The sequence below is a fragment of the Jeotgalibacillus campisalis genome (genome assembly GCF_000829515.1).
Lineage (GTDB): Bacteria > Bacillota > Bacilli > Bacillales > Jeotgalibacillaceae > Jeotgalibacillus > Jeotgalibacillus campisalis.
Genome location: NZ_JXRR01000014.1, coordinates 1 through 57671, shown reverse-complemented (window position 1 = coordinate 57671; position 57671 = coordinate 1). Strand labels below are relative to the sequence as shown.

The following is a 57671-nucleotide window of genomic DNA, read 5'->3' as shown; positions in this document are numbered from 1 at the left end:
TTCCTCTCAGCTTCGAATGCTTGATGAGGAAGCTGAAATAGTTGTTATTGAAAAGTCAGGAACGATGTCTTTTGCCAATTGCGGCTTACCATATTACCTTGGCGGCTATATACAGGATCGTGACCAGCTGATTGCGGCCACCCCCGAATCCTTTCAAAAAGAACGGAATATTGAAGTAAGAGTAAGACACGAAGCAGTTCATATCGACCGAAATCAAAAAGAAGTCAGGATACTCGACCACATAGGCAATACCCAGTATTCCGAATCCTATGATTCTTTGCTATTATCGCCTGGCGTGATTCCTGTTATACCCGAAATTGAAGGCCTTTCACATGCAAATTGCTTTTCCCTGAGGGCATTTGAAGACATGCTTAAAATTGAGGAACAGATTGAAGCAAAGCAGTTTAAGAGCGTGTGCATTGTTGGTGGTGGATTTATCGGGCTTGAGATGGCAGATAATTTAAAAAAACGCGGCATGAATGTTCATCTGATTCAGCGCTCAAAACATGTATTAAGCGTGTTAGACAAGGATATGTCAGAAATAATAGAAGAAGAGTTAGTCAAGCAAGAAATTGATTTACACACAGATACAACGATTCAAAAAATTGAAGAAGATGGCTGTACACTGCATCTAACAAATGGTCAAGTCATTACAGCTGACTTTCTTATCCTCTCTGTCGGAGTTAAACCAAACCGCTACCTGGCAGAACAGGCCGGTCTTGATATTGGCGTTACAGGCGGCGTAAAAGTGAACGAATTTATGCAGACCAGTGATCCAGCTATATACGCTGTAGGCGATGTAATTGAAACCTTTGATTTTATAACAAAACAGCCTAAACGGGTACCGCTTGCCTGGGTAACTCACAGACAGGCATACCTTGCAGCGCGACATGTAACCGGGCATCCAGTTCCCTATAAAGGATCGCTTGGCACATCCATTTGCAAAGTATTCACCCTTCATGCTGCCTCTCTTGGTTTAAATGAAGAACACTTGAAAGAAAGCGGATTGTCCTATGAAACCGTAGTGCAAGAATCAAACCAGCATGCAGGTTATTATCCAGGAGCTGCTCCGTTAAAGCTGAAAGTACATTTTTCTCCTGAAGACGGAAAAATTTATGGCGCCCAAGCTGTAGGTAAGGACGGGGTGGATAAACGAATGGATGTGATGGCTGCAGCTATTACCGGAGGATTAACAGTAACAGATTTGCAGGAAATTGAAATAGCCTATGCTCCTCCATTTTCTTCTCCAAAGGATCCGATAAACATGATCGGGTACAAAGCTTTAAAGAAGCTGAATAAGCAGGCACACTGAATAAAGTACATGTCTAACAATCGTGTAAGTTCAGTTTGAAGGGGCAAAATTTGAACCTCTTTCCTTCGTACGAAAAATGATGTGGAATTATTATCAAAACAAACAAACCTTGTCGATCCCTATGCTGCCCGGCCATTACAAGGCAGGGTTTTCAGCAGGATAGACAAGGTCTCTTTTTACTTGCTCGCATATTACTTGTGCACTGGTGCTTCAGTCGAGAAACGTTTAACAATTTCATGCTCGATAATTACACGCTTCACAGGTACCTCCGGGTTCTTCAATCGCTCAATCAGATGCTTCGAAGCATTGTAGCCTAAATTGAATATATTGATATCCACAGATGATAAAGGCGGTCTTGCCATCTCAGATGTTAAGACATTATTAAAACTCAGAATCGAAATATCCTCCGGGACTGAGATTCCTAATTCATTTAATGTATTCAATACACCTAAAGCCATTAGGTCATCTGCTACGACAAGAGCAGTAGGGCGTTCCATTAAAGGAAGTTCCATCAGTTCGCACACAGCGTCCTGACCTCCTTCTAACAGAAAGCTCTGATGAAGAATATAATCTTCTCTGTACGGCAGAGATGCTTGTGTAAGGGCATTTTCGTACCCCGTCAGCCGTTCCACCGTAACGACTAGATTCTCATCCCCGCCTATAAATGAAATCCTCTCGTGACCTAATTCGATAAGAAAATCAGTAGCATCCTTGGCAGCTTGAGCGTTATCGTTATCAACATGTGTAATCTCTTCAACAAAATTAAATGGTTTGCCAATCATGACAAAAGGAAAATTTCGTTCTCTTAAGTACATGAGAATTCGATCTTCAACCTTCGAGTACAAAAGGATGACCCCATCCACTCTTCCTCCCTGTACCATTTGAACAACGCCGTTATAAATCTCTTCTTCGTTCTGCCCCGTCACAAGCTGAAGGGCGTATTGATTTTCGTGCGCCCCTTCGCTTAATCCCCGCAATACGGTAGGGAAAAATGGGTTTTGAAAAAAGACATCAGAAGATCCTGGAGTAACTAGACCAATAACCTGTGTAGACTGATTAGCCAGGCTGCGTGCGATGAAATTAGGATGATAGCCAAGTTCCTTCATAGCCTCGCGGACCTTTTCCTTTGTTCTATCACTTATTCTTGGATTATTAGCGATCACCCTTGACACTGTTGAGGGTGCGACGTTTGCATACTTGGCAACATCTTTTATCGTTATTGACATAAAACCACCCCTATCTGATTACGCTTACAATTATTCACCAAGAAGAGCCGGTACAACATCCGTGCACCAGCTCTTAAAAACCCGTTAAGCTGAACGTTTTTTTCCGCGTTTAGCCATGTAAATAAACATTCCGATAAAAAAGATCCAGACTGCCGCTACTGCTGCTAACAATCCGTAGTCGAAACCTGCTTTTTCAGTCAGCACATAGATTTCAGCCTCTTCTCTATCTAAAACAACAACATACTCGTCATCGCTTTCAAGAACAAGATCACCATTTAACAATCCTCGTAATTCACCGTTTTCTTCAAACTGATCCGAACTAAGTGTTACAGATTGTGTACCACTTGTATTGTTAATAGCGATAACAGACGTTTCATCTTCATACTTTCTTTCATACAGCAGCATTCCATCTTCATTATGAAGGACTTCAAGTGTTCCCCTGGTTAAAGAAGGGAGCTCTTGACGCAGCCGTCCTACGTCGCCAATGTATTCTTTCAGCTCTTCATCCAAATTAAAGTTCATTAATTTACGATTGTCCGGATCTTCACCGCCATCAAGAGCGATTTCAGAACCATAATACATGATTGGAATTCCAGGCACAGTAAACATAAAGACAGTCGCAAGTTCCCATCTTGTAACAGGATGCATATTATTTTCTACTGCCAGACGGGTAAACCTGGACATATCATGATTATCAATAAAGTTACCCATTAAGTAGGGCTCAGGAAAAAACTCCTGATTATAGTCCCAGAAATTGAAAAGACGTGAAGTGTTTGTGTCAACATCCTGAAAAACAGATCTCATTTGCTCAGCCAAAGGAAAATCTACAAAACCGTCAATTCCTGTGTCTGAATATTGGGCGATTTTTCGAATATCTGTATCATACACTTCTCCGATTAAATAAAAATCATCTTTAACTGATTTTACTTCCTCAGAAAATTCTCCCCAAAATTCTGCTGGAACATGCTTAACTGTATCGAGTCGGTATCCATCGATATCGGTTTCTTCAATCCACCATTTTGCTGCTTCAAATAAATATTCTTTTACTTCCGGGTTTTCAGTATTCAAATCCGGCAGACCATAAATCCACCCATTTTGTACTTGCTCCGGATCATTATTGTCTAAAATTGCTGTTTCCTCATGATACCAATCTTCTTTTTTGGGATCCTCTACCCAAGGGTGGGCAGGTCCTGTGTGATTCACAACAAAATCTAAAATAATTTTGATGTCCCGTTCATGAGCAGCATCAACCAGCTGTTTGAATTCTTCAATTGTTCCAAAATGTTCTTCTGTTTCATAGAAATCTTCTATCCAATATCCATGATATCCGTTTTCTTCATTTTGAAATATAGGGGTCAGCCAGATAGCTGTGAATCCCATCTCTTCAATATGATCGAGCTGATCTTCGATTCCTTTAAAGTCTCCGCCATGATAAGCTTTTGGATCCTGAGTATTAACGGATAGGTCGTTTGAAGTATCTCCATTAGAAAAACGGTCCACCATTAAAAAATAAATTGATTCATCTTGCCATCTTCTCTCTTCCTTTTCAACAGCGCCTGCAGCAGGGGTCAAAACGCTATTAAAAAGGAGGATAGTGATGAGAAAAAGAGCTGTATTAACTCCTCTCATCCCTGCCCCTCCTCCTTTTGTTTAAAAAGCAACTGCTCTTTAAACGTATAATAGTTTTTTCTTCAGCCGTCGTGCAGGCACTGAATACATGAGTCTCCGGACAAGCTTAACCGTTTTCCTTAAAGAATGTATGTTATCCTTTCGTTCCTCCTGCTGTAAGGCCAGAGATGAGGAAACGCTGAGAAAGAAGGTAAACGATTGCGATTGGCACAGCGATCAGAATTGAGCCGGCAGCGAATCGGGTGAAGTTATTGTCGAACTGGTTACTGATGAAGTTAAATAAGCCTAATGCGAGTGTGAAATTTTCAGGATTTCTTAATATAATTCGCGGCAGCAGAAAGTCAACGAATGGTGCCATAAAATTAAATAATGCTACTACACCCAAAATCGGTTTTGCGAGCGGAAGCATAATTCTGAAAAACACACCGAGGTGGCCAGCACCGTCTATACGTGCAGCTTCATCAAGTTCTTTAGGTATTGTATCAAAATAACCTTTTACTAGCCAAGCATTAAAAGGAATTTGACCCCCAATATAAATCAAAGTAAGTCCAATTAGTGAATCAAGCAAGTTGACCATGTTCAGCATGACATAAATCGCGACCATAGCCATCATAGCTGGAAACATTTGGAGCAGCAAGAAAGCGTATAAACCATATTTTCTTCCTACGAAACGGTAGCGTGAAAATGCGTATGCAACAAAAGACGTTAATACGACTGAGAAAAACGCATTGGCAACGGCCACAATGACACTGTTTTTATACCAGGTTAAATAGTCGCTCGAAGGGTCTGTAAATAACCACTTGTAATGCACTAAGGACCAATTGTCCGGGATTAATTGAGCTGAATAAAGACTAGTACCAGGGTTTAAGGACATTCCTACTGTCCAAAGCAGCGGATACCCAATAATAACGGCCATAAAAGCCAGGAATAAGTAGATTAACGTGACTTCCAATGTGGATTTTGCTTTTCGGCTCATTATAAATTCCCCTCCTCTTTAAACGAGCGTGTTTTTCTGAATTGGAAAAACGCAAATCCCGTTACGATTAGTCCAAGTATGATCGTTATCGCTGCGGCCATACTGTATTGATTTAATGTAAATGTCAGATCATAAACCCAGGAAATTAATATATCTGTACCGCCGGCATTTTGCCCCCGGACGGCTGGACCGCCTTCATTAAACAGATAGATAATATTGAAGTTATTAAAATTCCCTGCATATTGCATGATTAATAGAGGAGCTGTTGCATACAAAACATGCGGAAGCGTAATGCTTTTAAATTTCTGCATTCGGTTTGCACCGTCCACTTCTGCTGCTTCATACCATTCCTTTGAAATACTTTGCAAGATTCCCGTGAATAAAGCAAAAACGAAAGGAAATCCAAGCCAAGTCTGTATCATAATTAAAGCAATTCTCGTATAAAACGGATCCTGTAACCATGGGATCGATAGATTGAAAACTGCTAGAATATCCGTGTTAATAGCACCAAATCGATCGTTAAACATAGCAGCAAATACTAAAATTGTAACGAAAGCTGGCACTGCCCAAGGCAAAATTAAAATTGTACGAATTAAACGTTTGAATTTAATTCTCGGGTCATTTACAATCAGCGCCAAGAACAAACCAAGCGTGATTTGAAGTGTAGTGGCCACAACCGTCCATACAATGGTCCACGTAAAAACACTTATAAATGTATCTTGCCAGATATTATTTCCTGCTCCGCCAGTTTCAAAAAATAAGCGGGCAAAATTATCGAATCCTACCCAAGAAAGCAAGGCTCTTGGTGGCTGATTATACTGACTGTAATCGGTAAAAGCTAAAGCTACTGTAAACATCAGAGGCAAGATTACGATAAATGCGAGCATGATCAAGCCAGGCGTTACGAAGAAATAAGGAAATCCTTTATCCCAAACATTTCCTGCAGCTTCTCTAAAGGTTGGTGCTCTTTCCCCTTTTTGAATCCGCAAGGCATCTCTTTTTGCATCTTTTACATTAATAATATAAAGCGTTACGAAAAAAGCGATCAGAATAAGTGAAACCAATCCATAGATTAATAGAACAACAGAATGATCAGTACCTTCCATGGTACCGAGTGTAGTAAGACCCCACAGACCAAGATTTAAAAAACGGCCGAGAGTTAAAATAAAAGAAATTTCAAGAATGATAAAAAGAATTCCTTTTACGTATCTGCGGTTGTACAACTGACCTAAACCCGCAAGTAAAATGGATAAAATAACAGCTGTTTTGGGGTTATGTGATTGTTTAGCTGTTGGATTTGCAGTCGACATGTCATCGCCTCCCTAGCGAGGTTCTAGAAGAAAGTTCTTCTTTAAAAATGGAGTGGATAGAAGGAGGGAATCCTTCTATCCACCAGAGTCATGAATTTTTGATTTAACTACTGTGCTGCTGCGATATTATCTTTAATTGTTTGAACTGCTTCATCAAGTACAGCTTGTACGTCTTCACCTTGAGCGATGAACAGGAGCGCATTATTGATTGGATCCCATACTTGCTGCATTTCCGGTGTTGACGGCATTGGAGTACCATATTGAATCTGCTCAGCAAATGGAGCAATCAGCTCATTTGAAGTTACCGCTTCGCTTTCAAGTGCTGCCTGGTTAGCTGGAAGTTCGCCAGCTTCTTCAAAGTATTGAGTTGAATTTTCTTCGTTTGTCAGGAACAAAGCAAGATCTGTAGCTGCTTCTTTATTTTCTGAGTAATCCGATACCATCCATGATTTAACGCCTACAAATGATGTTGCGTTTGTTCCGTCAACCGTTGGAAGGATTGCTGTTCCAAGGCTTTCACCAAGCGCTTCTTCATATGCCGGGATCTGCCAAGGACCTGTGATAGCTACACCGACTTTACCGTCTGCAAACAAGCCATTCATGATATCAGCGTTAACCTCAACCGGGATGTATCCATTTTCGTACCATGATTGAATTAATTCTCCGCCTGCTACCGCGCCTTCGTTGTTAAGACCGATATCTTCTACATTATACGCACCATCTTCATTGTTAAATACATAAGCTCCATTAGCTCCGAAGAACGGGTATGAGAAGTAGAAGTTTGCTGCTTCCATTAAGAAACCATACGTTTCAGTAGATTGATCTGTCTGCTCTTCTGCGATCTTCATAAGATCATCCATAGTAGCCGGTGCTTCATCCACCATATCTTTATTGTAGAAAGTCGCATATGTTTCAACTACTAAAGGAGCACCATAAACCTCTCCTTCATACGTAACAGCATCTATTGCCGTTTCAGAATAATCATCTTTTGCATCACCCAAATCCATCGGTGCAGCTAGATTTTGAAGAAGGATGTTTCCAAGTCTGTCATGCGGCTGGAAGAACAAGTCCGGGCCGTTGCCTGCAGGACCATCCAGATTTAACGCTTCGATTTGATCGAGCATATTCATTGGCGTTGTTTCAATTTCGATCCCTGTTTCTTCAGTGTATTTGTCAAAAAGCTTGTCCAATACGGCTTTCTGCTCTTCACTGTCATTTACCCAGACTTTCAGTGTTTCCGGTGCTTCTTCTGTTGAACCGGAACCGCCCCCATCTGTAGATTCTCCAGATTCTTCACGATCCGGTGCACATGCGCCTAAAACGCCTGCCAAAAGCAATGATGAAGCTAAAACTGATGCATACTTTTTCAAAATTGACCCCTCCTAAAGGTTTTTATCCGTGGTTTGAACAACCGTTTGCACAATTTCTCTTTATACAAATGCTATGTCTTTCTTTGATAACATTTAAACCGCTTACATTCATTTTGTGAAAACGATTGCACAACCTCTCTTTATTATAGTTAACTTTTAGAATAATACAATACCTTTTTTCGATTTTTTCTAATAAATTCGTATTTTAGACTAATAAGTAATCCGGTTCAATAGAACTAACCCGTTGACATAAATAAGCTGTTGCCATAGTCTTATAAACAATTGGAATGGTACGCCATTCATTTTAAAGAAGGAGACGATGTTAATGATAAGAGCAGCCGTTCACCACCGCGCAGATCGTATAGATGCCTATGCGATGAATGAAAAAGAACTGCATATCCAGCTTAAAACACAGAAAAAAGATGTAGATGAAGTGAATCTTTTACTAGGTGACCCATATGACTGGACTGACAGCCTTTGGAATTTCACATCAATCTCTATGAAAATCAGCGGAAGTGATGATCTGTATGATTACTGGATTGCAGTTGTCTCTCCGGAATTAAGAAGACTCCGTTATGGTTTTCAGCTATTTAATAAGAAAGAAAGCGTTTTCTTCGGTGAGAAAGGGTTCAGGGAAATACCACCTGAAGACATCGGAGAATATTTCTGTTTTCCATATATGAATAAAGCAGATATCTTTACTGCGCCTGAATGGGTGAAGGAGACAGTATGGTATCAGATTTTCCCTGAGCGTTTCGCTAACGGGGATCCGGCCTTGAACCCTGAGGGCACTCTTCCATGGGCCAGTGAAGACCCGAAAGTAAACAGTTTCTTTGGGGGCGACCTCCAGGGAATTATCAATCATTTAGATTATTTGGAGGATCTCGGGATTACAGGGATTTACTTTAACCCTCTGTTCACCGCCACTTCAAATCATAAATATGACACCATTGATTATTTTGAAATTGATCCTCAGTTTGGCACAAAAGAAACATTTAAAACGCTCGTGCAAGAATGTAAAAAGCGTGGAATTCGTGTGATGCTCGATGCTGTTTTCAATCATAGCGGATATCACTTCCCCCCTTTTCAAGACGTAATGAAAAAGGGAAAAGAGTCTAGATACTACGACTGGTTTCATTTATGGGATTATCATGTAGAGACCAAACCAAAACCAAATTATGATACGTTCGGATTCGTCTACATGATGCCAAAATTAAACACAGAAAATCCTGAAGTCAAAAATTATTTACTTGAATCCGGGCGTTACTGGGCTAAAGAGTTTGAGATCGATGCGTGGCGTCTGGATGTTGCAAATGAAGTGGACCAGGCGTTTTGGAGAGAATTCCGGTCAGCGGTTAAAACCATTAATCCTGATTTGTACATTCTGGGTGAAATCTGGCATGACTCGATTCCTTGGCTAAAAGGAGATCAGTTTGATGCAGTTATGAACTACCCGTTCACAACTAATGTTCTTCGTCTTTTCGCAAAAAAAGATTTAACTGTTAAAGAATTTGTGGAAGATATGACGAAGGTTCAGCATATGTATCCTAAGAATATTAATCAGGTTACCTTTAATCTTGTAGGAAGCCATGATACACCGAGGATTTTAACAGAATGCGAAGATAACAAAGAAATATTGAAACAAATTTATGCAATTTTATTAACGTATTATGGAACTCCTTCCATCTACTATGGCGATGAAATTGGCTTAACAGGCGGTCAGGATCCAGGCTGCAGGAAGTGTATGGAGTGGGATGAAACTAAACAGGACCAAGAGCTCCTTGAATGGGTAAAAAAATTAATCTCCCTGCGCAAGTCTGAACCTTTACTTGCCAATACAGGAACCTTTTCTTTTCTCCCTTCAGACATGAGTGATCAAAGCTTTGGATATGTTCGTGCGAATGAAAGCGAATCTGTCGTTGTTTTGTTAAACACCAGCGATAAAAAGGATAAAGTTAAGGTGCCGCTTGAATTTACTGATCCTGAAGCAATCGACTTGTTGACTGGAAAGTCAGTTAAATGGAAAAAAGGGAAAATAAGCTTAGATCCTTTAGAAGCCAAAATCATTAAAATAAGACATTAGCAAAAGACGGGACTGCCCATTACTTCACTGGACAGTCCCTTTACTTTTCATTCTGGAGGGAAAAATGAAAAAACCAGTTAGATTAACTCTCTTTGCTTTAACATGGCCCATCTTCATTGAAATTTCTCTGCATATGCTCATGGGAAATGCAGATACATTGATGCTCAGTCAATATTCTGATAACAGTGTGGCAGCTGTTGGTGTAGCAAACCAGATATTATTCCTTCTTATCGTCATGTTCGGCTTTATCGCTTCTGGCACCTCTATTTTAATTGCCCAATATATTGGGGGGAGCCGCGAGAGAAGTGCTGCGGAGATATCAGTCGTGTCATTGGCAGCTAATTTCGCCTTTGGCGCTTTTTTAAGCCTCCTGATTATTCTTTTTGATGAGTGGATCTTGAAGCTAATGGATATCCCTCTCGAACTCCTGAGTGAATCGTCCTTTTATTTGACATTTGTTGGCGGGTTTTTATTTGTACAGGCGCTGATCATGACAACAGGTTCAATTTTACGAAGCTACGGGCACACAAAAGATGCGATGTATGTGACATTGATCATGAATATTATCAATGTGATTGGCAACTATTTTTTAATTTTTGGTCCTTTCGGATTTCCCGTTCTAGGAGTTGAAGGTGTGGCATACTCCACTGTTGGCAGCCGGATCATTGGATTTATTATTATATTTATTATATTGCTGCAGCGTCTCCCGAACCAATTACCTTTTAAAGAGTTGTTTTCCCTGCCCTATTCACACATTAAGAATCTGTTGAAAATCGGGATTCCTTCAGCAGGTGAGCAGCTTTCCTACAATGCATCCCAGCTTGTCATAACTGCTTTTATTGCTATGATTGGAACAGAAGCGATTACTACCAAGGTGTATACGCAGAATATCATGATGTTTATCTTTTTATTTGCAGTCGCTATCAGCCAAGGGTCACAGATTTTAATTGGCAGGATGGTAGGAGCAGGCGAATATGAACAGGCATACAAGCGCTGTATCAAAAGTTTAAAGATTTCGATCTTGCTCTCGATTGTCATGGCTGTTTTATTTTCGTTCTTTTCTAAGCAGCTTTTTGGTCTTTTTACAAACAACCCCGATATCATATCAGTCGGATCCATTCTTATACTGCTTACGATTTTGCTTGAACCGGGTAGAAGTTTTAATCTCGTGGTGATAAATGCTCTTCGGGCAGCAGGAGATGTCCGTTTTCCTGCATATGTAGGAATCGTCTTTATGTGGGGGATCGCCGCCCTCTTCTCTTACTTCCTTGGGATCGTCATGGGATTTGGCCTGATCGGAATCTGGATTGCATTTATTTGCGATGAATGGATCAGAGGTTTGATCATGCTCAAAAGATGGCGTTCGAGGATCTGGGTTCGAAAACAATTTGTCTCTTCTAAAAACGGAGTAGATGCATAAGTCTGTAGGGGTTTGCCGATTGGCAAGCCCCTTTTCATGTGAGGTTTTATCACATGAAATAAATTTAATTGCAAAAAAAGGTTGCATTTTATCAATTTTCTGAATATTATTAGTTACATAACTCATGTCATAAAACCTAACATGAAATAGGAGGAGTGAAACCGATGAAGAAAATTGAAGCAATTGTCCGACCGGAAGTGTTCCAGGAGCTTCGCCAATCGCTGGTTCATATAGGAATCAGCGGATTAACCGTCTTTGAAGCAGCAGGTTGCGGAAATCAAAAAGGAAAAAAAGGAGCATTCCGGGGTACTACCTATGAGCTTCCTCTCGTTTCCAGAATCAAAGTGGAAATGGTTTCAGAAGAGCACAAAGTAGATGAAATCGTAGAAGCCATTATTGAAGCTTGCGGGACAGGGCAAGTCGGTGACGGGAAGATCTTTATCTCTCAAGTAGAAGAAGTCATTCGAATCCGAAATGGTGAACGGGGAAAAGAAGCCGTTTTATAAGCATGCTAAAACTAATGGAGGTGCAACAATGAAGAAAAAAGTTGGATCTATTATTCTTGCTGGAAGTTTTTTATCCACGACCACATTCGCTGCCCCAGTTACTCCTGAAAGTGTTCAATTATCCGTTGATACAATGTGGATTATGATTGCTGCAATTTTAGTATTTTTTATGCACGCAGGATTTGCAATGGTAGAGTCAGGTTTTACCCGGGCTAAAAACAGTTTGAATATCTTGATGAAAAATATTCTAACAATCTCTCTCGGTTCTATTCTGTACTTTTTAGTGGGATACGGGATCATGTTCGGAAACTCAAATGGATTTTTTGGCACATCAGGCTTTGCGCTGCAGGGCGTGGATGATATAGGATTTTTTGTTTTCCAGGCAGTTTTCGCTGCTACCTGTGCAACGATTATTTCAGGTGCCGTAGCAGAAAGAATGAAGCTTAGCAGTTACTTGCTGCTGACTATTTTGATGACAGGTGCCATCTATCCTGTTGTAGGCCACTGGATTTGGGGCGGCGGCTGGATTTCAGAACTTGGATTTGTTGATTTTGCGGGATCGACTGTTGTTCACTTAACTGGAGCCGTTGGAGCATTTATCGCTGTACTATTTTTAGGCGCCCGTATTGGTAAGTACAATGGCAAAAGTGTTAATGCGATTCCGGGTCACAATATCCCGCTCGGTGCACTCGGTGTATTTATCTTATGGTTCGGCTGGTTCGGTTTTAATGGAGGAAGCTCACTTGCTGCTGATCCATCACTTATTCCTATTGTGATCTCCACTACCTTGCTTTCAGCTTCAGGCGGTGTTGTAGCATCAGCTCTCTATTCCAGAATTCGTTTTAAAAAGATTGACCCGTCTATCACTTTGAACGGAGCGCTTGGCGGTCTGGTCGGGATTACAGCAGGGACAGCAAATGTATCACTATTCGGCGCGATTATTATCGGACTGATTGCAGGTGTAATACTTGTAGAAGGAATACGTTTTATCGATGTTGTTTTACGAGTAGATGATCCTGTTGGCGCAATCGCTGTTCACGGTGTTTGCGGAATATGGGGAACACTTGCAGTAGGCTTGTTTGATACAGCGAATGGAGCAGTTTATGGCGGGGGCTTTGAATTACTGGGCGTGCAGGCAATTGGTGTTGGAGCTGTTATCTTATGGACATCTGCAGCAGTCGGAGCCAGTGTGTTTGTTCTTAAGTCCGCCGGAGGAATTCGTGTTGAAAGAGAAGAAGAACTTGCAGGCTTGGATTATGCTGAGCATGGTTCAAATGCTTATGAATTTAAAGAATCACTGACTTCTTCAAGTTCAAAACAAACAGACAATGTAAACGGAGATCTGGTCGAACGATTAAATCAACTCGGTTCATCTATGAAAAAACCAAAAGCAAGAAAGTCTATTTAAATTTAAATTTTGCATGATTATGGAAATGAATACCTCACTACTTTTTAATCCAAAAAAGCCGTCATTCATTCCGTATGGAGTGAATGACGGCTTTTCATTCTTTATCTTACATTACCTGTTTACAATCAAAGACAATAGTAATTGTGTCTTGAATTAATCTATATGAGCAGCGAGTATTTTTTCTTTACTTTGCACAGAAACAACATTCTTCACAGTAAAGACGTTATAGTCATTTCCCCTGACCTCATCTAAAATCGCTCTGTATAAAACCGCTGCTCCTTTCACAGGAGGACGGCTGTAGACTGGATACTCATGAATTGTTGCGAGTGCACGGTCATAATACATTTCTGCAAGCTGAGCCATTTCTTCCCAAAGCGCTTTAAATTGACTGCTGTTTTCCTTCCGTTCAAGCATGGCGTATGTATATTCATGCTTGTCCATCAGCTCCTGTGGAAGATACACTCTGCCCCGATCAAAATCTTCACCTATATCTCTCAGGATATTGGTTATCTGCATCGCATAGCCCAATTGAACTGCCCCATCCACAAGCTTATTGTGAGTTTGAGGTGCTAGAACAGGAAGCAGCATTAACCCGACCGTACTGGCAACGTGATAGGAATAATGCAGGACATCTTCAAGTGACTGATACCGTTTTTCTTCAATATCCATCTTCTGCCCTTCTATCATGGCCAGAAATGCATCCGTATTCATACTGTAGTTCGCATACACATCCTGCAGGGCAAACCACTTGGGGTCTGAAGTATTTACATTACCCGCCAAAAACTGATGAAACTCTTCTTCAAAATTTTGAAGCTCTTCTCTGGGATGTTCATTTTCATCCACAAGATCATCGACTGTTCGGCAAAAAGCATAAATAGCCCAGACAGCATTTCGCTGATTTTTTGGCAATAGAGAAAAAGCCCGATGGAACGTTTTGGAGTGAAGCTTGATAATCGATTCGCATGTTTTATAGGCGGTTGATCTATTCATTATGGATCACATCCCTTGTAAGATACTTCCTTTCAATTCCATCAGCGAGCAACTTTGCTCCCTGCATCACAATTGGGATTCCGCCTCCCGGATGGATCGAGGCACCAACTGCAAATAAATTGTCTATTTCTCCGTATGGTTGAAATTGCGGACGGAAAGGACCGGATTGAAATAATGATGGCGATATCCCAAAACTCCCTCCCCCATAAAGGCCTTCCTGCATTGCTTCTTTTGGTGTTCTAATAATCTTCCACTGCATTTTTTCCCTAAGGTCCTCAAAGCCATTTTGGACCATGGAATAGATCACTCGATCTGCAAAAGCGGTTTTTTCTTTTTCCCAGTCTATCTCTTCGCCTGAAGGAACGGGAATCAAAATATACAGGACACTTTTCCCTTCCGGAGCCAAGGTTTCATCCACAATGGATGGATGGAAAACGTAATAGGATGGATCACTCGGTATCGTACGGGATTTAAAAATTTCCTGCATATTTTTACTGAAGTCTTTTCCCATATAAAACTGATGTATTTTCTTATCCTCGTAAACTCCATTAAGTCCCATATAAATCAGCATACAACCGGACGACGGTTGATACGTCCTGCCCGCTTTTTTCCCAGGCGTGCTGATTAGTTTCTCAGTCAGTGGAAAATCACCGTTCATGACAACTGCATCTACCTTTTTCTCCTCATTGTTTACTACGATCGATGTGATGACATTCGAAGTCTGATTCAATTTTTGAACCGGTGTATTCGTTTTGATTTCAACACCGCTGCGCTTTAATGCACGCTCGAAGACGTCAATAAGGCTTGCGTAGCCGCCTTTAACATAATAAATTCCATGCTTATGTTCACTAAAGGAGACCAAACTGTAAATGGCTGGGGTTGTATAAGGGTTCCCTCCGATATAGAGAGTTTGCAGCGCATAGGCAATTTTCATCTGTTCGTTATCAAAATAAGAGTCCAGCTGTTTTTTTACGGACCGGAAAGCATTTAACTTTCGCAATGCATTGACAGTAGAGGGATTTACTGACCCCCACCGTTTTAAAAATGACTGTTCCAAAAAACGGGGTTTTCCCAGATGAAATCGTTTATCCATATCGTTCATAAATCGTTTGAAATTCTCACTTTCGCCTGGAAATATGCGGTCAATTTCTTCTATTTGTTCTTCTATGCTAGCATATTTTGTATAAATCTGCCCGTCTGAAAAGTGAATATCGTACAGTGGATCACATCGGATCAGCTCATATTCATTGGGATCAATACCCGCTTCGTGCATCAGCTCTTTCAGCATTTCCGGCAATAAGACAATCGTAGGACCTTTATCCACCTTGTACCCTTCATGATTTATAAAAGCAAGCCTGCCCCCAAGCAGCTCCTCTTTTTCATAAAGTGTTACTTGAAACCCTTTTCTAGCCAGCATTAGAGCAGACATCATGCCCCCGATTCCTCCGCCAGCTACCGCGATCTTTTTCATAAGGCTTCCTTACTTGCCGGCTTAGAGCGGTTCAGCTTTTTTTTAGCTGGTTTTTGCATCAGCATGGATGTTGTAATTCTTGCAGACTCCAAGATCGTCGGCAGTCCGCTGCCAGGGTGCGTACCGCCTCCGACAAGCCATGTGTTTCCAAGCTCTTCAAATTGATTGTGAGGGCGCAGGGTCATCATTTGCGTCAGGTGATGTCCTAAACTGAAGGTAGCTCCTTCGTACACATTAAAATCCATCTCCCACTCAACAGGGCTAATCATACGTTCTGCTTCAATATGTTCCCTTATCCCTTTGAAACCGGTTTTTTCCTCAACCGAATCAAGTACTAAATCCCTGAAAACCTCTTTGTTTTTTTCCCAGTCAATCATGCTCAGATTATTCGGTACCGGAGCTAGAATGTACAGGGCTGATTTCCCTTCTGGAGCAAGCGTAGGATCAGTCACGGAAGCATTTTGTATATAAATAGAAGGATCTTTAGATAGTAGTTTCGTTTTTGTGATTTCCTCGACATTTTTTTTATAATCTGATGAGAATGAAATTGTATGGTGAGGCAGATCATATTTTTTGTTAACGCCAAGATAGATCATAAACGTAGAACAGGAATATTTTTTCTTTGCCAGTTTTTCAGGTGCGTACTTTTTGAGGATTCCGTCCTCTACCAAGTTCGACATGACATGAGAAAAATCTCCGTTGATCACGACTTCATCTGCTTCGATCTTCCGGCCGTCATCAAGCAGCAATCCCTTTACATCTTTTTGTTCATTTATCAGCAGCTTTTTCACACCGGCTCCCAAGTGAATGGTCCCTCCCAGTTCTTCTGTCGCTTGTGCCAGCGCTTTTGAGAGTTTATTCACTCCTCCAATCGGGTGAAATATGCCATATTCATGTTCCATAAAAGAAAGAATTGAAAATGCTCCGGGACATTCCCATGGGGACATCCCTAAATATTTGGCCTGAAAAGTGAAACCAAGTTTCAATTCCTCATGATGAAAGTAGTTGCTTAAAACTTCGTATAAACTTTTTCCGAGAGAAAGCTGAGGCAGTGCTTTTAGGATTTTAAAACTTAAATACTCGTAATAACGGTCCATCTTATTCTGCAATATGGGACGAAGAGCATTCATTTTCACCCTTGTTTCTTTCATAAACCGTTCGTATCCTTCACTGTCTCCTGGATAATGGCGTTCAATTTCCATTTTCATTTTTTCAGGGTCGCGATACATTTTTACATGTTTAGACGGAAAAACTAATTCATACATCATAGGCAGCTCTATTAACTCTACATAATCATGAAGATTTTTACCGGCCTCTTCAAAAAGCTCTTCTGCAATTTCAGGCATGCTCATAAAGGTAGGCCCGACGTCAAACGTGTACCCTGCCATTTGAAAAGAGCTGTTTCTTCCTCCGACAAATGTTTGTTTTTCGTACACATCTACTTTATATCCTTTGCTTGCAAGCAGCATGGCAGCTCCCAAGCCACCTGGACCCGCTCCAATGACAGCTATTTTCTTAGGCATCCATATTCGCCTCCGTTTTTTACATCCAAAAATCTAGTAAACTGTACAATTATTATACAAACATTATACACTACTTCTTGATAATTTAATTATACACATGTGTCGGTATGAAAACAATTTACAATGCGGTCTCTGGAACCGATGATGATATGAAATGATTTATTGGAGTGAATGGGGCAGATGAAACAGAAATCCGAGTTTTAAAATGTCCCCCGTCACCTTTAAACAAAATTGTAACCCTAAAATCAACTGACCATTTCTGCCAACAAAAAAAAGCCGCCAAAAAGCGGCTTTTCTACTATCCAAAGAAGTTATACCCTATAGGAAGACGGAAGCCCAGATAAATAGTTCCCAATAAAGCCAGAACCAATAAAATCCATAGTACTTGTGTCGGCTTGCCCTTTTTTGTTCGAACCAGCACCATCTCCATAAATCCAACGACTAAAATGCCAAGTAAGAATTTAACACCATACAAAGCTGCGTCCATCGAAGAATGGAAGATAAAAAGAGCCGCTCCTGTACCAATGATGAATACGTAAAACAAACGTAAAATCATATGAGTGATTTTACTGCCCTTTGCATTTCCTTGTTTATGTAGTGCGTACGCGGCAAAAAATAATATAATTCCGATAACCCATGATGCAATATGTAATCCTGTCGTTTCAAACATACTATTCCTCCTTGCAATTTTCACTTCTTTTCTAATGGTACCATATTCCCCTTTTGATTTATGTAGAAACCTTGTCAGCTTAATGACAGTTTCTGTGCAGAGAAAAGGGCTGCGATAATGGCAGCCCTTTAAGTTATTCCCCTATTTCATTTGTCAGCGTCCCGATCCCCTGAATGGAAACCTTTACCTGATCTCCCTGCTTCAAATACTTTGGAGGAGTAAAGCCTTTTCCAACTCCAGCAGGCGTCCCTGTAGCAATGACATCTCCCGGTTCAAGCGTCATCCCCTTGGATAAAGTCGATATAATTTCCTCTATAGGAAAGATCATATCTCTTGTATTGCCATCCTGACGAATTTCATCATTTACTTTTGTGACAATGCTCAGTTGATCAGGTGAAGGGATTTCATCCTTCGACACAAGGTACGGACCCATCGGACACGTTTGGTCAAGACTTTTTCCAAGATAAAACTGCCTATGACGGGATTGAAGATCACGTGCTGTCACATCATTGATGATCGTATACCCAAACACATAATCGTAAGCCATCTGTTTTGGAATATTCTTTCCCTTTTTACCGATGACTACGGCTAATTCACCCTCGTAGTCGAGCTCACCTGTCAGTTCTTCATAGGAAGGAATTATTGAATTGTCTCCTGTAATTGAAGTAGAAGCTTTTGTGAAGACAACTAAATCCGATGGGATTTCTTTCTCTGAACCTACTTCAAGTACGTGATCGCGATAGTTTTTCCCAATACAGATCACATTTTTAGGTGTACGCGGGACCGGTGCTTCCCATATAAGATCTGTAAAATTCACTTTAAATCTTGAAACCTGTCCGCTTTCTTCGGCCGCCCGAATGCATTTACGGACTGTTTCCTGAAGTTCCATCCCGCTTTGAATCCCTTCTACCAGGGTTGCCGGAACATTCTCGTTTGGCATCAGTTCTTTATGAATCCGAACGATATTCCATGCTGCTTCCTCTCTTTTTACTTTTACTCCATAGAGCAGCTTGTCTTCAAAACGAAAAGATAAAAATTTCATTAGATGAACACTCCTTAAAGTCTGAATTGTTCTTCTATTATACTATCTTTTTAGCATACATGTCTGTTTATTTTACATTTTTCCCGTATGTTAGACGCCGCCAGACAAATTCCACAGGACCCTGACTGAATTTAGAAAGCCATAGATCAGATAAGATGACCTGTATTGCGAAGAGTCCAATGGCTATATAAAAACCTGTTAACAAAGAAATTTCACCGTACAGTCCAAGACCGTAAGAATAAAAGATAAGCGTTCCTGCAATGGATTGCATCAAATAGTTGGTTAACGACATTCTCCCGGTTTGAGCTAAGGGACGCAGCCATTTTGCGGCTTTTTTTCTTGTCATGAGAAGTGCAAGCAATGCCATGTAGGACACAGCTAATAACGGTCCCCCGACAAAATCTTGAATAAATGAATAAGCTAAATTTTTCTCCATCCAATATGGAGATGTTTTTAGCACAAGAGCAGCAGGAAGCGTAAGCAGGATAATCAAAATCAAACTTTTCTTTTTATCTGCCGCTTTTTCTATCAGCTTCATTTTAGATACTCCGGCACCGATCATCATTAACGGCAGCAGCGCAATCGCAAGTGACAGGAAAGAAGCAGGATTATTTGCATAAAGCCAGTCACTTAAGCGTTGAGAGAAAATATCACTGATCGTTCCGTTTCCATACGCCTCAATAGAAGACTGTATTTCCTGAACGGCATTAAAGTATGTGACAGATGTTGGATCCGCAATAGAAGCAACGATAAAGATCGCTGATATGAGAACCTGCGGAAGCAAAAAAAGCAGCAATCCGATCACTAACAGCAGTTTTCCCTCTAATTGCAGAAGCAATAACAGCAAAAAGCCGACAACTGCATAACTAATCAATATGTCTCCTGACCATATGATAAAAGCATGGATCGTACCAATGAATAAAAGAACACCTAATCTTTTTAATGCAAATGGATAAAAAGTTGTTCCCTTCTCGATGGAACGGCCATATTGAAGTGCCAGTCCAAAGCCGAATAAAATTGTAAAGAGCGGATAAAAGCTCGCTTGAACAAATACATCAATCCACCAGTAAACCGGCCGGTCAACGGTATTCCCCCACCATGAGTAGGGATTATAATAATAAATCGGTGAATGAAACGCTATCATATTTACTATAAATATACCAAGGAGAGAAAATCCCCTCATCACATCGAGTGACTGGATTCTGTTTTGTTGATCAATAGGCTGGATTTCTTTCACATTCCTCTCCTCCATTTTCTGCACGTTCTAATGTATCCAACATATAATGTACCATCATTTACATTAATTCGCGAAAGGATGTTTTTGTATGCCAGGCATTGTAGGCTCAATACAAATTGTCTCCATCGGATCGAGTGCTGTCATGCATATTGGAGATTGTTACAGTATTCAGCCAAGATCAAACACAAAAACATTTGCAGGGGCAGGCTCGTTTAATACAGGAGACGGATTATTCGTACAAAACCAGCAGTCTGCCACGAATACATGGGACAGTGATCAATTTGACCAGAACATTACGGGGCTTCCAATATGAATACACCCCAGTGGATCATTCATCAGCAAATCACCGTGAATCAAATTAAAATTGGAAGCATGTCCAATTCGTCTATTCTGCAGATTGGTACAGTTGGAAGTATTCAATCGCGTGCTGAGCTTGCCAATTCCGGCCAATTCACAAAACCGGCTCCCCCTGCTATTACACAAGGAAAAACGACGACCGTACCCTTAGTGAATCCATAAGAAAGGTGGAGGCGCCCAGATGCAGCAAATCTATTATCAATTGGCAGCTTTACAGCAGCAGCTGGCCCAATGCATGGAGAGATTAGTTAAGATCGAACAAAAATTGGAAGAACGAGCCCCCTCCCCTTCTAGTGTACACATTGAAAAAATTGAGTATAAATTTGATCAGTTAAAAGTAGAGACACTCGAAGGAACTCTTTCGATCGGCTTATCTCCTTCAGATCTCTATAAGCAAGATGTAGAAATACCCGGCTTTCGATCCAGCGAGTCAATTGAAGACCAAATCAGGAAATTCATCGATGAACAGATTCCAACTATTTTTTCCGACTGCAATACCATTAAGGATCCAGTGGGGAACCCTATTACACCAAATCAAGTAACGGATCAGCTTATCCAACAGCTGCCTCAGCGTATAGAGCATTTGCAGCAAGGCGCTTCTTTAACACAAGAGCAGCTATTAGCATTAGTTCAGCGGGATGTGACGCATGCACTTCATGCGTTAAAGTCCCAGCAGACGCACCCTCAAGGAGATGATGGTCAATGATCGTTTATCAGCAGGAAAATATTATTACCCATATACAAATATTAAGTGTTTCATCCTCATCACTTGTTCATGTAGGCGATGTTAGTTCCATTCAGCTTGATTCAGCGTTTGACACCCCGCCTGAGTCATTGATTATTGGTCCATTTGTTCCGTTGCAACCTCAGGGATAACCATGTCCTCTCAAATAAAAAATCTTTTTATTACTACCGTTTCATCAAACTCGATCTTGCAAATTGGGGATTCCTGCATAATCGACAGCAAGGCGCAGGTCATTGCTGTTCAAAGACAAGAAGAGCAATTTTATGGAAATGAGGCGCCTTTTTCCATGTATAATCTATTTAATCGCGCCGCGGCCGCCCCGCTTTCGTTCCCTAATCATTGCTTGAAGCAGTCAAGTGTTAATACTGTTGACTTGTTTACGTTACGCGGTATCGCAAACTCCTCTGTTTTGCATGTAGGAGATTCACAGCATATTCGGATGGTATCCCGGGTTAAACACATTAGACAGCTAAACGAGTCAGCTACAACGAAGGAGTGATTTAGCTTGCCTTGCCTTACAGGTCCTATTCAAATTCTAAATATTGGGGGTGGCACCGTACAATTTGGGGACACCGCCTTTATCTCCCCTAAAAGCGCATCAAAAACCACTTCGGGATCGGGTTCTATCAGTACTGGCCCTTTTCATATTTACAATAACGGATTAAGTCTGAATCAAACATATAATACAACAGGTGTTGATCAGCCGATTGTTGGAAATACGTAAAAAACATCTGTTTCCCCGGATAAAAGCCCCCTTTTATCCGGGGTTTACTCTTTTGTTCTTTCTCAATATTTAGGATAAAGTCTTTCTTCTTCCCCTTTTGTAGAGAAGGTGCTGCAAAGCGATAGAATAGAAAAAAGAGCTGTAAGAAGTCAGTATTTCACCGACTCTTTACAGCTCTTTTTATGAAAGGTGTCTTCATTTTTCTTTAGCTATGACTGGATTCATTGCTATTGATTCATGGGTAAAATCGATCCTCCATCAAAGAAGTATAAGATGGTTTCGTCTATTTGCTGATCCAATGTACGCTCAAGAGCTAATTTGTATAAGGTAAGCTGAGTACTGTATCTTCTTTTCATCACCTTTTCTGCTTGTTCGAAACCATTCTCAAAGCGATCGGTGATGCGATCCGTTTTATAATCAAGTAAGACCAATCCATCATCATCTTTGAACAGGCAGTCCACTACCCCTTGAATCAATACGTTGTCAAGCTGATCCGTTTGAGGAGACGGAAGTCCCAATTCAGCTGCACTTGCAACGAATGTAAAGGGCATTTCCCGCCGAATAGTCTTGGCGTTCAACAGGCGGAGGCCAATAGAAGATTCAAAAAAAGCAGTGATTTGCTTAATGTCCACAGCTCTTTTCTGATCGGCTGTTAACAGCTCCCTGCGAACTAATTCATCCAAGAGCTCCTCTACGGATGTTTGTGAAGGTTTTTTATCTAACGGTACATGCTGCATGACCATATGCATAATCGTCCCTTTTTCAGCAGGCGTTATTTTTGTTTCCTGCATAAATTTCGGACGATTAAATAATTTTTTAGATGGCGATCCAGTGAAATCAAACGCACTCCGTTCATCCTGCACTTCATTCATGCGTTTGATTTCAGATACAGATTGCTTTGAGCGGCGTTTAGTTGCTTGTTCAAAGGGATATTCCCACTTTAGTCTCGTGAAGATTTCTTCAGCAACTTCACTTTTCACCGGAACAGGAAGATGCTCTTTAACGTAATTCAAGTAAACTGCATCGTCTGTCATCGGCTGTTCAATCTTATTAATACTGGATGCTTCTACTAGATCTATTGACCAGTTTGACGGATCTTTGAGAATGCACTCAGGTTTCTTTAACTGGATTTTCTCTGAATCGGGATGCCGGATTAGTGCGGGGCCAATCCAGTCAATATAGGACTTGGCTGCTTTTCTTGTAAATTCAGGCAGCAGCCAGTTTTTATGATTTCCTGAAACCTGCCACTTTTTTAATTGTTTTGATACATCTGACAAGGTTGCCGTCATATAAATTTTTTCTTTGGCCCTTGTCATTGCAACATATAAAACTCTCATTTCTTCTGCAATGTTTTCAAGGCGCTTTTTTTCTTTAAAAGCAAGCTGCGGAAGCGTTTCATAGCTGATTCTTTTCTCAGGCTGCACATAAGGCAGGGCGAGACCAAATTCTTTATCTAAAAAGAATTTGCCGCGCAGATCCATCTCATTAAAAGGACGAGCCATGCCTGAAAGAAAAACGATGGGAAACTCTAGTCCTTTACTGGAGTGAATCGTCATTAATCGGACCACATCTTCCTGTTCACTCAACGCGCGAGCAGCCCCTAAATCATCTCCACGTTCTCTCATTCTTTCAACAAAACGCAAGAAACGAAATAGTCCGCGAAAAGAAGTAGATTCATATTGTCTTGCCCGGTCATATAAGGCCCGCAAATTGGCCTGACGCTGTTTCCCACCCGGAGTGCCTCCTACAAAATCGTAAAACTGGGTATCTCTGTACAGCTGCCAGACGAGTTCTGACATGGCTCCGCTTCTGGCCATGGTTCTCCACTTTGAAAGTTGATGCATAAAGCGTTCAAGCTTTTCACTCAGCTCTTCATCTTCCATCTTCCCTCCAGTTCGTGTGAAGGCCTGTACAGCATCACAATAAGACCCCGAGGAAGCAGCCGTTCTGATATTTCCAAGCTGTTCTTCCGAGCATTTGACAATGGGAGATCTTAAAACAGATGCCAGTGGTATATCCTGGTGAGGATTATCAATGATTTTCAGCAATGATACCATGATCGCCACTTCAGTCGCTTCAAAATAACCTGTGGAAACATTTGCGTACAGCGGAATGCCTGCATGGCGAAATTCTTCCATAATATCAGGTGTCCATGTCATCGATCGTGACAAAATAACGATGTCACGAAACTGCACAGGCCGATAGCGACTTGTTTTAGCATCATACACTTGCTGTCCTTCGTTAATCATTCTTCGAATCTCTTGTATCATATATCTGGCCTCAAGCCTCGACTTATCCAGCTCTTTTTCATCCATTGCATCTTCAGGCAAATCCGTCTCATTATCCGCATTGGCCTGATCAATTAATGTAAGCTGAACGGGCAGCGAGTGATCTTCGGGGTAAGAGGCTCCTATTACAAGTTCTGCTTCCTTGTTATAATCAATCTCTCCAACTTGCTGACCCATAATTTGCCTGAATAGAAAATTCACAGCATCCAGTACTTGCGGACGGCTTCTGAAATTTTGAGATAAATCAATTTTCAAGCCTGTCTCTCCTTCGGAAAAAGCTGAATACTTACGAAGAAACAGATTTGGCTCCGCTAACCGAAAACGGTAAATGGACTGCTTAACGTCCCCCACCATAAAAAGATTGCCGTTTTTTTCACTTCCACTTTTCACTAGCTGAAGAATGGTTTCCTGAACCATATTAGTATCCTGGTATTCATCAACCAATACTTCTTTAAACTTGCGCTGATAGTGACGTGCTGCCTCAGATGGCTGAACCGTTTGACTGGCTGCTGAATCCTGGTCTGATAAAATTGCTAGACAATAATGCTCAAGATCCGCGAAATCTACTAATCCTCTTTCTTCTTTCGCTTGCAAAAAACGCTGATTAAATTCTTTTACAAGTTCGACTAATTCCCTCAGCCCCCCAGTCATCCTTCTCATATCCTCAAGATAGCTATGCGGGCTTCTGATAAAAAAGGAGTCACGGACTGAATCAATCATTTTCTTTGCCATGTCGCGCCATTTTTTTGTTTGCTCTATTTGTTCTTCATCAAATTCTTCTCCTTTACAGGTCTTCAATCTGCTAAAAGAGATCTGTTTGATCTGCTCGTCTATTTCAGTCCATGTTGCAGCATTATTCAAGTTTTCCAACTGCATCAAATCATCCTGAAAATTTTCAAAGCGTGGATGAGGACCACCTGGCTGTCTGCTTGCTTCAAGAGATAGTTTACTTAATTGAATAGCACCTTCTATTTCTAAATGAATATGAAAAAGAAGATAGTCAACTAATGGATGTTCATTAATATCGTAGTCGTCCGGCACATCATGCAGCTCGACGATGTGCTCAAGCCACTCGTCCGGATCCGCATGAGACCTGGAAAAGGTATAAAGCTTTCGAATTAATTGATGAAGCGCGTCATCGCTTCGATCGCTCGTAACCGCTTCAGCTAGGCCAATAAAATCATCTGCACTTTCCAAGTATCTTTGCTCGAGCAACTCCTCAAGCACTTCGTCTTTCAGCAGTTCAGCTTCTGTCTGATCTGCAATCCTGAAGCCTGGGTCTATATCAACTAAATAATAATACGTTCGAATCACTTCTAAACAAAAAGAATGAAGGGTCGAAATTGATGCTTTGTTGATCAGGCTCATTTGCTGCCTTAAATGGCTGGAATCTGGAAAATCCTTTAACGCCCTCTCCAATACCTGACTTACACGGTGCTTCATTTCTGCTGCAGAGGCATTGGTGAACGTCACAACGAGCAGTTCATCAATATTGATTGGATTATCGTCGGTCAGCACCTTTTGGATCATCCGCTCAACAAGAACTGCCGTTTTACCTGATCCAGCCGCAGCAGCTACTAAAATATCCTGATCTTTAGCCCAAATCGCCTGCCATTGATCATCTGTCCATTTTGCCTCAGTCGGTTTTTCCGGTATCAAGGTTCCACTCCTCCTCTCGCATGGTCATTAATAAATCTTCAGGCTTTTTCGGCTGCAGCTGCCTGTACTGATTATCATCTAATGCCTGGTCAAATTGGCAGACAGAGCGGTACGAACAAAATTGGCAGGGTGTCCTTTTTTTGAATTCATATGGATCGATTTTTACATCTCCATCCATAATCCGGTCGCCTGATGCTTGAAACAGGCTTCGCGTATGCTTTCTCATTGCACCAAATTGTTCTCTGCTCGCGGTTTTTGAATCCGATCGCAGCGAGCCGTCTTTTTTGAACCCTGCTGAAACGATTGAAGATTGTCCCTGTTCAAGCGTTTGATCCATTAATCTGACAGCTTCCTCGTCTCCCAAAACAAGTCCTTTCATTTTATATTGTTTAAGCAGTTCATCTTCAATCTCATCCATTGTGAGACGCTTTTTGCTTTTAATAAGCGGATTATGAAGGTGAAAATACAAGATTCCCGCTGGATCAGCCTCCGCTTTTACCAGCTGCTTTGAATTAGATAAAGCAATATCTAAATAGGTCAGCATCTGAAGAGAAAGGCCATAATAGATCTCAGTAAAATCTAAATCCCTTGCACTCGACTTATAATCAATTACACGCAAATATACTTTTTCGTCTATACTCGCTGTATCAAGTCTGTCTATTCGCCCCTGGAGTTCCATCGTCGTTCCGTTGCTCAAAGTAAATTGCAGCGGCGGCAGCTCCTGTCTGGGCCCAAACCCTATCTCCACGCCAATTGGCACAAACCCGCTTGATCGCGCATGCTCACTTATAATATAAGACGCCTGTCCAATAATCCCCTCTAACTTCCTGGCAATGTATTGGTAACGGCTTGAACTTAGCAGAACTTCATGCTGAAGCTTAGGCGCAAGATGCCGGACTGATTCCTCTGCCAATTGAAGGCACAATTCCTTCGTGACCTTTTTCCAATCGATTTTGCGAAGGATCAGTTGTTCGGAAATCCACTTGAGGGCAGCATGAAAAAGCTCCCCAATATTTGGTGCTTCCAAACGGTAAACACTCCGTTCTTTAAGCTTCAATCCGTGACTGGCAAAATGAGAAAAAGCACAGCTGTTGAATTTCTCCATTCTTGAAACACTTGCTAATATAGAAGAACCATATAGCTCTTTAGTTGTTGAAGGTTTCAGTGTCTCTGTGCTGTTTTTGTAGAATAAGCTCGATAAAATTCTTCTGCTCGTATCTTTCCAAACCTCATCCTGAACATAAAAATTATATACATCCCACCATTCATCAGCGACTGGGTAATTACGTTTAAGCTGCTGCAGCTGTGTTGTCATATACGAGGCAGTCGCTGCAGGGTGGCAAATGTATTCAAGCTGTTTTTCTGCCGGAAGGTCCACTGGATCATTAACCGCCATTTTCATGACTGAGTCTGGAAGAATTTCCTTCACTCTATTTATATACGGAGAAGCAAGCAGTGCCTTTCCTTCCTCATCTGCAATTGGATAAGAAATATACAGCCACCGCGACGAAGCTGTAAAGGCCCTGTAAGCGATGAAATCTTCATCCAGCAATCTGGTCCGTGCACTAGGTGCGACCTTCATACCTGATCGTTCCAGCCAGTTCCGATCATCCTCCGCTAAGATCCCGTCATCTTGCATACGGGAAGGCATCACACCATCATTTACTCCCATAACAAAAGTAATCTCAATATCCGGCAGCCTCGAGTTTTCCAAATCTGCTACAATTACGTGATCGATAGAAGGAGGAACCAATGAGAAATTCATAGACTCAAGTCCTGCGTCAAGAATGCCGACAAAATCTGCAGTATCCATTTCCTCATCACCAAGCATTTCAACCATCTGATCGAGTAAATCAATAATCGCATTCCAAGCCTGATCATGCTCTCTAGCTCTTACTAAATCGCCTCTTTCTTCTGCCATTAAAGAAAGCTGTTCCAACTTTTCAGGGATCAGCAGCTCCTCTAAAAACTGGTAAACGGACTGACACTTGTTTCTTGCTGTTTTGCTTCTGCCCAGTTTTTTCTGAAATCGCTCCATCGGCTCGACGATTAACTTTCTGGATTCATTAATCTCAAGTTCAATAAGTTCCTCGTCTTTTGTTTGAGCAAGATCAACAAAGTCGAGCCCTCTAAATCGGCGATAATGAAAACGGTCCTGCTTAAACCATCGATCCCCGTGAATCCCGTGAGCAAGAACATAGTTTTCCAGACGGTCCATTCCTTGCCGAACCTTAAATCCTCTTGATAAATCAGGAAAAAACAGTTCCGTTTTCACTGCTCGAAAAACAGATTCATACCGCCAGTTTTTAACCACCATTTCAAGTGTTGATCGAATAAATTCTACTAAAGGATGATTTAGCATTGTGCGTTTTTCATCGATGAAAAATGGAATATCATAATCGTGAAAAATAGGTTCAATTAACTCGTAATAAGCATTCCCATTACGAATTAGCACGGCAATCTCTTTATACCGCAAACCTTCTTCCCGTACTTTCTGCCTTATTTCCCGGGCAATGCTTTCCACCTCAGCACGGCGGTTGGCTGCCTCTATAATCACTACATCTTTACCGTCTTTAGCAGCGGCGCCTCTTTCTTCAAATTTTGCTTCGAGGGAAGTTAAACTTGAAGAACGAAACCGGCTTTTTCTCTTTTCATGCTCCACATTCACAGAGACCTTCTTCGTTTGAGCAAGTTCTTTTAATTGAAGAAAGGTTTCATTTGTTTGACGGAATAAAGCAGTATTTGTTTGAGGTTCGTCCATTGTAAGAGAAATCGTTATATTTTTTCCATTTTCAATCAGCTCACCCAGAACTAAAAATTCCTGAGGTGTAAAACTGTGAAAACCATCTATGTAAATCTCCGCCTGGCTAATCCACGAGGATCGTGCTATGTTCTCAGCCAGCAATCGAAAATAATCTTCTGCATCAATGTACTTTCCTATCAGTTGATCATCAAAATTCCGGTAAATCTTCTCAAGGTCCTCAAGCTTATCCACTAATGATTTAGGTGCATTTTCAGCACTCAAATCTGCCGCCTGCTGAAGTAAATCCTCCGGCTGAATACAGTACCTTCTGAATTCCGTTATCATCGATTCAACATGCTGAATAAAGCCGTGCTTCGAAGCAGCGCGGCCAAACAGATTTAATTCATCTTTTTGTTCATTAATAATTTTCCGAATGAGCATATTAATGCCGGTTTGATTCACATGCTGTCTGGCAGCCCCTCCAGTCTCCTGAAGAACACGCCAGGCCAGCCTCGTGAAACTGAACACCTGAGCTCGGATCATTCCGGCAGCTTCAGAGGCGAGCCGGTATTCCGATTGAAATGTCATTTGTTCCGGAACCAGTAAAACCAAAGGATCGCCATCAGGCTCCTGCTTTAATTTTTGCTGAATCTCCTGCATCATTGCAGACGTTTTACCAGAGCCAGAGCGGCCCACCTTGATCGTAACAGTCACAAATGCCACTCCCTCTGTTTTTTTCTAATTATAACACTTAAGAAACATATGTTCTATTTTAATCTTCTTAAATAGAGTCATCATATTGATCCTTCCACTCAGATCTCAATAACCCAAATAAAATCATATCGTGCTTTTTGCCATTTCTCTCAATAAACTCTCTGTATACACCTTCCCGAGTAAAACCAAGGGCAGCATATAACCGAACAGCAGGTTCATTATAAGAAAAAACAGTTAGCTGGAGACGGTTCAAATTCAGCTCTAAAAAAGCATAACGCAGACAAGCTTCCATTGCTTCTCTTCCATATCCCTTGCCCCAATGAGCTTTTTCACCAATGGCAATTGAAACCCATGCATTCCTGTGATTCCACAAGATTCCATCCAGCTCAACAAACCCAATCAATTCATTCCCTTGCTTTAACCGAATTCCAAAACGCTGAGAATACGCATCCGTACCATGCCACCAACTTTTTAGCTCCTGAACAGTTTGAAAGCGATAAGGCTTTGCATCCAATCTTCTCACCAAAGACTCATGCAAATACCAATTCGACATCTTCTCAAACTCCTCATCATGAACCGGTCCCAACCAAACATTCTCATTCGTCAACAACATCCAAAATCCCCCCTCACCAACCTATTCTAGACAAAAACCACAAATCCTTTAATTAAAAGCGGAAGCAGGCGTTTAGGGGCGACAAGCATAAGGCGCGGTGGCCTGGCAGACATGCACTTCGTCTGCCGGGACAGCGTGACTTATGACCTCGAGCCCCTGCCTGCTGCAGCTCGAGGTGATTAAATGTTGAAGGCGCTGACCAAGCTCAGCCAACTTAAACAATTGAATAAAATAAAAAAGACCAGTCATCGACCAGCCTCCTGTTATTCATAAAATGTCATATTCATCTCATTTAAAGGCCAGTAGCGTAAATTCACCTTTCCTACCACTGTGTCCTGTTCAACAAAACCAAACATTCGACTGTCCGCACTTTCCTTTCGGTTATCACCCAGGACAAAAATCATATCCTCCGGAACTGTCGTTTCACCCGTCATTTCTTCTAAAGTGAAATCTCCTGTCAGTCTTTCGTTGGACCCCTGTTCACGAAATTCATCTAAGTAAGGTTCGTCATATCCTTCACCATTTATATATAATTGATCGTCCACATATGAAATTTCGTCCCCCGGAAGACCAATAATACGCTTTACGTAATCCTCTGATTCAGTCGCATGAAAGACAATAACATCAAATCGGTCGAGTTCACCCAGCTGATAGCCAATTTTATTCACAACAAGCTTATTTCCATCTTCAAGTGTAGGCTGCATTGAGACCCCTTCAACTACATAGTTTGAGAACAGGAAAACCCTTACTATCAATACGATAATAATTCCGACCGCTAGTGCTTTGATCCATTCGAAGCCTTCTTTTTTCCATGAGTCCATTTAGTCTCCAACCTTTCAATCTTCACAGTCTTGCCGTCTTCACGCTGCTTTTCATAGATTATTATATCGCGTTCCATTTTTTTATTAATTCTCGCTTCAACTTTTTTTCCAACTAACCATAATACTATAATAACAGCCAATACGATTCCTGTCTTTACAGGCTGTCTAATTAATGAAACAATATCCGCTCCTATAAAAGAAATTGTGGAAATCATCACTAGCTTTCCAGTAACTACTGCAAGCATGTACTGAAAAATGCTTATTCTGGATAGACCTGCGACTACGTTAACTAGAGCGGAAGGAGTAAATGGAAAACACAAAAGAAGAAAAAGCGGACCAAATCCGTGCCGTTCAACCCATTTTGTTAATTTCTTTATTTGTTTTTGATTTCGCAGAAAAGCCAATAAGCGTTTGTCTCCAAATTTTCTAATGAGAAGGAAAACAAGTAAAGCTCCGATAGAGGCTCCGGCCCAAGAAAGGAGAATCCCAACAAGAAGCCCGTAAGCATTGGCATTCGCAACAACGAAAACGACCAATGGCAAAAATGGCAGGAATGCCTCTAAAATGGGTAATAATAAACCTAAAAGCGGTCCAAACGAGCGGTATTCACCTATCACTTCACGAAGATTTTCAACCGTTAACCATGCTTCAACCGTTTCAAACGCCATTTGAATGCTCCTCAAATTAAAAATCACCAGTTACGCTTTCTGCATTTTCAGTATAGCATATTTTCTTTTTCAACTTACGTTTGGTGTGTACTCATTTTTCCCTTTTTTTTTTGCAATTAAACAACGGGTCTGCACTTTTAGCGCAGACCCGCATGAATTACTTACAAATACTTTCCAAACCATTCAATAACATGGTGCAAACGTTCAATTCTCAGCTTTGGTTTTCCGGTTCTTGAAAGGTTGTGGTCAGATTCCGGGAATCGAACCAGGGTTGTTGTCTTTTCCTGTTTTTTTAGTGCAATATATAATTGCTCCGCCTGCTCTATTGGGCAGCGGTAGTCTTTTTCGCTATGCATGATAAGTAATGGCGTGTTGATAGAATTAACATAAGCAAGAGGCGAGTGTTTCCAGAGCGTATCAATATCATTTAAATCGGCCTGAATCTGCCATTCACTGAAATAATATCCGATATCACTCACTCCGTAAAAACTGATCCAATTGCTTATGCATCGCTGCGTCACCGCTGCTTTAAAACGGTCTGTATGCCCAACGATCCAATTTGTCATAAAACCGCCGTAACTTCCTCCTGTCACACCGAGACGATTTTCATCAATAAAATCGTATTCTTCTATTACATAGTCAACTGCTGCCATTAAATCATTGTAATCATTTCCGCCATAATCACCACGAACTGCATTCACAAATTTTTGCCCGTAGCCATGACTTCCTCTCGGATTAACGAAAACCACTGCATATCCCTGAGCCGCCAACAACTGCATTTCATGAAAAAACGTATTAGCATACATTGCGTGCGGTCCGCCATGAATTTCAAGAACTAAAGGATATTTTTCTCCTTCTGTGAACCCCGCCGGTTTCATAAGCCAACCGTGGACTTCCCAATCCTCTCCTCCATTAAAAACAATCGATTCCGGCTGCACGATCTCTACACTTTCCAGAATATCTTTGTTTACATTCGTTACTTGTGTGTTTTTACCTGTTGGAATATGAAGCACATGCAGATCACCAGGATTTACTGGTGTGCTTATAGCCGCAATCACCTGTTGTGAGCCCCCATGAACGTCAAAGCCGTAAACATGATGATCTCCACTTAACGCTGGGTATACTTCCCCTTTTGTCGAACCAAAATAAAGGGAGACGCTGCCTTGATCACTCAGAACAAAATAGAAGCTCTCGTCGTCATTCCACACTGCGCTCTGCATTACAGCTCCCTGCTGAATATCAGCAACTGCAAAGTCTCCTAAAGGCGCATCAATTCCTGCTGTGATGCATTGATTTTCACCAGTAGTTGAATCAAAAACCCATAGCTTTGCATGAGATGCGTTTTCATATGTTCTGTCACTCGCAGCATAGGCAACTTTTTTCCCGTTCGGTGACCATGAAGCTCCACTGACATATCCTTCACTTGTTCTTACTTTATCCCGTGTAAGGTCTTTTAGTGAAAAAAGATATAACTCATTATTAAAAGAGAAGTCTTTATTATCAGCTTCATCATTTGTTGTATAAAGAATTTTTTCACCATCAGGAGACCAATCGTGCAACGTATAACTGTTGTCTCCATGTGTGATTTGCGTTACCTCATTTTTAGATAAATCTATAATAGCGATATGCTGTTCTTTTTCATCCAGTAAACCTGTTCCGTCTGCTTTATACTTCATCGTACTTGTAACGAATACGTTTAACTCATTTTTGTTTTTTTCTTCACTGGCTTTCTCATCTTTAGGAATTGTCTCGCCTTTTTCGAGTGCAGTGGAGAAAGCAATTTTTGTACTGCATGGCGCCCATACCGGATGAGCGGCACCATGTTCTGCATCGGTGCATTGCTTTGCTTCGCCTCCCCTTTTTGATAAAAGATAAAGTTGGTTTTTACCGCTTCGATTAGAAACGAATACAATTTTTTCTCCGTCTGGTGACCATCTGGGGGAAGAAACTTTTTCCTCTCCAAATGTCCACTGAGATATTTCCCCATCAGCTACATCGAAATGATACAAGTTTGATACATATGTATGCTTTTCTGAATCAATATGCGTTTTTACAAAGATAACTTCTTTTCCATCAGGAGACCATCTTGGATCTGTTGCTGAATGAATGGAACAGAGATCTTCTGCTGTTATTTTTCTTTTTTCCGTCACGATTATCCCTCCATATCTGACTGCTATTTCGGATTTCGAGATAGCCAGTATGTTCTATTATCAGATTTTTTTGTAAATAATGCAAATAGTAGATGCGCATTAGTGTCATTACTCAACTTGAAATAAAAGCATATATATTTTTTAGTGCTTAACTGTATTTCTCACTTTAAAGAAAAAAATTCCTGTTGTAAGTTCTAAAAATGCGTGTAGAATAATATATACGAACATACGTTCTTTTATGGAGGAGATTTATTATGACGAGAATACCGGCTGAGGATCGTGATTTATTGGAAAATGCTTTTTACTTTCCCATGCTTTTAACCGTTTTAGAACGGGATCGTCAATTAATTGAGCAAAACCCCTTTAAATTAAAAAAACCTTACCTTGAACTCATTGAAGACACGATGAAAGCGGTACAGGTTGACCTGACAGCCATTAAGAATAAAATGAGAATGAAAAATATGAAGGTGGTCAAACTGGGGTCAGATGAAGCATTTACTTCTTATTTATTCATTTACCGCGGATATGAGGAAAGACATAATTATTTTAACCCGAGACTAAGAAACCATGCGGAAAATTTGCTTCGTTTCTATCTTTTGGAAAGGTTAGCATCGACTAAAGAAGAGCTAAAAGCTCCCCCCTCTGCCGGCATAACCTTTCCATCATAACTTACATCCGCTTTCGTTCAACCCGATTTAAATATTCCATTATCATTAACCTGTTTGCCTGACGCTCTACCGTATATTCAGGCTCTGTTTTTTCTCTGATTTCATCCAGGTTAAACTGCGCTCTGCAAAACAGATGAGACGCTTTATAGTATTGCTGGATAAACGATTGATAGGAAACCGGCAAATTAATTTCACTGCCATCCATAAACAAGACTCTCGTCTGATTTCCCTCGTGTACATGATGATTATGAGTATGCTTAAGTGAAACCCAGTGATTATGCGGGTTTGTATCCGAATGGGTAGAGTAAAAGTACACGCCTGTAACGGGGTCTATCACAATCGGGGGTTTATGGCGAATATTCGTTAAAGATTTAGTAGACAATTTTCGGCCCTCATAAGAAGACAAAAAATACAGGCATGAAGACTGAATAATCTCCTGAGGCTGCTTTTCTGTAATGAAAGGCTGAGCCCCTTTTTCATATACTTTTGTTTTTTTCTCCATGCCCTCTGTCCAGGGCTCGAGCAGCATCGTATGAGTATTTACAATATAAGAGTCAACGCGATTCATAACTTCCATTTAATCACTCCTATTTATTATTATGGAATAATAATAGCGATTAAAATGATAAATGTATATAATAAATTACATTTTTTTATATTTTTACAAACCTATTGAACTACATTTACAATTGATACAAAGGTATCTATAAAAAAGAATACTATTTTAAGGTTGAAATTTTTCTGATTATTCACTATAATGAAAAAAAGTAGCAGAGGTGATGAAGATGGAAAATAATAAGTCGTTCGCAGAGTTCATGAATGAGTCAACCGTCCCTCAAAAACAATCAAGTGAAATGACGATGATGGAGATATATGTTGACATGGTGCTCAACGAAATCTTGATCAGACATCGAAAAGAAAAATTATTAATTGCAATTAATGACGCATTGGATCAAAAAGATCAAAAAGCGTTCATGGAATACTCGAAAGAACTTAATACATTAAAGGACACACACGGTGTGTAAAAATTGAACCCCCTCCTTTCAGCAAGAATCAATTAAAGGTGGGGGTTCAGTGTATTTCGCTCATAACGGTGCAACGTCAAAAAATCGTCATGGATTTGGGTAGCATTGATCCCTTGTATCATGAATAATAGGTGTATACACTATATTCTTTCAAGGCAAGGGGTTTGTTCATGAATAATTATGAGTTAAATACTGCATTTTTAATAATGCTGGAATGGGGTTATGTAGCAGTTGCAGCAGGTGTTATCCTTTTTACACTATGGTCAGTTAAAAAATATCCCGAACTAAAAAATATTCTTTTATGGCTGGTTGTTCACCTTGTCTTAATGATTGGCGCTCATTTGCTTTTTTGGATGGGATTAGGTAACCAATCAGATGGTCTCACACCGATCGACAATGCCGTCGATCAAATCCATTTTCTTATGGGTGTTGCGGGTCTCTTGTGGTTAATGGGAATGCTTTGTCTCGTACTTTGCGTCCAGCTTTTAAAAGACCGATTTTCTATTAAATTGAAAAAGAGCGAAGAAGGCTAATCCAATAGCCTTCTTCGCTCTTCTTTTGTTGGAAGCTCGCACTGCTCTTTTCTGCCAAACCAATGAAATCGATTACGGGCGATACCATCATATACAAGATCGCGCAGCGGTTTTGGAATCAGCAGACCCAATGAAAGATAGCGCACAGGTCCTTCAAGCTCTCTGCAAATTCGCAGCGCTGCAGTGGACTTGCTCCACATTTGATCATTTTCCACTAGCAGCACAGAATCAATCATTGGATCGGACTTATATGTTTTTGTCATTTTTCGTCCAATGTCTCCCTGTAAGGAAGCAAACTTAAATTTTGCCGAAGGATCCCGTTTCATAATAAATTGAATGCTCCAGTTACATACATGACAATCCCCATCGAATAGAACAACAGATGACATTTTTCCCCTCCTAAGTTTAGGGACTTTTATTTTCAATACTATAAGCGTTAAGCAAACCGCCAAATAATAATATAAATGCGGTTAAGTAAAACCATACCAGCAGCACAATGACAGATCCGAGCTGCCCGTATAATTGAGTGTAATTTCCGTAACCGACATATAAAGAAAATGCTTCTGAAATACCCTGCCAGCCTATTGTAACAAATAAAGCGCCGGGAACCACAGATTTCCACCCTAATTTTCTGCTGGGCAAGTAGCGGTAAAGAAGCCAGAAAAACAGAAACAAAATAAGAGATCCGATCCCCCATCTGATCGGCCCCCACAAAGATAGCCAGTCAACCGGAAGCCAAACAGCGTTCTCTGCCCAACGACGCACAAATTTTTCTATAATGGGAATTAAAATGGTCAAAGGTAAAATAAAAATCAAACCAACTGTTAAAAAGAAATCACTAAATAAACCTTTTAAAAAATTTTTCTCCCGCTTTATTTGATGTGTATCATTTAAAGAGCGGACAAGAGACTGAATGGCCATTGAAGATAGCCAGAATGTAGATATAGCACTAATAGACAGAACTTGGCCCTGCCCGGAATCAAGAATGGACGTTAAATTTGTTTCAATTAAATCGTATGTACTCGGTGGTGCGTAAGGTTTTATAACGGCAATTATTTCATCTGATCGAATCGGGAAAAAACTTGCAATTGACATGACCATAAAGAGGAACGGAAAAATGGACAGCATAAAATAATAGGCTGTTTGAGCCGATTGATCATAAAATCCTTCTTTGAAAAATCGTTTTAAGGCGTAGACAAAGCGGTTCAAAATATCCATTCGATTCCCTGCCTTCTATTAATCAAGATGCACTTGCTAAATCAATCATTCATATTGTTCCCCTCTGCGTGCTGACTCACCCTTTAAAACCATGGACAATCACACTGCAGACATGATTTAGTCCATTTTAATAGACTGCTTTTCAAGAGCAAAGAAACCGGCGTGGGCTTTTCTCATGTATATGGTCTCTTTCTCCATACTATACCACGCGCTGATTCCGGCTTGCTAATCCCAATTGGTTCATTAAGCAGGAGCAATTGCTTCCTTTGCGATTCGTTCTGACGCTTGAGATGAGGATGGATTCTGCAGCGCGGCATTAAAAAATAGCTAAGTAACCAGAAAGAACAATAATAGATCCAATAACGACAATCATTACGTTTGCACCAGCGAGAGCAAGTGCAAAAGCAGCAAATGCTCCAACCAGACCAAACCAGATATCCCCTTCCTTTATAAGAAGAATACCCGGAAAGATCAATGCACCTAAAACGGCATAAGGTATATTGCTTAAAAAAGACTGAACGAACGGAGGAAGTTCCTTTCCCTCTAAGATGGTCAACGGGAGCACTCGCGGAATATAAGTGACAGCCGCCATTCCAGCAATTAATAGGAGCATGTTCAAATTCATTGAAGTCCCGCCTTTCGTCTAATTGAGATAACTGCTTCAACGGCTGCTGCTGAGATAATAGTAGAAACAATAATCGCCCATCCTGTTCCCATTGTTCCGGAAAGAAGTAAAGAACTGTTAATGCTCCCTGCAACCAGTGCCAGATAAAAGACTTTAGCACTCTTTTTCAGAGATGGCATCAGCAGACCAACAAACATAGCGTATAAAGCAATCGACATAGCCGCTTGCAGAAAATCAGGCAAACTGGCTCCAATTAAATGGCCTGCCCCTGTATTCACTACCCAGCTTCCATAAGCAATCAGCATGACGCCAAAAGCAAATGAGGCGGATGATTTACCGTTTCTCGTGGCAATGACTGAAAACGTTTCATCTGTGATCCCAAATGCATATAAAGCTTTAATACCCATTGAGTCAGATTCCATTTTTTCATTTAATGAGGCTGACATTAAAAAATGACGGATATTTACGATGAATGTATTAAAAATGATTACTCCAATCCCAATTCCACTTGCAATCAAGGATAAAGATATGTATTGAGCAGCTCCAGCAAATACCAGCATGCTCATCAAAATGGTTTCCCATAGACTAAGTCCTGTCGTTTTGGCAAGCAGCCCAAATGTAAGAGCAACCGGCACATAGCCAACTGCGATACTCATTCCTGCCTGGATTCCACGTCTAAATTCTGATTGAACTGAGTCTGCTGCAATTTGCTGCATGAGACTCCCCCCTTTGTCTTTAATACGCTTCCGCAAGCGCAGTGTGTTTTTTATCATACTTAACGCAATGAAGCCCTATTTAACCCAAGTAAACATCTCTCTAATTTGATTTACTATAGTATACAAACGTAAGCAATACAAGGAGTGAAATATGAATGGGGCGAAAAAACTAGTCAAAGATAACTTACGAATGATGCGCAGATTAAGAGGCCGGACGTCAGATCAAGCAGCTGTTTACACAGGTATCAGCAAAGGCCTGCTTGATGATGTGATTCTAGTCCCTCAGTCGAAATCAAATTATTTCCTTTCATTCCGCCCCCCGCTTACTCACCTATGACAGACCGTTTGAAGAGGGAATTTATCACCATTTAATAATAAAGAAAAAAGACCCCAAATAAGGAGTCCTGATTTTACCCTATTATAATTTTTCTCCCTATGAGAGGCTGGGACAGAACTGTGAAAGATGTTTAAATTCAGTTCTTTTTAATAGTAAATAAGAGGTGAACGGAGCGGAAGGTGGCGACTCCTGCAGGATATGACGGTTGCTTGAGACTCCGCAGGGCAAAGCCCTGAGGAGGCTCAGCGCCGTCCCTGCGGAAAGCGTCCGCCTGAAGTGCAGTGAACCGGTTTGAAGAGGTTGAGAGATATATTTGTCCAAGCCTCATTCCCCTTGAAAGTTGGGCTTTCTTTTCTCGCTGAACGCAACCAGCGCTTCTACTCTGTCTTTTGTCGGAATCGTCAGTTCGTAAGCTTTACGCTCGATTTGCAGACCGGTTTGAAGATCGGCGTTCACCCCTGTTTTAACCGCGTATTTTGCCTGTATCAACGCAATTGGTCCATTTACTAAAATGGCATTAGCAAGTTTCATTACTTCATCCATAAAAATCTCTTCTACTGCGGTCTTTGTTACAAGTCCCAGTTTCAATGCTTCTGCTGCTGTTAAACGCTTTGCAGTTAAAATAAGCTCAAGTGCTTTTGATTCCCCGATTAATCGCGGCAGGCGCTGGGTTCCCCCTGCTCCCGGAATTATCGCCAAACTCGTTTCTGTCAGTCCCATAAGTGCATTTTCATTTGCAATTCTAAAGTCACAGGCCAGCGCAAGCTCCATCCCTCCACCGAATGCATGACCATTCATTGCAGCAATAGTCGGTTGAGGAAGTGAATCCACCGCATTAAAAACCTCTCCAATTTTAAATACATTTCTTTTTACCTGCTGTTCAGTCAACGTTTTTCTTTCTTTTAAATCAGCCCCTACACTAAATGCTTTTTCGCCTGAGCCGATAAATACAACTGTCCGTATATCAGAATTCATTCTAATTTGTTCAACTGTCTGCTCTAATTCATTCAGCATGTCCCAGTTGAACGCATTCATCGCCTCAGGGCGATTCAGCGTGACGATCGCCAAGTGATTTTTTTGCTCTAGTAAAATAGTTTTCATATGTAAAATCTCTCCCTTGCCCATGTGTAATGTAAACCCTTACATGTTAATAATTGTACCACGCCTCTCTTTAAGCTGCATCCTGACATCCGTTTAGACTTATTCAAAGAGTGGTATTTATTCTGTATACAACAAGAAAAGCAGAGTATAAGACTGCAAGGGGTGTTTATCACGAAAAATCTTGCCATTTACCGTATTTATAAGATCGTCTGGATGTCTACTAAATTCTTTCTTCAACTATATTGGTTCCAAAAAAAATATAAAGGGAAATGGAATCCTGAAATAGAAGAAAAATGGTCCCACTTAACCGGAAAACAGGCAAGAGAATATAAAAAACTTGCACTAAAGCTTGAAGGACTCTTAATAAAACTCGGACAGTTTTTATCTACACGTGCTGATATTATGCCTCAATCCTTTATTAATGAGCTTGATGGACTGACAGACAGGGTCCCCCCTGTATCATGGGAAAAAGCAAAGCTTGTGATGGAAAGCGAATGGAATACTGACACGTCAAGTATTGTTCAAACGATCTCAGATCAACCCGTAGCCTCTGCTTCTATCGGAGACGTATACCAAGCAACACTGCATAACGGCGATACTGTTGCGGTTAAGGTGCAGCGACCGGGGATCGAAAGCATTATACGAACTGACTTTAAGGCTGTAAAAATCGTCGCTTGGCTGGCTCAAAGATTTACTTCATTTGGTAAGCAAATTGATTTAAAGGCTCTTTATAGAGAAATGACGTCGGTTATTGGGGAAGAACTTAACTTTCGTCAGGAACTTCAAAATGGGCAAATCTTCAGGGAACGGTTCAACAATCAGCAAGGAATCAGCGTCCCATACTACTACACTGATTTTACCACTCGACGGGTGCTTGTAATGGAGTGGATTGAAGGCGCTAAAATTAATGATGAAAGTTTTTTGAAGGAAGCGCAAATTGACCGCCCTGAATTAGCTAATCGGCTGCTTCATTTGTTTATAGAACAGCTTTTAAACGAAGGACTTTTTCATGCGGACCCTCACAGTGGAAATATACTGATTAAAAAAGATGGAACAATTGCACTCATTGATTTTGGCATGGTTGGAACAATTCGAAATAAAGATGCACAAGCAGTCCAGCTTGCAGTAGAAGGCATTATTTTCGAACGGTATGAAGATGTAATCCAGGCTTTGGAATCTTTACGATTCTTACTGCCGCACGCAGATAAAGAGGTTCTAATGGAGGTTATCGAGCGTGTAGTGAAACTCTATAAAAGCAATGAGTGGCAGGATGGAGACAGCTTCTTAATGGATCGATTGCTCGAGGACATTCAGGAAATTGTGAGAACGCAGCCGATCCAGCTGCCAAGTGAGTTTGCTTTCTTTGGCAGAGCCATTTCTACATTTACAGGTGTCATTTACAGCATCTATCCTGAGGCTGATTTTATTGAAATGGCCCGTCCTACAGTAATTCAGTGGGTGACTGGAAGAAATGCAGAAAAAGATTCTTCCGCTGAGCTGTTCAAAACCGCACAGCGCTATTTTCAGCCTTTATTGAGTACCCCATACAAGCTTCAGGAAGCACTAGAAGAGCCGAAAAGATACCGGAGAATGGTCCAAAATAATTACAAACAAGAACAATTAATCAATAATTGGCTGACGCAGAGAAAAGATACCGCTTTTTTAACAGCTATCCCTTTTGCCGGTATTCATGTGGCCGTCTGGTTTTCTGAGTGGATGGTCGCAGGCGGAACCGGTGCATTGATTTTAGCTGGTTTGCTACGCTATGCGTCTCTTTCTGCAAAAATAAAAAAAGAATTAAATGAAGATAAACGTTAATGTCTTTTTGACTAACAAAAGCGCCTGCTGTCACCAGCAGGCGCTTTTGTTGAAAATTAACATTCACTGAAAGCTTAAACAGCAGTCATTTCTGTTGGTATGCCATGGCAGAGCTTTAAGCTTGTTTTACCTGATCGCGCAAGGCTCTGCGTAATATTTTCCCTGTCGTATTTTTAGGAAGTTCTTCAATAAATTCTACTACTGAAGGCAGTTTGTATTTGGCCAGCTGCTTTGCGCAGAATTCAAGTAAATCTTCTTTGGTTAATGACGGATCCTTTTTTACCACGAAGCACTGGACAGCTTCTCCATAATCAGGATCAGGAACCCCTACTACTGCAGCTTCCACCACATCTTTATGGGAATACAAGACCTCTTCCACTTCACGAGGATACACATTATAGCCGCCTACTAAGATCATATCTTTTTTGCGGTCTACGATAAAAAAGTATCCTTCTTCATCTTTCTTTGCCAGATCACCAGTATATAGCCAGCCGTCCTTTATGGCAGCTTCTGTGTCTTCCGGCATTTTATAATACCCTTTCATGACATTTGGGCCGCGAACAATTAATTCGCCCACTTCTCCTGGAGGAAGCTCTTCCCCCAACTCATTAACAATTTTATTCTCTACATTTGTTATCGAAGTGCCGATCGATCCCGCCTTTCTTTCCATATTAAGCGGATTAAAACAAGTAACCGGCGATGCTTCCGACAAACCATACCCCTCTGAAACTCTTACATTAAATTTCTCTTCAAATTGATGCAGCAGCGCTACTGGCAGTGAAGCCCCTCCTGAGATACATAAACGTACAAACTCAAAATCAGCCCGATCAGCTTCAGGATACTGAAGAAGGAAATTATACATAGTCGGAACGCCGGCAAAAACCGTTGCCTCATATTTTTTTGTGAGATCGAATACGTCTTTTGGACTGAATCTTGGCACAATTACAATGGTTCCTGCATTAATAAGAGGAGCGTTTAAAACAACTGTCAGCGCAAATACATGGAACATTGGCAGTGCTGCAATAACTTTATCATCACCTGTAATTGCCAAATACTCTGCTGTATCCTTTGCATTGGTATATACATTCCTATGTGTCAGCATAGCTCCTTTTGGTTTACCTGTAGTGCCGGATGTATACAGTATGATAGCAATGTTATCCTGCATCAGCTCAGGACCCTCGTACACTGGAGGATATGGCGCCATTGCATGTGTGAAAGATGTTATTTTACTTTGAACTTCTTTCCCAAGCTTTTCGATTTGCTCCTGTGTTTGAGAACTCGTTTCACAAATAATATAATGATTGATTTCAGGAAGAGCTGCATGCGCTTTTTCAACTAGCGGGAGCAGCAGGTCCACAGCAATTACCACCTTTACATCCCCATCCCTCAAAATGTAGGAGATCTCATCCGGTGTGTAAATTGGATTGATCGGTATTGCGGTTGCACCTATACGGAGAGCAGCATAAAGTGAAACAATAAAATGAGGTGAATTTCCGAGGAGAAGACCGACGTGGTCCCCTTTTTTTACACCCATTGCTTCGAGGCTGTTGGCCATTTTGTTAACTGCTCCATTTAATTCCCCATATGTTGCAGACTGCTCCATAAAAGTATAAGCTGCTTTTTCCCTGTGCTGCAGTGCATTTTCTCTTAAACGATCCGATAAATTCATATGTACATCCCCTTTGTTCATTTTATGAATGACTAATCATTCATTTTTATACCCGAAAACTGATCCATTTCCCCTTTGTTCATAGAACGCTTATAATAATCGAGAATATTCTAACTAATTATATCCAACTCTTATCCATTTATCAAGAGAGCGTTTTCATTACTGCATGTAAAACAGACTGCTGAAACCATTCAACAGTCTGCAGGTGCAATTTTATTCGACCCTTTTCTATTAGTAAAGCAGGTCAATAAATTCCTCTCTCTCGATGTTTCCAAAATAATGCTTTAAGTCAATGTCTTTTAATGCATCTTCAATGATGTGCTTTTCATAGCGGAGACCAGCGAGTCTATCTTCTATATCGCTTACATCACCCACGCCAAAAAAATCTCCGTAGATTTTACAGCTTTCAATCTTCCCTTTGTCAACATCCAGGCGCACATCGACACTTCCGACTGGGAACCGGTGAGAGTGCTGCAAGTTGAATTTGGGTGACTTGCCATAATTCCAATCCCAGCTTTGATACCGTTCATTAGAAAGCTCTCGAATATTCTTCCAGTCTTGTTCTGTCAGTACATATTCTTCAATTTTATCTTCACCATTAAAAATATGACGAAGAATTAGTTGTTTAAATTCTTCGATGGTTACTTTTTCTTCCATAAATTCAGAAATATTTGCGACCCTGCTGCGAATTGATTTGATCCCTTTTGATTCAATTTTATCTTTTCGAACCTTAAGGGCTGATACGACATGATCAATTTCCGAATCAAACATTAGTGTTCCATGACTGAACATACGACCTTTAGTGGAAAATTGAGCATTCCCGGAAATTTTTCTTTCCCCTACTAATAAGTCATTACGTCCTTTTAGCTCTGCAGGCACGCCAATTTGGTGCAGTGCTTCGACTACAGGCTCTGTAAATTTCCTGAAATTATGAAAGCTGTCACCGTCATCCTTTGTAATAAAGCTGAAGTTTAAATTTCCTAAATCGTGATAAACGGCGCCTCCGCCTGACAGACGGCGAACAACTCGTATATTATTTTTTTCAACATAATCTGTATTAATTTCTTCAATCGTATTTTGGTTTTTCCCAATAATAATGGATGGTTCATTTATATAAAAAAGTAAGAAATCCTGATTAATATCCAGGTTTTTAAGAGCATACTCTTCTATAGCCAGGTTTATTTGCGGATCTGTAATTCCTTTATTATCAATATATAGCATCTGATGTTCCTCCTTGAGAATACGTAATGGATAAACCGGATGAAGCAAGCAGAATTTTTCCTTTATATGTTTCCTGCGCCTCACTGACCAGCTGATTTAAATCACCGAAATGAGGAAGATGACTCAGCATGAGTGTTTTTACATTTGCTGCCTCTGCAATCGCTGCGGCGTCTTCACTTGTCATATGACCTGCCGATGCGGCATCCATACCTTTATAAAAATTGCATTCTGATATAAGTAAATCCACCTCTTTTGCAAAAGAGATAAACTCTTCCTGATAGGCAGAATCTGCGGTAAAAACCATCACTCCCTGATCACTTTTCACTTTCACAGCATAGCATGGGACCGGGTGAATTGTCTTCAAAAAAGACAAGGTGAAAGGACCAAGCGTTAACGTTTCTTCCGGTATGTAAGCGTGAGCCGTCATCAGCTCTTTATAGTGCAGAGAATCCAGGCCTGCCTTGTCCTCACTATGTCCATAAGCCTGCACATGAATCTTTTTATTTTGAAGAAAATGCTGAATAAGCAGCGCATGCTGTAAAACACCGATATCAGCAGTATGATCCGGATGATAATGGGTGATGACAACAGCATCCAGTTCTTCAGGTGACACATACCGCTGGAGATGACTTAGAACACCGCTCCCACAATCAAGTAATATGCGAAAATTATCCTGCTCAATAAGATAACCGGAACTTGCTTCATTCATTTTGGGATAACCTCCCCAAAAGCCAACCACAGTAACCTTCATCTTCTCTCTCCTCTCGCATCCTGCTTTTTTAACTATACTTCATTTGAACCATTTTTTCATTAATGGGTGATTAACTGGGAAAAAGCCTTGACGAACCGGATTCTGTTATAATACAATATAGAAAATAAACTTTTAGTTGTATAACAGCTAATGAGAGAGGATGAATCATATTGCTAGAAAATGTTATGGAATTTTTCAGAAACCTGCCTCCGAAAAAATGTGTGACTTGTGGAGAAAAGATGGAAGAACAGGCTGAAGCATATGGTACAAAATGTGACAAATGCAACGCTTCTCACTAGATTTTAATAAAAATCAGCAACACCCTGCTGTATAACAGATTGAATCTGTTGTAGTCTGCAAGGGTGTTTTTTGTATTGATTTTCGAGCCATATTTATCAGAAATGAATAAAAAATCAATTTGAAAACCCTTACTTTTTAATAAAAAATGAAAGTTTCGCTTACATGGTTTTTTTTATTGCATGATCCTCTTATTTTATGTAAATTAATCTGGTATGTATTTTAGGAGGGTTTAAATTAAATGAATCAGAATCAAGTAACACAGCGCGTTCAAATTACTACAGCAGATCCATCTGCTATTGGATTATTCGGTTTAGCGATGGTGACGCTGGTTGCCTCTTCTGCTAAATTAGGCTGGACTGACGGCCTTTCTTTTGTATTGCCATGGGCTATATTTCTTGGGGGAATCGCTCAGCTCTTTGCAAGCGTGCAGGATGCAAAGCATAACAACACATTTGGCACAACAGCCTTTGCTGCATTTGGATTGTTTTGGCTTGGCATGGGAACCTCCTGGTTAATCCAATATGGGGTGTTCGGCGAAGCAGCAGCTGCAGCCGTTGATCCAAATCAATTAGGGATTGCTTTCATCGGCTATTTGATATTTTCATTGTTTATGACTGTTGGAGCGATGGAAACAAATAAAGTTTTATTCTTTATTTTTGTCCTTATTGACTTTTTATTTATTGGTCTAGCTTTGTCCACTCTAGGCATTGCTCCGGAAGCCATGCATATGCTGGCAGCCGTTGCTGAGCTTCTCATTGCAATTTTCAGCTTTTATGGTTCAGCTGCAAGCGTATTAAATACGCATTTCGGCAAAATCACTCTGCCAATAGGCAAGCCTTTTGGTATTTTTAAATAATACGTTTTTGCTTTTAAACGAGCAGCCTCTCCTATTCGGCTTTCTTCGGCCTTATAATGTTTAGCGCTGCTGCGGCAAGGAAAATACCGCGTATGAAGAGTGAATACAAAAATGGGGACCGGTTCATTTCCGCTGCTAACGGAAATGAATCGGTCCCCTATTTTTAGTTTCTAACGATCATGGATAAGGTAATCTAAAACATCATTCGCAGCCTTTTCTCCTTGATCAATGCAATCCGGCAGTCCAATACCGTCATAAGAGCCGCCAGCCAGGTATACACCAGGAAAAGTGCTTTGCAGCTCTTTTCGTATGTTATTTAGCCGTTCTTTATGTCCTACTGTGTATTGTGGCATAGAATCAATCCAGCGTGTGACGATGGTCCAGTCCGGTTTTGCCTCCACCTTCATGATTTTATTTAAATCATCCAGCACGATGGCTTCGATCTGGTCATCTGCCAGGTCGACTACGGCTTCATCTCCCGCTCTGCCAACGTAGCACCTCAGCAAGACTTTCCCCTCAGGTACAGTATGAGGCCATTTATTGTGCGTCCAGGTACAGGCAGTAATCGTATAATCACTGTTTCTTGAAACCACAAAGCCAGTTCCATCAAGTACTTGGGTCACGGCATCTTTTGGAAACGCCATCGCAACGGTTGCAACAGAAGTAGCTGGCACATCTTTAAATTGAGAAAGCAGATTTTTTTTATAAAAAATAGCATGAGCAGCAAGGTGAGGTACGGCAAAAATAATGCTATCTGCTTCAAGAAACTCTCCATTATTCATTTTCAATGAATAAGCACCCGAAGAAGCATGGTCAATCGACTCAATTTTAACACCTTTTAAAATTGTTGCTTCGGCAAGTTTTTCTTCAAGTGTATCCACTAAAGATTGAAGACCCGATGTGAGTGTTAAAAACATGCTTTTTTTCTTTTTATTTCCATTCCTATCCATTTGAGGAGCAGGTGTTGTTTTTTTGATTCCGGCAATTAAACTTCTGTGTTCCTGTTCAAGCTGATAAAACTGAGGAAAAGTAGATTTTAAGCTGATCTGATCGATATCACCTGCATATATTCCAGACAGAAGAGGCTCGATCAGGTTTTCTACAATTTCATTGCCAAGGCGGCGTCTGAAAAAAGTACCGAGTGCCTGATCATCAGCACCCTTTGAGCGCGGCAGAACAAAATCAGCTGCTGCCCGCAGCTTCCCTGTCATGGAAACCAGATCCGTTGACATAAAAGGTTTAATTTGTGTAGGAATGCCCATAATTGCTCCACCGGGCATCGGATGAAGTTTGTCATTCATTAAAATGAAAGCCTGACCAGTTGAATTGGGTACAAGACGATCTGCCAGTCCTACTTCTTGTATAAGCCGTGACATACTTTTTTTGCGTTCTAAAAATGAATCCGGTCCTTTTTCGACCACAAAGCCGTCTTTATGGACCGTGTGGATTTTGCCGCCAAGACGATGACTTGACTCAATTAAGGTGATGTCAATGTCAGTTCCTTTGCGTTTGTATTCCTTATCCAGTTTATACGCTGCAGCCAGTCCTGTAATGCCCCCGCCGACAATGACAACCTTTTTCTTTAATGAAGACACGCTACTCATCACTTTCTATTTCTAATTTGTGTTACTTTATTTGCGCTAATACTTTATCAGCCATTGCTTCAATAAACAGCGGCTGCGTGTTTGGCATTTCCGGGCGGTAATAGTTCGCCCCTATATCATCTGTGACCACTTTGCATTCATAATCATTATCAAACAAGACTTCCAAATGGTCAGAAACAAAGCCCACAGGCGTATAGACAAAGCTTTCGTAGCCTTTTTCCTTATGCAGGGTACGCGTTAAGTCCTGTACATCCGGTCCGATCCATGGATCAGGCGTATTCCCTTCACTTTGCCAGCCAATTTCAACATTTTTTATCTTAGCCTGTTCAGCAATCATTCGTGCTGTTTCTTTCAACTGATCCGGGTATGGATCTCCTCCAGCAAGAATTTTTTCAGGCAGACTGTGAGCAGAGACGATCAAGACTGCTTTTTCCTTTTCATCTTCGCTCATTTGACCAAATACTGCTTCAACTTTTTCAGACCAATATTGTATAAATTTCGGTTCATCATACCAGCTTTCAATTGAGCTGATGTTCGGTCCGCCTGCTTTTTCAGCAGCTTCTTTTGCACGTCCATTGTAGGATTTTACGCTGTATGTGGAAAAATGAGGAGCCAATACAATGGATACAGCTTCTTCAATTCCATCCTTGTTCATCTGTTCAACAGCATCCTCAACAAATGGTTCGATATGCTTTAGACCTAAATACATGACAAATTCTATCTCGTCCTGTCTTTCGTTTAAACGAGCTGTCAGTGCTTCCGCCTGTTCCTGCGTAATTCTTGCCAATGGAGAAATTCCTCCGATTGCTTCATAACGGGAGCGCAAATCCTCGAGTAGTTCAGGAGATGGCTTCCGGCCGCGGCGGATATGAGTATAATAGCGTTCAAGATCTTCTTCTGAATAAGGCGTGCCATACGCCATAACAAGTAATCCAATTTTCTTTTTCATTTTTTCACCTCATGAAGTAGTGGTAACAATCTCTTATTTAACATGTTTAGTTAGCAGGATCCAATGTATAAGCTCATTCGATGTGCTTATTTAGCTGTATATTCGTGTACAAACGACGTTAGGCGCTTTAATGTATCCGGCTTAACCTCCGGAAATACTCCATGACCGAGATTAAATATATGACCCGGCTGCTGTAATCCCTGATCGAGAATCGGCTTTACTTTTTCTTCTATTATAGACCAGTCACACAGAAGAAGAGACGGATCTAAATTTCCCTGAACTGTTTTAGTTAATCCTTTTTTACGCGCTTCCTCGATGGACAATCTCCAATCCAGCCCCACAACATCAAGAGGCAGGTCATGCCATTCCTTTGCTAAATGTGCTGCACCGACACCATGCATAATGAGCGGTACCCCTTCTGTGCGAAGTGCTGAAAAAATCTTTTCCATAGCGGGCTTTATATAGATGCGGTAATCTTCCACATTCATCGTTCCTACCCACGAATCAAAAATTTGAATCGTTCCCGCTCCTGCTTTGATTTGAGCTTTCGTGTAGCGGATTGTCATTTCAGCAAGCTTATCCATTAGTGAAAACCATGCTTTTGGTTCCTGATACATAAAAGCTTTTGTCTTATGGTAATTTTTCGAAGGACCGCCTTCAATCATATAACTTGCCAGTGTGAAAGGAGCACCGCCAAACCCAATCAAAGGGACAGTAAGCTGCTCTTTTGTTAAAAGTTTTATCGTATCAAGAACGTAAGGAATGTCATCCTCCGGTTCAATCATACCGAGATTCTCTACATCCTGAACGGTCCTGATTGGATTATCAATAACCGGGCCAATGCCGGATTTAATTTCAACATCCACCCCAATTGCCGGCAGCGGTGTCATAATATCTTTATACAGCACAGCTGCATCCACATTATAATTATCAACAGGAAGCTTTGTCACATAAGCACATAGCTCCGGTTGATGCGTAATTTCAAAAAGTGAATACTTTTCTTTAATTGCGCGATATTCAGGCTGAGAACGGCCAGCTTGCCGCATATACCAAACGGGTGTATGGGACACCTCTTGTCCTCTAGCTGCACGCAAAAATGTATCATTAAATAATTTCATTGAGTTAAACATCCACCCTTCGGCTCTATTGTCTTATTTAATCATGCAACCCATGATGATCCCGCGGATTCACTCGGGTTTCCGATCAATGTTTCTGCTTAATCACCACTATAGCCCTATTAACAAGGACTGTATAGCAAACAAAATGAAATGTCATAAAATCGACTCTTTTTACTATCATCTAAAGCACCATACTGGATTATTTGTATACGCTTATGGGAAAATAATTATTAAGAACAGGAGGGGTTTTATGAACATTTTTATGACTTTCGGTACAGAAAATTTTTTACATAAGATAATCGAAAAGCGTCCGGAGGAATCAATGATACTTCTGCACGGAGAAGAAACTGCACTGCTTATTCATGAAACAGAGGGACAAACGGTTTTTAACCAGCCAAGAAGCTATGAGGTTTTTGTAGAATCCGGCACTATGACACAGGAAGGCTTTTTTGTTTTCAATAACATACCTGTTTCTGAAGAAGGCCGGCCAGTGTTTGAGCACCGGTTTAAAAGCCGTGCAGGATTAATTGACAAGGAGCCTGGGTTTATTGCGATCCGTGTTCTGCGACCTGTTAATTCTGACATTTATGTTGTGCTGACTCAGTGGGACAGTGAAGACTCATTTAAAAATTGGCAGAGCTCTCAGGCATACAATAAGGCTCATGAAAAACGCGGAACGGATCAAGGACTTGATCACCAAAAAACGATTTTCCCACGCGCTTCATTTGTAACAAAATACATTGGGCAAAAAGAGCAGTAATCTTCCCTGCGATTTCGCCATAAAAAATGCTCAGGCTTATATCGCCTGAGCGTTTTTTTTTATGGACAATGTCTTCATATATCCAGCTTTCATACCTTCTCTATCCACAATTGACTCATAAAAAGATATTATTATTAGTAAATAACAAAATTAGAAAGTTCCCATGAATAGGAAAATAGGAGATCATCTCATTCTATGTACCGCCTTCATTCAGTAAGTTTTAAGTTTGCTTGTTTTTAAAGTTATCAGCATCTTCATAAGAGTGTCAAAATTCACAAAAAATGATATACTTTCCACCACTACTCATTTAATTCGAGATCCGAAAGGAGAAAAAGTATGACTGTACATAAATTATTTACTAAACTTGATTCATTCTATTCTGACATGGTTGATGTCAGACGTTATCTGCACCAGCATCCGGAACTCTCATTTGAGGAAAAAGAAACACCTGCTTTTATCGCTGCTTTTTATAAGAATCTCGGTGTTGATGTCCGAACAGGAGTTGGCGGCAACGGAGTAGTGGCGACAATTGTTGGGGGTAAACCCGGCAAGACAATAGCGCTGCGAGCTGATTTTGACGCTTTGCCTATTCAGGATGAGAAAGAAGTACCATATAAATCCACTGTGCCAAATAAAATGCATGCTTGTGGTCATGACGGTCATACGTCTACGCTTATTCATTTAGCCAAAGCTTTATTTGAAATGAAAGATGAGCTGGCCGGAACATATGTAATGATCCATCAGCATGCTGAAGAATATGCCCCGGGCGGCGCGAAGCCAATGATTGAAGATGGCTGTCTAGATGGAGTTGATCTTGTATTCGGAACGCACTTATGGGCCATTGAACCGCTTGGTAAAATCCAATACCGGATCGGTCCTATGATGGCTGCTGCTGACCGATTTGAAATTACGGTTCAAGGGGCAGGGGGACATGGAGCCCAGCCTCATAAAACAAAAGACGCTATCGTAGTTGGTTCACAGCTTGTAAGCAACTTGCAGCAAATCGTCAGCAGAAGAGTGAATCCCATTGATTCTGCTGTTGTAACAATAGGGTCGTTTGTTTCAGATAATGCCTTTAACGTTATTGCAGACTCGGCTAAACTAATTGGTACAGTTCGTACCTTTAACCCTGAAGTTCGGACACAAATTGAAGAAGAAATAGAAAGAGTCGTAAAAGGAACATGTCTGGCAGCTGATTGTGAATATCAATACGATTACTTCAGGGGCTACCCCGCTGTTGTCAATCATGCAGAGGAAACCAATCATGTGATTGAACAGGCTAAGCTGGTTCCTGAGGTTACTGCAATCGAAGAAACCGAGCCGCAAATGGGCGGCGAAGATTTTGCTTATTATCTCGAGGCAAGAAAAGGAGCTTTTTTCTTTACTGGTGCACAGCAGGATCATGTAACAAAGCCTTACCCTCACCATCACCCTAAGTTTGATTTTAATGAAAAAGCCATGCTGATCGCTGCTAAAACACTTGGAGCTTCGGCGATCAACGCTCAAAATAAATAATGAGTCATCTTAAAATCAAAAACGCCAGTGAGACCGAATCGGTTCACTGGCGTTTTTGATTAATTTAATGGTGTGTACCATTTCTTTATTTGTTTTGGAACATACATATACATAAATACTGCATAAAAAAGCAGGAATGCCAAGGCTACTGCACACGCATCAAACCACTCTGCTCCCCACGCACTTATTAAAATAAACAGAACACCCTGCACAATGAGAACGGTTGATAAAACGCCCTTAAAGGACTCATTGCGATAGTCTCCAGGCAGCGGATATAGATCCGGCCAGATTTTGAGCTCGTGCTTTTTTAACATAGGAATAAGCTGAAAACCTGTTAAATATAAGAATAAAATAGCAACGGCAATTTTAACCCACATCACATCAGACCCTGCTATAATCACCGACGCTATAATTGATAATCTGATCCACAGACCGAAATATTCATCCGACCGCAAGAACGTTCTTACAAATAAATAGCGGTACGTATATTTTGATCCAAAAGGAGATCTGGCGAGAAACGGATCGAGCCATTTTCTCCTTTTAGCTTGTCCTTTTAAATGAGGTACATCTGTAAACAAATTGGCAAAGCGATAAAAGCGATGCAGCCGTTCATGCTCCAGATCGATAAGCAATTCCCATTTTAATGATTTTTCATTTGTTAATTTTCTGAAGGCTGTAAGATAAGCAGCTAGAATGATGGCCATTATAATAGGCACCCATAGCATCAGCTGAGCAAAAACAGTCCATAAAAAGAGAATATTAAGGACCAGGCGAATAGCTATATCGATTCGGTGAGTCGATGGTTCCTGATACCTGAGTATGGTCCAGCGCATGATTAAATTCCATATTTTAAGAGCCAGCACAAGCAAAAGCAAGAGAAAGAAAACAGAGAATTCTTCACCCGTAACTTTTACATACATCGGCATTGAAGCAGCAAGGGCGACAATAACGATGTAGGATTGAAAGAAAAAACTGCTGACTACAGCACTGAGAAAATACCGTTTCATTTGGCCTTCCAAAGGCGTCAAGTAGACTTTATCCGGTTCTTTCAAATACGTATAAATGGGGCTCATGGTAACGATGACCCCCAGCAGAACAGCCATAACTGCCGCTGCATTGAAATCATCACTAAGTGTTTCCACCCAATTGCTGTAAGCGTAGCCCCCTCCCCCCACTGCAAAAATCAGCACGAACATTAAATGTCCATTTAATATGTATCTTAAATACTTTTGAAGCTCCCGGTTATAATCTTGAAGACGGCTTGCCCATAACTCATGAACGTGCTTCATGTGAATCTTCCTTTGTCAGTTGGATGTAAATATCGTCTAATGTAGCTCCCGGCATCGAAAACTCCTGACGCAAATCCTCAAGCGTTCCTTGAGCCCTGACTTCCCCGTCGTGTAAGATGATAAATGAATCACAATACCGTTCCGCTGTGGCAAGGATGTGGGTGGACATTAAGATACTCGCCCCTCCCACTTTCATTTCCTCCATTAAATCAAGCAGCGATTGGATCGCTAAAGGATCGAGACCTACAAAAGGTTCATCTATAATATAGAGGCTTGGATTGGTTAAGAATGCACACATGATCATTACTTTCTGCTTCATGCCTTTAGAAAAATGGGCAGGGAACCATTTCATTTTCCCATTCATGCGGAATTTCTCAAGTAAACCGGGAATTCGTTTTTCGTACGTCCCTTCTTCAATCCCATAGGCCATTGCAGTTAATTTCAAGTGTTCTTCTAACGTCAACTCATCATACAAAATAGGTGCTTCAGGAATGTAGGAAAATTTCTTTCTATATTGATCTGGCTGATCTTTCAACTGAAGACCATTAATGGAAATGGAGCCCGAGTGAGGTTCCATCAGTCCTATGATATGTTTTATTGTTGTACTTTTTCCGGCACCATTTAACCCGATTAATCCGACGATTTGCTGTTTATCCATTGAAAAATTAATGTTATTTAATACGGGTTTACGGGTATACCCGCCAATCAGGTCTTTAATTTCAAGAAGTGACATCCTTTTCTTCCCCTCCACGTCTTATTACGATTATTGTAGCAGATTTTTCCGGGGCGCGTGCAGCTGACACTCAAAGCGCTTCTTTCTGCCAAGCGCTGGTCAATATGATAGAATAAACCCATTATGCGTTAAGAAAGGATGAAGAAAATGAGTGACTGTATTTTTTGTAAGATAATTGATGGAGAAATTCCTTCTTCTAAGGTTTATGAAGACGAAGATGTTTATGCCTTTCTGGACATTAGTCAGGTAACAAAAGGACATACATTGGTTATTCCAAAATCACACAAAAAGGACATCCACGAAATGACACCAGAAATCGCTGGAAAACTTTTTTCAGTTGTTCCCAAGATTACAAATGCAATCAAACAAACCTTTGATATTAAAGGCGTGAATTTATTAAATAACAATGGAGAATACGCCGGTCAATCTGTATTTCATTTTCATTTGCATATCTTACCAAGACATGGCCAGGAAGACGGCTTTAAACCTCTATGGGAAACCCATTCTGACGCCTATTCTGCAGAAGATTTAAAAGAGCTTTCAGCAAAGCTTGCTAGTACTCTGGAAAAATAGTTAAACACACGAATAAACGTCCAAATATGCTATAATAAAAATACTTTTCGCCGGCAGTCACGAGGACATGCAGGGAAAAGAATGAGAAGAGTCGAGGAGAGATGAGAAATGAATACTAGAACATTAGTCGCTTTATCATTATTTGCAGGAATTGGGGCAACGCTGCATCTGTTATTGCCCGGAACTCTTAGTATGAAACCGGATATGTCATTACTGATGATGTTTCTCGGGATTTTACTGTTTCCTGGTGTTAAAAATGTGCTTTTAATCGGCATTGCAACTGGATTACTTTCAGGATTAACAACTACCTTCCCAGCAGGGTTTCTTCCAAACCTGATTGATAAACCGATCTCTGCTTTCGTTTTTTACGGTATGGTTCTGCTTACAGCAAAATATAGCAAAACAGTCATTGGGGCTGCTGTCCTTGCCTCTGCTGGTACAATTATTTCAGGCGTAATCTTCTTGGGTTCTGCTGCTATTCTTGTAGGCATTCCAGCACCGATTATGGCTTTAATTGTTACAGCTGTACTGCCTGCTACCGTATTAAATGGAGTATTGATGGGTGTCATGTATCCAGTGGTTCAGTCGATTTTAAAACGCTCAAGTCTGATGCAGCCTGCCACATAAATCTGCATGAACCCGTCTTTTTAGGCGGGTTCTTTTTTTCCTTGTTTATTACCAGGTAAAATAGGTTAAAGATAAGAAGAGGAGACTGGCTGCACCACAGATCAACGCGTTTCTGATTCTGATTTGTTTTGGAGGGTACATAATTTTTGATTGTATTCTTAGAATTGAAAATAGTGTTAAAATAATAAATGCAAGGGTGCCTATTAAAAAAAGCCATTTAATTATCATGGTGAGATTCCTCCTTCCATTAAGAGGTCCTTTTCTACTTTATGATCAAAACAGTATATTTAAACCGATTAAAATGATAAAGGATGTGTTATGAATGAATGTTAAACAATTGTCTTATGGAATTTTGGTAGGGTTGATTGCAGGTGCTGCAAGTACTCTCCTTTCAGCACCCCAATCCGGCAAAGAGCTTCGAGGTTCAATAAAGCACACAAAAGATAACTGGTCGGATCATATGCTTGAAGTTCAAATGAACCTTCAGCAAGTAAAAGAATCGATCCAGCAAGTATCAAAAGAAGGCAAGGATTCTCTGCAAACGGTCGTGAGTGAGTTGAAAGAATCCATCCAGGCATGGAAAAGTGAATCAGATCCAGCAATTAATAATCTGCAAGACGAACTCGCGGCCATTCAGGCAACCATGGAGGAACTTGAACGTTCACTCAATCAGGATGAAACAACTCCTCAGCCATCCTAATCACTTACTATTTAAATTTAATTCCTGTTTTAGATATCTGGATCCATTAACAGATATCTGAAACAGGATTTTTAATGCAACCACCACTATCACATCCCGTTATTATCCTAAATTCTTTTTTTTGCGCTGTGGAAATAATTTTAAATCGAATTGATGACATGAAAAACACTCTGGCCTTGTAGTAATCACCTTTTGTCTCTAGAGCAAAACATATGGCGGAAATTTATTTGAAAATTAAATCTATTCAAACCTTTTTTTCTTTTTACTTTATTGCTATAATATCTAAAACGCCCTGTTCCCCGTAATGCCGGTGCCATATAAAAGTAAAAAGTAGGTGAGCGATTTGGATGAACAACCTTTTTCTATGAAAGAAGCCATGCTTTTCAGTCAGCGTATGGCTCAGTTAAGTAAAGCTCTTTGGAAAGCGATCGAAAAAGATTGGCAAAATTGGATTAAACCCTATGATTTAAATATTAACGAGCATCATATTTTATGGATTTCCTATCATTTGAAAGGGGCGTCCATTTCGGATGTTGCCAAGTTTGGCGTCATGCATGTCTCAACAGCATTTAATTTTTCAAAAAAGCTTGAAGAACGCGGTTATCTTCAATTTTCGAAACGGGAGAATGATAAGCGGAATACGTATATTCAGCTTACAGAAAAAGGGGACCAGCTTCTTCTTGATTTAATGGAAAATTATTCTCCTGAGCAGCATGCTGTTTTTCTAGGAGCCTCTCCTTTACGGGAAATCTACGGGAAGTTTCCGGAGATGATGGAAATGATGTCCATTGTCAAAAATATTTATGGAGACGATTTTATGAAGATTTTCGAAAAATCCTTCCACAATATTGAAACCGATTTTTTTGAAAAGGATGGAAAAATTAAAAAGAAAGAATCATCTGCCGCTTCCCCGCCTGTGGGAGAAATCGCTTCCTCCCCTTAGAAGTTGTCATTATTTAATTTTTATTAAGCTCGGCTAAGAGCGGACGCGCATTTACTTTGCCTCCGAATTAACTTACCTTCCACCTTCTCCTAGAGGCATAGCGGAAGAAAATAGCCTTTAAATTAAGTCACCTTCTTTGGTGGCTTTTTTTTGACCTATAAAGGGAATATTGGCCCTGCTCCCCTGCCCTTTATTTATTCAACTGAACGCCTGCTTGGCCACCGCGTCTTATGCTTGTCGGAGCTGGGCGAGCGCCTTTCACTTTTACTTTATCCAGTTCCAGCAGGCAAGGGCTCGAGGTCATAAGCCACCCTGCCCAATAGGCAAAGGGCGCCTATATGTGCAGTGCGTCTTATGCTTGTCGCCC

General features: G+C 40.8%; 54 protein-coding genes (1 of these 54 running past the window's edge). 23 read left to right on the top strand and 31 right to left on the bottom strand.

Annotated elements, in window-relative coordinates:
• Window positions 1–1312, top strand: partial view of a CoA-disulfide reductase gene (locus KR50_RS07405; RefSeq protein ID WP_041056857.1) — the 3' portion only. 50 nt of this gene lie to the left of the window's left edge; only the last 1312 of its 1362 coding nucleotides appear in the window; the start codon falls outside the window, past its left edge; it ends in the stop codon at window positions 1310–1312.
• Between the two features lie 191 nt (window positions 1313–1503).
• Here KR50_RS07405 and KR50_RS07400 read toward each other — a convergent pair whose 3' ends face one another.
• The 5 genes from KR50_RS07400 to KR50_RS07380 all read right to left on the bottom strand — a co-directional run bounded on the left by KR50_RS07400 (window position 1504) and on the right by KR50_RS07380 (window position 7823).
• The gene (locus KR50_RS07400; RefSeq protein WP_041056855.1) at window positions 1504–2538 is read right to left on the bottom strand and encodes a LacI family DNA-binding transcriptional regulator; all 1035 of its coding nucleotides are present in this window, start codon (window positions 2536–2538) and stop codon (window positions 1504–1506) included.
• A gap of 84 nt (window positions 2539–2622) precedes the next feature.
• Window positions 2623–4167 (bottom strand): alpha-amylase family glycosyl hydrolase, encoded by a 1545-nt coding sequence (locus KR50_RS07395; RefSeq protein ID WP_041056851.1) that lies wholly within the window; start codon window positions 4165–4167, stop codon window positions 2623–2625.
• A 133-nt stretch (window positions 4168–4300) separates the two neighbouring features.
• Complete coding sequence (locus KR50_RS07390; RefSeq protein WP_041056848.1) at window positions 4301–5143, bottom strand: sugar ABC transporter permease; 843 nt, start codon at window positions 5141–5143, stop codon at window positions 4301–4303.
• On the bottom strand, window positions 5143–6453 hold the full coding sequence (locus tag KR50_RS07385) for a carbohydrate ABC transporter permease (RefSeq protein ID WP_041056846.1): 1311 nt from the start codon (window positions 6451–6453) through the stop codon (window positions 5143–5145). The genes KR50_RS07390 and KR50_RS07385 overlap by 1 nt, the downstream gene beginning before the upstream one ends.
• A 107-nt stretch (window positions 6454–6560) precedes the next feature.
• Window positions 6561–7823 (bottom strand): sugar ABC transporter substrate-binding protein, encoded by a 1263-nt coding sequence (locus tag KR50_RS07380; RefSeq protein WP_041056844.1) that lies wholly within the window; start codon window positions 7821–7823, stop codon window positions 6561–6563.
• A 325-nt stretch (window positions 7824–8148) separates the two neighbouring features.
• Here KR50_RS07380 and KR50_RS07375 point away from each other — a divergent pair, with 325 nt between their 5' ends.
• The 4 genes from KR50_RS07375 to KR50_RS07360 all read left to right on the top strand — a co-directional run bounded on the left by KR50_RS07375 (window position 8149) and on the right by KR50_RS07360 (window position 13240).
• Complete coding sequence (locus KR50_RS07375; RefSeq protein ID WP_041056842.1) at window positions 8149–9906, top strand: glycoside hydrolase family 13 protein; 1758 nt, start codon at window positions 8149–8151, stop codon at window positions 9904–9906.
• 64 nt (window positions 9907–9970) lie between these two features.
• Complete coding sequence (locus tag KR50_RS07370) at window positions 9971–11326, top strand: MATE family efflux transporter (RefSeq protein ID WP_041056839.1); 1356 nt, start codon at window positions 9971–9973, stop codon at window positions 11324–11326.
• 164 nt (window positions 11327–11490) lie between these two features.
• Window positions 11491–11832: a P-II family nitrogen regulator gene (locus tag KR50_RS07365; RefSeq protein WP_041056837.1), complete on the top strand. Its 342-nt coding sequence runs from the start codon at window positions 11491–11493 to the stop codon at window positions 11830–11832.
• Window positions 11833–11860: 28 nt separating this feature from the next.
• Complete coding sequence (locus KR50_RS07360; protein WP_041056834.1) at window positions 11861–13240, top strand: ammonium transporter; 1380 nt, start codon at window positions 11861–11863, stop codon at window positions 13238–13240.
• A gap of 153 nt (window positions 13241–13393) precedes the next feature.
• Here the strand turns inward: KR50_RS07360 and KR50_RS07355 are convergent, their stop codons facing one another.
• The 6 genes from KR50_RS07355 to KR50_RS07330 all read right to left on the bottom strand — a co-directional run bounded on the left by KR50_RS07355 (window position 13394) and on the right by KR50_RS07330 (window position 20173).
• A complete protein-coding gene (locus tag KR50_RS07355; RefSeq protein WP_198134236.1) occupies window positions 13394–14230 on the bottom strand; it encodes a phytoene/squalene synthase family protein in 837 nt (278 codons plus the stop codon).
• Window positions 14223–15701 carry a phytoene desaturase family protein gene (locus KR50_RS07350; RefSeq protein ID WP_041056830.1) on the bottom strand — a complete coding sequence of 493 codons (1479 nt, stop codon included), beginning with the start codon at window positions 15699–15701 and terminating at the stop codon, window positions 14223–14225. Before KR50_RS07350 ends, KR50_RS07355 begins: the two co-directional genes overlap by 8 nt.
• Window positions 15698–17224, bottom strand: a complete 1527-nt coding sequence (locus KR50_RS07345) for a phytoene desaturase family protein (RefSeq protein ID WP_041056828.1) — start codon at window positions 17222–17224, stop codon at window positions 15698–15700. The genes KR50_RS07350 and KR50_RS07345 overlap by 4 nt, the downstream gene beginning before the upstream one ends.
• Before the next feature lie 298 nt (window positions 17225–17522).
• Window positions 17523–17894 carry a YisL family protein gene (locus KR50_RS07340; RefSeq protein ID WP_041056826.1) on the bottom strand — a complete coding sequence of 124 codons (372 nt, stop codon included), beginning with the start codon at window positions 17892–17894 and terminating at the stop codon, window positions 17523–17525.
• A gap of 133 nt (window positions 17895–18027) precedes the next feature.
• The gene (locus KR50_RS07335; protein ID WP_041056823.1) at window positions 18028–18936 is read right to left on the bottom strand and encodes a fumarylacetoacetate hydrolase family protein; all 909 of its coding nucleotides are present in this window, start codon (window positions 18934–18936) and stop codon (window positions 18028–18030) included.
• Between the two features lie 67 nt (window positions 18937–19003).
• Window positions 19004–20173 carry a DUF418 domain-containing protein gene (locus KR50_RS07330; protein WP_084215524.1) on the bottom strand — a complete coding sequence of 390 codons (1170 nt, stop codon included), beginning with the start codon at window positions 20171–20173 and terminating at the stop codon, window positions 19004–19006.
• Window positions 20174–20261: 88 nt separating this feature from the next.
• Here KR50_RS07330 and KR50_RS07325 point away from each other — a divergent pair, with 88 nt between their 5' ends.
• The 6 genes from KR50_RS07325 to KR50_RS07300 are packed head-to-tail and all read left to right on the top strand — an operon-like array spanning window position 20262 to window position 21999.
• Window positions 20262–20486: a spore germination protein gene (locus KR50_RS07325; protein ID WP_041056822.1), complete on the top strand. Its 225-nt coding sequence runs from the start codon at window positions 20262–20264 to the stop codon at window positions 20484–20486.
• Window positions 20483–20692 (top strand): spore germination protein GerPB, encoded by a 210-nt coding sequence (locus KR50_RS07320; protein ID WP_041056821.1) that lies wholly within the window; start codon window positions 20483–20485, stop codon window positions 20690–20692. Before KR50_RS07325 ends, KR50_RS07320 begins: the two co-directional genes overlap by 4 nt.
• 19 nt (window positions 20693–20711) lie before the next feature.
• Window positions 20712–21236, top strand: coding sequence for a spore germination protein GerPC (gene gerPC, locus KR50_RS07315; RefSeq protein ID WP_041056820.1), 525 nt, complete (start codon window positions 20712–20714; stop codon window positions 21234–21236).
• On the top strand, window positions 21233–21406 hold the full coding sequence (locus tag KR50_RS07310) for a hypothetical protein (protein ID WP_041056818.1): 174 nt from the start codon (window positions 21233–21235) through the stop codon (window positions 21404–21406). Before gerPC ends, KR50_RS07310 begins: the two co-directional genes overlap by 4 nt.
• A 2-nt stretch (window positions 21407–21408) precedes the next feature.
• Entirely contained in the window at window positions 21409–21774 is a 366-nt protein-coding gene (locus KR50_RS07305) for a spore germination protein GerPE (protein WP_041056816.1), read from the top strand.
• A 6-nt stretch (window positions 21775–21780) separates the two neighbouring features.
• Entirely contained in the window at window positions 21781–21999 is a 219-nt protein-coding gene (locus KR50_RS07300; protein WP_041056814.1) for a spore germination protein, read from the top strand.
• A gap of 227 nt (window positions 22000–22226) precedes the next feature.
• Here the strand turns inward: KR50_RS07300 and addA are convergent, their stop codons facing one another.
• The 6 genes from addA to KR50_RS07270 form a co-directional block, all read right to left on the bottom strand.
• On the bottom strand, window positions 22227–25946 hold the full coding sequence (addA, locus tag KR50_RS07295; RefSeq protein WP_041056813.1) for a helicase-exonuclease AddAB subunit AddA: 3720 nt from the start codon (window positions 25944–25946) through the stop codon (window positions 22227–22229).
• Window positions 25924–29403: a helicase-exonuclease AddAB subunit AddB gene (addB, locus tag KR50_RS07290; RefSeq protein ID WP_041056812.1), complete on the bottom strand. Its 3480-nt coding sequence runs from the start codon at window positions 29401–29403 to the stop codon at window positions 25924–25926. Before addB ends, addA begins: the two co-directional genes overlap by 23 nt.
• Window positions 29404–29470: 67 nt before the next feature.
• The gene (locus tag KR50_RS07285) at window positions 29471–30016 is read right to left on the bottom strand and encodes a GNAT family N-acetyltransferase (RefSeq protein ID WP_041056810.1); all 546 of its coding nucleotides are present in this window, start codon (window positions 30014–30016) and stop codon (window positions 29471–29473) included.
• Window positions 30017–30279: 263 nt separating this feature from the next.
• Window positions 30280–30837: a signal peptidase I gene (gene lepB / locus KR50_RS07280; protein ID WP_041056808.1), complete on the bottom strand. Its 558-nt coding sequence runs from the start codon at window positions 30835–30837 to the stop codon at window positions 30280–30282.
• Window positions 30792–31505 carry a TVP38/TMEM64 family protein gene (locus KR50_RS07275; RefSeq protein ID WP_052476883.1) on the bottom strand — a complete coding sequence of 238 codons (714 nt, stop codon included), beginning with the start codon at window positions 31503–31505 and terminating at the stop codon, window positions 30792–30794. The genes lepB and KR50_RS07275 overlap by 46 nt, the downstream gene beginning before the upstream one ends.
• 161 nt (window positions 31506–31666) lie before the next feature.
• Complete coding sequence (locus KR50_RS07270; protein ID WP_041056806.1) at window positions 31667–33655, bottom strand: S9 family peptidase; 1989 nt, start codon at window positions 33653–33655, stop codon at window positions 31667–31669.
• Between the two features lie 254 nt (window positions 33656–33909).
• Between KR50_RS07270 and KR50_RS07265 the strand changes: the two genes are divergently transcribed.
• Entirely contained in the window at window positions 33910–34323 is a 414-nt protein-coding gene (locus KR50_RS07265) for a hypothetical protein (RefSeq protein WP_041056803.1), read from the top strand.
• A gap of 1 nt (window position 34324) precedes the next feature.
• Here the strand turns inward: KR50_RS07265 and KR50_RS07260 are convergent, their stop codons facing one another.
• Window positions 34325–34900 (bottom strand): competence protein ComK, encoded by a 576-nt coding sequence (locus KR50_RS07260; protein WP_052476880.1) that lies wholly within the window; start codon window positions 34898–34900, stop codon window positions 34325–34327.
• 208 nt (window positions 34901–35108) lie between these two features.
• Here KR50_RS07260 and KR50_RS07255 point away from each other — a divergent pair, with 208 nt between their 5' ends.
• A complete protein-coding gene (locus tag KR50_RS07255) occupies window positions 35109–35348 on the top strand; it encodes an IDEAL domain-containing protein (RefSeq protein WP_041056801.1) in 240 nt (79 codons plus the stop codon).
• 170 nt (window positions 35349–35518) lie between these two features.
• Complete coding sequence (locus tag KR50_RS07250; protein WP_041056798.1) at window positions 35519–35881, top strand: hypothetical protein; 363 nt, start codon at window positions 35519–35521, stop codon at window positions 35879–35881.
• On the opposite strand, the gene KR50_RS07245 is transcribed toward KR50_RS07250, so the two are convergent.
• The 5 genes from KR50_RS07245 to KR50_RS07220 all read right to left on the bottom strand — a co-directional run bounded on the left by KR50_RS07245 (window position 35878) and on the right by KR50_RS07220 (window position 39878).
• Window positions 35878–36270, bottom strand: a complete 393-nt coding sequence (locus tag KR50_RS07245) for a thiol-disulfide oxidoreductase DCC family protein (protein ID WP_041056795.1) — start codon at window positions 36268–36270, stop codon at window positions 35878–35880. The genes KR50_RS07250 and KR50_RS07245 overlap by 4 nt on opposite strands.
• Window positions 36271–36286: 16 nt before the next feature.
• Entirely contained in the window at window positions 36287–37099 is an 813-nt protein-coding gene (locus tag KR50_RS07240) for a YihY/virulence factor BrkB family protein (RefSeq protein WP_041056792.1), read from the bottom strand.
• 316 nt (window positions 37100–37415) lie between these two features.
• On the bottom strand, window positions 37416–37724 hold the full coding sequence (locus KR50_RS07235) for an AzlD domain-containing protein (RefSeq protein WP_041056787.1): 309 nt from the start codon (window positions 37722–37724) through the stop codon (window positions 37416–37418).
• The gene (locus KR50_RS07230; RefSeq protein ID WP_041056784.1) at window positions 37721–38440 is read right to left on the bottom strand and encodes an AzlC family ABC transporter permease; all 720 of its coding nucleotides are present in this window, start codon (window positions 38438–38440) and stop codon (window positions 37721–37723) included. The genes KR50_RS07235 and KR50_RS07230 overlap by 4 nt, the downstream gene beginning before the upstream one ends.
• Before the next feature lie 661 nt (window positions 38441–39101).
• Window positions 39102–39878 (bottom strand): enoyl-CoA hydratase-related protein, encoded by a 777-nt coding sequence (locus tag KR50_RS07220; protein WP_041056778.1) that lies wholly within the window; start codon window positions 39876–39878, stop codon window positions 39102–39104.
• A gap of 162 nt (window positions 39879–40040) precedes the next feature.
• On the opposite strand from KR50_RS07220, the gene KR50_RS07215 reads away from it, so the two are divergent.
• On the top strand, window positions 40041–41696 hold the full coding sequence (locus KR50_RS07215; RefSeq protein ID WP_052476877.1) for an ABC1 kinase family protein: 1656 nt from the start codon (window positions 40041–40043) through the stop codon (window positions 41694–41696).
• Between the two features lie 115 nt (window positions 41697–41811).
• Here KR50_RS07215 and KR50_RS07210 read toward each other — a convergent pair whose 3' ends face one another.
• From KR50_RS07210 to KR50_RS07200, 3 genes are all read right to left on the bottom strand, one after another.
• Entirely contained in the window at window positions 41812–43365 is a 1554-nt protein-coding gene (locus KR50_RS07210; RefSeq protein ID WP_041056775.1) for a fatty acid--CoA ligase family protein, read from the bottom strand.
• 231 nt (window positions 43366–43596) lie between these two features.
• Window positions 43597–44586 (bottom strand): lipoate--protein ligase, encoded by a 990-nt coding sequence (locus tag KR50_RS07205; RefSeq protein ID WP_041056772.1) that lies wholly within the window; start codon window positions 44584–44586, stop codon window positions 43597–43599.
• The gene (locus KR50_RS07200; protein ID WP_408606146.1) at window positions 44573–45295 is read right to left on the bottom strand and encodes an MBL fold metallo-hydrolase; all 723 of its coding nucleotides are present in this window, start codon (window positions 45293–45295) and stop codon (window positions 44573–44575) included. The genes KR50_RS07205 and KR50_RS07200 overlap by 14 nt, the downstream gene beginning before the upstream one ends.
• Window positions 45296–45507: 212 nt before the next feature.
• On the opposite strand from KR50_RS07200, the gene yhfH reads away from it, so the two are divergent.
• Window positions 45508–45636, top strand: a complete 129-nt coding sequence (gene yhfH / locus KR50_RS18230) for a protein YhfH (RefSeq protein WP_084215522.1) — start codon at window positions 45508–45510, stop codon at window positions 45634–45636.
• A 239-nt stretch (window positions 45637–45875) separates the two neighbouring features.
• Window positions 45876–46493 carry an acetate uptake transporter gene (locus KR50_RS07195; protein WP_041056766.1) on the top strand — a complete coding sequence of 206 codons (618 nt, stop codon included), beginning with the start codon at window positions 45876–45878 and terminating at the stop codon, window positions 46491–46493.
• A 170-nt stretch (window positions 46494–46663) separates the two neighbouring features.
• On the opposite strand, the gene hemY is transcribed toward KR50_RS07195, so the two are convergent.
• The 3 genes from hemY to hemE form a co-directional block, all read right to left on the bottom strand.
• Window positions 46664–48088, bottom strand: coding sequence for a protoporphyrinogen oxidase (gene hemY, locus KR50_RS07190; RefSeq protein ID WP_156969486.1), 1425 nt, complete (start codon window positions 48086–48088; stop codon window positions 46664–46666).
• Window positions 48089–48119: 31 nt separating this feature from the next.
• The gene (hemH, locus tag KR50_RS07185) at window positions 48120–49046 is read right to left on the bottom strand and encodes a ferrochelatase (protein WP_041056760.1); all 927 of its coding nucleotides are present in this window, start codon (window positions 49044–49046) and stop codon (window positions 48120–48122) included.
• 86 nt (window positions 49047–49132) lie between these two features.
• The gene (gene hemE / locus KR50_RS07180) at window positions 49133–50164 is read right to left on the bottom strand and encodes a uroporphyrinogen decarboxylase (protein ID WP_232304257.1); all 1032 of its coding nucleotides are present in this window, start codon (window positions 50162–50164) and stop codon (window positions 49133–49135) included.
• Window positions 50165–50414: 250 nt separating this feature from the next.
• Between hemE and KR50_RS07175 the strand changes: the two genes are divergently transcribed.
• A complete protein-coding gene (locus tag KR50_RS07175; protein ID WP_041056754.1) occupies window positions 50415–50924 on the top strand; it encodes an antibiotic biosynthesis monooxygenase family protein in 510 nt (169 codons plus the stop codon).
• A gap of 336 nt (window positions 50925–51260) precedes the next feature.
• Entirely contained in the window at window positions 51261–52439 is a 1179-nt protein-coding gene (locus KR50_RS07170) for a M20 family metallopeptidase (protein ID WP_041056752.1), read from the top strand.
• Between the two features lie 59 nt (window positions 52440–52498).
• On the opposite strand, the gene KR50_RS07165 is transcribed toward KR50_RS07170, so the two are convergent.
• Both KR50_RS07165 and KR50_RS07160 read right to left on the bottom strand, forming a co-directional pair.
• Window positions 52499–53728 (bottom strand): ABC transporter permease, encoded by a 1230-nt coding sequence (locus KR50_RS07165; protein ID WP_041056749.1) that lies wholly within the window; start codon window positions 53726–53728, stop codon window positions 52499–52501.
• Entirely contained in the window at window positions 53712–54461 is a 750-nt protein-coding gene (locus KR50_RS07160) for an ABC transporter ATP-binding protein (RefSeq protein WP_041056746.1), read from the bottom strand. Before KR50_RS07160 ends, KR50_RS07165 begins: the two co-directional genes overlap by 17 nt.
• Window positions 54462–54608: 147 nt before the next feature.
• On the opposite strand from KR50_RS07160, the gene KR50_RS07155 reads away from it, so the two are divergent.
• The 4 genes from KR50_RS07155 to KR50_RS07135 all read left to right on the top strand — a co-directional run bounded on the left by KR50_RS07155 (window position 54609) and on the right by KR50_RS07135 (window position 57304).
• A complete protein-coding gene (locus KR50_RS07155) occupies window positions 54609–55034 on the top strand; it encodes an HIT family protein (protein WP_041056742.1) in 426 nt (141 codons plus the stop codon).
• A gap of 108 nt (window positions 55035–55142) precedes the next feature.
• The gene (locus tag KR50_RS07150; protein WP_041056739.1) at window positions 55143–55661 is read left to right on the top strand and encodes a tryptophan transporter; all 519 of its coding nucleotides are present in this window, start codon (window positions 55143–55145) and stop codon (window positions 55659–55661) included.
• Between the two features lie 322 nt (window positions 55662–55983).
• Window positions 55984–56361 (top strand): YtxH domain-containing protein, encoded by a 378-nt coding sequence (locus tag KR50_RS07140; protein ID WP_052476874.1) that lies wholly within the window; start codon window positions 55984–55986, stop codon window positions 56359–56361.
• 343 nt (window positions 56362–56704) lie between these two features.
• Entirely contained in the window at window positions 56705–57304 is a 600-nt protein-coding gene (locus KR50_RS07135; protein WP_052476872.1) for an HTH-type transcriptional regulator Hpr, read from the top strand.
• Window positions 57305–57671: the final 367 nt, after the last annotated feature.

Coding starts and splice junctions, on each gene's coding strand:
- KR50_RS07210 (WP_041056775.1), bottom strand. CDS start 43,365: ATGAATTTATCGGATCGTTTAAGAGAAAATGCACTGCAGCACAGGGAA.
- KR50_RS07200 (WP_408606146.1), bottom strand. CDS start 45,295: ATGAATGAAGCAAGTTCCGGTTATCTTATTGAGCAGGATAATTTTCGC.
- KR50_RS07385 (WP_041056846.1), bottom strand. CDS start 6,453: ATGTCGACTGCAAATCCAACAGCTAAACAATCACATAACCCCAAAACA.
- KR50_RS07370 (WP_041056839.1), top strand. CDS start 9,971: ATGAAAAAACCAGTTAGATTAACTCTCTTTGCTTTAACATGGCCCATC.
- KR50_RS07350 (WP_041056830.1), bottom strand. CDS start 15,701: ATGAAAAAGATCGCGGTAGCTGGCGGAGGAATCGGGGGCATGATGTCT.
- gerPC (WP_041056820.1), top strand. CDS start 20,712: ATGCAGCAAATCTATTATCAATTGGCAGCTTTACAGCAGCAGCTGGCC.
- KR50_RS07150 (WP_041056739.1), top strand. CDS start 55,143: ATGAATACTAGAACATTAGTCGCTTTATCATTATTTGCAGGAATTGGG.
- KR50_RS07390 (WP_041056848.1), bottom strand. CDS start 5,143: ATGAGCCGAAAAGCAAAATCCACATTGGAAGTCACGTTAATCTACTTA.
- KR50_RS07285 (WP_041056810.1), bottom strand. CDS start 30,016: ATGTTGTTGACGAATGAGAATGTTTGGTTGGGACCGGTTCATGATGAG.
- lepB (WP_041056808.1), bottom strand. CDS start 30,837: ATGGACTCATGGAAAAAAGAAGGCTTCGAATGGATCAAAGCACTAGCG.
- KR50_RS07310 (WP_041056818.1), top strand. CDS start 21,233: ATGATCGTTTATCAGCAGGAAAATATTATTACCCATATACAAATATTA.
- KR50_RS07250 (WP_041056798.1), top strand. CDS start 35,519: ATGAATAATTATGAGTTAAATACTGCATTTTTAATAATGCTGGAATGG.
- KR50_RS07365 (WP_041056837.1), top strand. CDS start 11,491: ATGAAGAAAATTGAAGCAATTGTCCGACCGGAAGTGTTCCAGGAGCTT.
- KR50_RS07260 (WP_052476880.1), bottom strand. CDS start 34,900: ATGGAAGTTATGAATCGCGTTGACTCTTATATTGTAAATACTCATACG.
- KR50_RS07320 (WP_041056821.1), top strand. CDS start 20,483: ATGAATACACCCCAGTGGATCATTCATCAGCAAATCACCGTGAATCAA.
- KR50_RS07245 (WP_041056795.1), bottom strand. CDS start 36,270: ATGTCATCTGTTGTTCTATTCGATGGGGATTGTCATGTATGTAACTGG.
- KR50_RS07165 (WP_041056749.1), bottom strand. CDS start 53,728: ATGAAGCACGTTCATGAGTTATGGGCAAGCCGTCTTCAAGATTATAAC.
- KR50_RS07340 (WP_041056826.1), bottom strand. CDS start 17,894: ATGTTTGAAACGACAGGATTACATATTGCATCATGGGTTATCGGAATT.
- KR50_RS07220 (WP_041056778.1), bottom strand. CDS start 39,878: ATGAAAACTATTTTACTAGAGCAAAAAAATCACTTGGCGATCGTCACG.
- KR50_RS07195 (WP_041056766.1), top strand. CDS start 45,876: ATGAATCAGAATCAAGTAACACAGCGCGTTCAAATTACTACAGCAGAT.
- KR50_RS07230 (WP_041056784.1), bottom strand. CDS start 38,440: ATGCAGCAAATTGCAGCAGACTCAGTTCAATCAGAATTTAGACGTGGA.
- KR50_RS07360 (WP_041056834.1), top strand. CDS start 11,861: ATGAAGAAAAAAGTTGGATCTATTATTCTTGCTGGAAGTTTTTTATCC.
- KR50_RS07205 (WP_041056772.1), bottom strand. CDS start 44,586: ATGCTATATATTGATAATAAAGGAATTACAGATCCGCAAATAAACCTG.
- KR50_RS07395 (WP_041056851.1), bottom strand. CDS start 4,167: ATGAGAGGAGTTAATACAGCTCTTTTTCTCATCACTATCCTCCTTTTT.
- KR50_RS07175 (WP_041056754.1), top strand. CDS start 50,415: ATGAACATTTTTATGACTTTCGGTACAGAAAATTTTTTACATAAGATA.
- KR50_RS07140 (WP_052476874.1), top strand. CDS start 55,984: ATGAATGTTAAACAATTGTCTTATGGAATTTTGGTAGGGTTGATTGCA.
- KR50_RS07170 (WP_041056752.1), top strand. CDS start 51,261: ATGACTGTACATAAATTATTTACTAAACTTGATTCATTCTATTCTGAC.
- KR50_RS07375 (WP_041056842.1), top strand. CDS start 8,149: ATGATAAGAGCAGCCGTTCACCACCGCGCAGATCGTATAGATGCCTAT.
- KR50_RS07160 (WP_041056746.1), bottom strand. CDS start 54,461: ATGTCACTTCTTGAAATTAAAGACCTGATTGGCGGGTATACCCGTAAA.
- KR50_RS07400 (WP_041056855.1), bottom strand. CDS start 2,538: ATGTCAATAACGATAAAAGATGTTGCCAAGTATGCAAACGTCGCACCC.
- KR50_RS07345 (WP_041056828.1), bottom strand. CDS start 17,224: ATGCCTAAGAAAATAGCTGTCATTGGAGCGGGTCCAGGTGGCTTGGGA.
- KR50_RS07240 (WP_041056792.1), bottom strand. CDS start 37,099: ATGGATATTTTGAACCGCTTTGTCTACGCCTTAAAACGATTTTTCAAA.
- KR50_RS07235 (WP_041056787.1), bottom strand. CDS start 37,724: ATGAATTTGAACATGCTCCTATTAATTGCTGGAATGGCGGCTGTCACT.
- KR50_RS07325 (WP_041056822.1), top strand. CDS start 20,262: ATGCCAGGCATTGTAGGCTCAATACAAATTGTCTCCATCGGATCGAGT.
- KR50_RS07335 (WP_041056823.1), bottom strand. CDS start 18,936: ATGAAATTTTTATCTTTTCGTTTTGAAGACAAGCTGCTCTATGGAGTA.
- KR50_RS07355 (WP_198134236.1), bottom strand. CDS start 14,230: ATGAATAGATCAACCGCCTATAAAACATGCGAATCGATTATCAAGCTT.
- KR50_RS07275 (WP_052476883.1), bottom strand. CDS start 31,505: ATGGCGTTTGAAACGGTTGAAGCATGGTTAACGGTTGAAAATCTTCGT.
- hemH (WP_041056760.1), bottom strand. CDS start 49,046: ATGAAAAAGAAAATTGGATTACTTGTTATGGCGTATGGCACGCCTTAT.
- KR50_RS07265 (WP_041056803.1), top strand. CDS start 33,910: ATGACGAGAATACCGGCTGAGGATCGTGATTTATTGGAAAATGCTTTT.
- KR50_RS07155 (WP_041056742.1), top strand. CDS start 54,609: ATGAGTGACTGTATTTTTTGTAAGATAATTGATGGAGAAATTCCTTCT.
- hemE (WP_232304257.1), bottom strand. CDS start 50,164: ATGAAATTATTTAATGATACATTTTTGCGTGCAGCTAGAGGACAAGAG.
- KR50_RS07305 (WP_041056816.1), top strand. CDS start 21,409: ATGTCCTCTCAAATAAAAAATCTTTTTATTACTACCGTTTCATCAAAC.
- KR50_RS07255 (WP_041056801.1), top strand. CDS start 35,109: ATGGAAAATAATAAGTCGTTCGCAGAGTTCATGAATGAGTCAACCGTC.